The organism is Streptomyces sp. NPDC001832, assembly GCF_040297265.1.
In the GTDB taxonomy this organism is placed as follows: Bacteria; Actinomycetota; Actinomycetes; order Streptomycetales; family Streptomycetaceae; genus Streptomyces.
On the sequence record NZ_JBEOYU010000037.1, the window covers coordinates 1 to 57671 of the forward strand.

The 57671-nt window shown below is 67.9% G+C and carries 48 protein-coding genes and 3 pseudogenes (1 of these 51 running past the window's edge); 19 read left to right on the forward strand and 32 right to left on the reverse strand.

From position 1 onward, the window contains the following. Both ABT115_RS23975 and ABT115_RS30935 read right to left on the reverse strand, forming a co-directional pair. A pseudogene (locus ABT115_RS23975) lies at positions 1-335 on the reverse strand (hypothetical protein); the annotation flags it as partial. 111 nt (positions 336-446) lie between these two features. After that, positions 447-548: pseudogene (locus ABT115_RS30935) on the reverse strand (kynureninase/PvdN C-terminal domain-containing protein); the annotation flags it as partial. A 153-nt stretch (positions 549-701) separates the two neighbouring features. On the opposite strand from ABT115_RS30935, the gene ABT115_RS23985 reads away from it, so the two are divergent. Continuing rightward, a complete protein-coding gene (locus ABT115_RS23985) occupies positions 702-887 on the forward strand; it encodes a DUF1737 domain-containing protein (RefSeq protein ID WP_043440283.1) in 186 nt (61 codons plus the stop codon). Positions 888-1123: 236 nt separating this feature from the next. Here the strand turns inward: ABT115_RS23985 and ABT115_RS23990 are convergent, their stop codons facing one another. Further along, on the reverse strand, positions 1124-1687 hold the full coding sequence (locus ABT115_RS23990; RefSeq protein WP_351793373.1) for a Uma2 family endonuclease: 564 nt from the start codon (positions 1685-1687) through the stop codon (positions 1124-1126). A gap of 472 nt (positions 1688-2159) precedes the next feature. Here ABT115_RS23990 and ABT115_RS23995 point away from each other — a divergent pair, with 472 nt between their 5' ends. Continuing rightward, on the forward strand, positions 2160-3113 hold the full coding sequence (locus ABT115_RS23995; protein ID WP_351793376.1) for an SDR family NAD(P)-dependent oxidoreductase: 954 nt from the start codon (positions 2160-2162) through the stop codon (positions 3111-3113). 75 nt (positions 3114-3188) lie between these two features. Further along, entirely contained in the window at positions 3189-3446 is a 258-nt protein-coding gene (locus tag ABT115_RS24000; RefSeq protein WP_351793378.1) for a hypothetical protein, read from the forward strand. A 172-nt stretch (positions 3447-3618) separates the two neighbouring features. Here ABT115_RS24000 and ABT115_RS24005 read toward each other — a convergent pair whose 3' ends face one another. The 4 genes from ABT115_RS24005 to ABT115_RS24020 are packed head-to-tail and all read right to left on the reverse strand — an operon-like array spanning position 3619 to position 8268. Then, positions 3619-4674: a hypothetical protein gene (locus ABT115_RS24005; RefSeq protein WP_351793380.1), complete on the reverse strand. Its 1056-nt coding sequence runs from the start codon at positions 4672-4674 to the stop codon at positions 3619-3621. Between the two features lie 11 nt (positions 4675-4685). Continuing rightward, entirely contained in the window at positions 4686-5621 is a 936-nt protein-coding gene (locus ABT115_RS24010; RefSeq protein ID WP_351793383.1) for an N-acetylneuraminate synthase family protein, read from the reverse strand. Positions 5622-5665: 44 nt separating this feature from the next. Further along, positions 5666-6898: a cytidylyltransferase domain-containing protein gene (locus ABT115_RS24015; protein WP_351793386.1), complete on the reverse strand. Its 1233-nt coding sequence runs from the start codon at positions 6896-6898 to the stop codon at positions 5666-5668. Between the two features lie 20 nt (positions 6899-6918). Then, positions 6919-8268: a DUF6716 putative glycosyltransferase gene (locus tag ABT115_RS24020; protein WP_351793388.1), complete on the reverse strand. Its 1350-nt coding sequence runs from the start codon at positions 8266-8268 to the stop codon at positions 6919-6921. 208 nt (positions 8269-8476) lie between these two features. Between ABT115_RS24020 and ABT115_RS24025 the strand changes: the two genes are divergently transcribed. Beyond that, positions 8477-9457 carry a glycosyltransferase family 2 protein gene (locus ABT115_RS24025; RefSeq protein WP_351793497.1) on the forward strand — a complete coding sequence of 327 codons (981 nt, stop codon included), beginning with the start codon at positions 8477-8479 and terminating at the stop codon, positions 9455-9457. Then, positions 9454-10770, forward strand: a complete 1317-nt coding sequence (locus tag ABT115_RS24030; RefSeq protein ID WP_351793391.1) for a polysialyltransferase family glycosyltransferase — start codon at positions 9454-9456, stop codon at positions 10768-10770. The genes ABT115_RS24025 and ABT115_RS24030 overlap by 4 nt, the downstream gene beginning before the upstream one ends. 163 nt (positions 10771-10933) lie before the next feature. Here the strand turns inward: ABT115_RS24030 and ABT115_RS24035 are convergent, their stop codons facing one another. The 3 genes from ABT115_RS24035 to ABT115_RS24045 are packed head-to-tail and all read right to left on the reverse strand — an operon-like array spanning position 10934 to position 14313. Then, positions 10934-12004, reverse strand: a complete 1071-nt coding sequence (locus ABT115_RS24035; RefSeq protein WP_351793394.1) for an acyltransferase — start codon at positions 12002-12004, stop codon at positions 10934-10936. Next, positions 12001-13344: a polysialyltransferase family glycosyltransferase gene (locus ABT115_RS24040; protein ID WP_351793396.1), complete on the reverse strand. Its 1344-nt coding sequence runs from the start codon at positions 13342-13344 to the stop codon at positions 12001-12003. The genes ABT115_RS24035 and ABT115_RS24040 overlap by 4 nt, the downstream gene beginning before the upstream one ends. Positions 13345-13347: 3 nt before the next feature. After that, positions 13348-14313: a glycosyltransferase family 2 protein gene (locus ABT115_RS24045; protein WP_351793399.1), complete on the reverse strand. Its 966-nt coding sequence runs from the start codon at positions 14311-14313 to the stop codon at positions 13348-13350. 607 nt (positions 14314-14920) lie between these two features. On the opposite strand from ABT115_RS24045, the gene ABT115_RS24050 reads away from it, so the two are divergent. Further along, positions 14921-15586: a fascin domain-containing protein gene (locus ABT115_RS24050; protein WP_351793499.1), complete on the forward strand. Its 666-nt coding sequence runs from the start codon at positions 14921-14923 to the stop codon at positions 15584-15586. A gap of 171 nt (positions 15587-15757) precedes the next feature. On the opposite strand, the gene leuE is transcribed toward ABT115_RS24050, so the two are convergent. The 3 genes from leuE to ABT115_RS24065 all read right to left on the reverse strand — a co-directional run bounded on the left by leuE (position 15758) and on the right by ABT115_RS24065 (position 18766). After that, positions 15758-16423, reverse strand: a complete 666-nt coding sequence (gene leuE, locus ABT115_RS24055; RefSeq protein ID WP_351793402.1) for a leucine efflux protein LeuE — start codon at positions 16421-16423, stop codon at positions 15758-15760. Positions 16424-16483: 60 nt separating this feature from the next. Then, positions 16484-17095 (reverse strand): Uma2 family endonuclease, encoded by a 612-nt coding sequence (locus tag ABT115_RS24060; protein WP_326767355.1) that lies wholly within the window; start codon positions 17093-17095, stop codon positions 16484-16486. A gap of 90 nt (positions 17096-17185) precedes the next feature. Further along, positions 17186-18766, reverse strand: coding sequence for an acyl-CoA mutase large subunit family protein (locus ABT115_RS24065; protein ID WP_351793406.1), 1581 nt, complete (start codon positions 18764-18766; stop codon positions 17186-17188). Positions 18767-19005: 239 nt separating this feature from the next. On the opposite strand from ABT115_RS24065, the gene ABT115_RS24070 reads away from it, so the two are divergent. Next, entirely contained in the window at positions 19006-19917 is a 912-nt protein-coding gene (locus ABT115_RS24070; protein WP_351793409.1) for a L,D-transpeptidase family protein, read from the forward strand. A gap of 223 nt (positions 19918-20140) precedes the next feature. On the opposite strand, the gene ABT115_RS24075 is transcribed toward ABT115_RS24070, so the two are convergent. The 6 genes from ABT115_RS24075 to ABT115_RS24100 all read right to left on the reverse strand — a co-directional run bounded on the left by ABT115_RS24075 (position 20141) and on the right by ABT115_RS24100 (position 25948). Beyond that, entirely contained in the window at positions 20141-21280 is a 1140-nt protein-coding gene (locus ABT115_RS24075; RefSeq protein WP_351793412.1) for a hypothetical protein, read from the reverse strand. Next, positions 21280-22083, reverse strand: a complete 804-nt coding sequence (locus tag ABT115_RS24080; RefSeq protein WP_351793415.1) for an RNA polymerase sigma factor — start codon at positions 22081-22083, stop codon at positions 21280-21282. The genes ABT115_RS24075 and ABT115_RS24080 overlap by 1 nt, the downstream gene beginning before the upstream one ends. A 514-nt stretch (positions 22084-22597) precedes the next feature. Further along, a complete protein-coding gene (locus ABT115_RS24085) occupies positions 22598-23410 on the reverse strand; it encodes a hypothetical protein (RefSeq protein ID WP_351793418.1) in 813 nt (270 codons plus the stop codon). Next, a complete protein-coding gene (locus ABT115_RS24090) occupies positions 23407-24036 on the reverse strand; it encodes an RNA polymerase sigma factor (RefSeq protein ID WP_351793502.1) in 630 nt (209 codons plus the stop codon). The genes ABT115_RS24085 and ABT115_RS24090 overlap by 4 nt, the downstream gene beginning before the upstream one ends. 123 nt (positions 24037-24159) lie before the next feature. Next, a complete protein-coding gene (locus ABT115_RS24095; protein ID WP_351793420.1) occupies positions 24160-24558 on the reverse strand; it encodes a hypothetical protein in 399 nt (132 codons plus the stop codon). Positions 24559-25321: 763 nt separating this feature from the next. Then, on the reverse strand, positions 25322-25948 hold the full coding sequence (locus ABT115_RS24100; RefSeq protein ID WP_351793423.1) for a hypothetical protein: 627 nt from the start codon (positions 25946-25948) through the stop codon (positions 25322-25324). A gap of 309 nt (positions 25949-26257) precedes the next feature. Here ABT115_RS24100 and ABT115_RS24105 point away from each other — a divergent pair, with 309 nt between their 5' ends. Together ABT115_RS24105 and ABT115_RS24110 are read left to right on the forward strand one after the other, a co-directional pair. After that, positions 26258-26494: a type II toxin-antitoxin system VapB family antitoxin gene (locus tag ABT115_RS24105; protein ID WP_351793425.1), complete on the forward strand. Its 237-nt coding sequence runs from the start codon at positions 26258-26260 to the stop codon at positions 26492-26494. Then, positions 26491-26895, forward strand: a complete 405-nt coding sequence (locus ABT115_RS24110; protein ID WP_351793427.1) for a PIN domain nuclease — start codon at positions 26491-26493, stop codon at positions 26893-26895. Before ABT115_RS24105 ends, ABT115_RS24110 begins: the two co-directional genes overlap by 4 nt. A 330-nt stretch (positions 26896-27225) precedes the next feature. Here the strand turns inward: ABT115_RS24110 and ABT115_RS24115 are convergent, their stop codons facing one another. Continuing rightward, complete coding sequence (locus ABT115_RS24115; RefSeq protein WP_351793430.1) at positions 27226-27672, reverse strand: ATP-binding protein; 447 nt, start codon at positions 27670-27672, stop codon at positions 27226-27228. After that, positions 27672-27899, reverse strand: coding sequence for a hypothetical protein (locus tag ABT115_RS24120; protein WP_351793433.1), 228 nt, complete (start codon positions 27897-27899; stop codon positions 27672-27674). The genes ABT115_RS24115 and ABT115_RS24120 overlap by 1 nt, the downstream gene beginning before the upstream one ends. Before the next feature lie 198 nt (positions 27900-28097). Between ABT115_RS24120 and ABT115_RS24125 the strand changes: the two genes are divergently transcribed. Next, on the forward strand, positions 28098-28952 hold the full coding sequence (locus ABT115_RS24125; protein WP_351793436.1) for a helix-turn-helix domain-containing protein: 855 nt from the start codon (positions 28098-28100) through the stop codon (positions 28950-28952). Then, a complete protein-coding gene (locus ABT115_RS24130) occupies positions 28933-29232 on the forward strand; it encodes a DUF397 domain-containing protein (protein ID WP_351793439.1) in 300 nt (99 codons plus the stop codon). The genes ABT115_RS24125 and ABT115_RS24130 overlap by 20 nt, the downstream gene beginning before the upstream one ends. Positions 29233-29300: 68 nt before the next feature. On the opposite strand, the gene ABT115_RS24135 is transcribed toward ABT115_RS24130, so the two are convergent. The 5 genes from ABT115_RS24135 to ABT115_RS24155 all read right to left on the reverse strand — a co-directional run bounded on the left by ABT115_RS24135 (position 29301) and on the right by ABT115_RS24155 (position 41801). Continuing rightward, entirely contained in the window at positions 29301-29465 is a 165-nt protein-coding gene (locus ABT115_RS24135; protein ID WP_351793441.1) for a hypothetical protein, read from the reverse strand. A gap of 279 nt (positions 29466-29744) precedes the next feature. After that, positions 29745-30245 (reverse strand): hypothetical protein, encoded by a 501-nt coding sequence (locus tag ABT115_RS24140; protein WP_351793444.1) that lies wholly within the window; start codon positions 30243-30245, stop codon positions 29745-29747. Between the two features lie 262 nt (positions 30246-30507). Continuing rightward, positions 30508-30996 (reverse strand): Imm21 family immunity protein, encoded by a 489-nt coding sequence (locus tag ABT115_RS24145; RefSeq protein WP_351793505.1) that lies wholly within the window; start codon positions 30994-30996, stop codon positions 30508-30510. 810 nt (positions 30997-31806) lie between these two features. Continuing rightward, a complete protein-coding gene (locus ABT115_RS24150; RefSeq protein WP_351793447.1) occupies positions 31807-32670 on the reverse strand; it encodes a hypothetical protein in 864 nt (287 codons plus the stop codon). Between the two features lie 14 nt (positions 32671-32684). Next, complete coding sequence (locus ABT115_RS24155; RefSeq protein ID WP_502969154.1) at positions 32685-41801, reverse strand: golvesin C-terminal-like domain-containing protein; 9117 nt, start codon at positions 41799-41801, stop codon at positions 32685-32687. Positions 41802-42163: 362 nt separating this feature from the next. Between ABT115_RS24155 and ABT115_RS24160 the strand changes: the two genes are divergently transcribed. Together ABT115_RS24160 and ABT115_RS24165 are read left to right on the forward strand one after the other, a co-directional pair. After that, entirely contained in the window at positions 42164-42592 is a 429-nt protein-coding gene (locus tag ABT115_RS24160) for a hypothetical protein (protein ID WP_351793453.1), read from the forward strand. A 191-nt stretch (positions 42593-42783) separates the two neighbouring features. Continuing rightward, positions 42784-45468, forward strand: a complete 2685-nt coding sequence (locus ABT115_RS24165) for an FG-GAP-like repeat-containing protein (protein ID WP_351793455.1) — start codon at positions 42784-42786, stop codon at positions 45466-45468. 518 nt (positions 45469-45986) lie between these two features. Here ABT115_RS24165 and ABT115_RS24175 read toward each other — a convergent pair. The 4 genes and pseudogenes from ABT115_RS24175 to ABT115_RS24195 form a co-directional block, all read right to left on the reverse strand. After that, positions 45987-46222 (reverse strand): annotated as a pseudogene (locus tag ABT115_RS24175) (transposase); the annotation flags it as partial. A gap of 68 nt (positions 46223-46290) precedes the next feature. Then, positions 46291-46818: a GNAT family N-acetyltransferase gene (locus tag ABT115_RS24180; protein WP_351793458.1), complete on the reverse strand. Its 528-nt coding sequence runs from the start codon at positions 46816-46818 to the stop codon at positions 46291-46293. Positions 46819-47027: 209 nt separating this feature from the next. Continuing rightward, positions 47028-47738, reverse strand: coding sequence for a DUF4328 domain-containing protein (locus tag ABT115_RS24190; protein ID WP_351793461.1), 711 nt, complete (start codon positions 47736-47738; stop codon positions 47028-47030). Positions 47739-47952: 214 nt separating this feature from the next. After that, complete coding sequence (locus ABT115_RS24195; RefSeq protein ID WP_351793463.1) at positions 47953-49548, reverse strand: beta-N-acetylhexosaminidase; 1596 nt, start codon at positions 49546-49548, stop codon at positions 47953-47955. A 298-nt stretch (positions 49549-49846) separates the two neighbouring features. Between ABT115_RS24195 and ABT115_RS24200 the strand changes: the two genes are divergently transcribed. From ABT115_RS24200 to ABT115_RS24225, 6 genes are all read left to right on the forward strand, one after another. Beyond that, on the forward strand, positions 49847-50377 hold the full coding sequence (locus tag ABT115_RS24200) for a 2-oxo-4-hydroxy-4-carboxy-5-ureidoimidazoline decarboxylase (RefSeq protein ID WP_351793466.1): 531 nt from the start codon (positions 49847-49849) through the stop codon (positions 50375-50377). A 207-nt stretch (positions 50378-50584) separates the two neighbouring features. Further along, a complete protein-coding gene (gene sdhC / locus ABT115_RS24205) occupies positions 50585-50965 on the forward strand; it encodes a succinate dehydrogenase, cytochrome b556 subunit (RefSeq protein WP_351793469.1) in 381 nt (126 codons plus the stop codon). A 5-nt stretch (positions 50966-50970) separates the two neighbouring features. Beyond that, positions 50971-51447 carry a succinate dehydrogenase hydrophobic membrane anchor subunit gene (locus ABT115_RS24210; RefSeq protein WP_114246213.1) on the forward strand — a complete coding sequence of 159 codons (477 nt, stop codon included), beginning with the start codon at positions 50971-50973 and terminating at the stop codon, positions 51445-51447. Positions 51448-51476: 29 nt separating this feature from the next. Beyond that, positions 51477-53231, forward strand: a complete 1755-nt coding sequence (sdhA, locus tag ABT115_RS24215) for a succinate dehydrogenase flavoprotein subunit (RefSeq protein ID WP_351793472.1) — start codon at positions 51477-51479, stop codon at positions 53229-53231. After that, positions 53231-53998, forward strand: coding sequence for a succinate dehydrogenase iron-sulfur subunit (locus ABT115_RS24220; RefSeq protein ID WP_351793473.1), 768 nt, complete (start codon positions 53231-53233; stop codon positions 53996-53998). Before sdhA ends, ABT115_RS24220 begins: the two co-directional genes overlap by 1 nt. 181 nt (positions 53999-54179) lie before the next feature. Continuing rightward, positions 54180-54782, forward strand: coding sequence for a hypothetical protein (locus ABT115_RS24225; RefSeq protein ID WP_351793476.1), 603 nt, complete (start codon positions 54180-54182; stop codon positions 54780-54782). Positions 54783-54860: 78 nt separating this feature from the next. Here the strand turns inward: ABT115_RS24225 and ABT115_RS24230 are convergent, their stop codons facing one another. After that, positions 54861-56417, reverse strand: coding sequence for an ABC transporter substrate-binding protein (locus tag ABT115_RS24230; RefSeq protein WP_351793479.1), 1557 nt, complete (start codon positions 56415-56417; stop codon positions 54861-54863). A gap of 187 nt (positions 56418-56604) precedes the next feature. Beyond that, positions 56605-57671, reverse strand: partial view of a metallophosphoesterase gene (locus ABT115_RS24235; protein ID WP_351793481.1) — the 3' portion only. It continues 295 nt past the right edge of the window; only the last 1067 of its 1362 coding nucleotides appear in the window; its start codon lies off the right edge, out of view; its stop codon occupies positions 56605-56607.

The window sequence follows — 57671 nt, forward strand, 5'->3', positions numbered from 1 at the left end:
AGCTTGAGGGTGCCGTTGGCCGCCTGCTGCTCGGTGGCCTGGTGATCGCTCATGAGGAACTTGATCGAGACCGTCTGGAGGGTGCAGGCCGCAGTTGCGCCGCCGCCCCCGCCCTTGGACGAGCTGCCGCCGCCGCTCGTGCTCGAGTTGCTCCCGGACGACGCCTGGGGCGAAGCCGCGGTCGAGTCCGACGCCGAGGCCGAATCCGACGCGGGGGCGGACGAGCCGGCAGCGGCGTCGGCCTCGTCGCCGCTGTTGCAGCCGGTGAGCGCGAGCGCGGAAAGTGCGGCGAGCGCGCCGACGGCTGCTACGCGGGTACGAGCACGAGTACGCATGAACTTCCTTCTTCTCCGTCAAAAACCAAGAGCCAACTGAGAAGACAGGATGATCTACGAAACCGTACTGGTTGCATCTACCAGGTCAAGAATTACCAAGTCCACACCACCTCAGCCCAAGATCGTCGCCAATACCCGCGCGGCCCGCTTCACTTCCGTGAACCCCAGGTAGAGCGGCGTGAATCCGAACCGCAGCACGTCAGGCGCACTGAAGCTAAGGGCTGTCCAGCCCCAGCCGCTCAGCGAGATCCACCACCGGGGAGCTGCGGCGTCGTTGTGGAGCGCAGCGCCGACCGTAACGGCTTTGGGGGCGATTGAGCTGGGGGTGCTCATAGACACCTGGAGCTGGCCTGAGATCCTTCGCTCATGAGCACACCACCGGACGGGTTGCCCGTCTACCGAGTCTTGACCGGCCCGGACGACGCCACGTTCTGCCACCGGGTGAGCGAGGCGATTGGCCTTGGTTACGAACTGCACGAAGGCCCCGCCGTCACCTTCAACGGTGAGAACGTCATCGTCGCCCAGGCGCTGATCTGGCCGGCACGGTCGTAGAAACCTTGAGAGGCCGTACGGGCGGGATGGGTAATGAAGCGCATTGCCCGATTTCACTCATCGGGCCCTCGCGCCGGATGCGTTCGGTGGAGCGCAGCGCCGACCGTAACCACCTCGAACTCCGGGCCGATGATGTGTTTCGGGTCGGTGTAGGTACCGACCAGGCCCGTGATCTCCACGTCCACGTGCGTCGTTGACGGTTCCGATTGCCGTCAGTGTTTGCCGTCAGACGGCGTCTACTGTCGGGAGAGCCCAACCGGATCGATTGCAAACGGGAACGGAGCGTCCAGGCGGGTGGTCGCGCCAGCGAGTGCCGTGGTCCGCTCTACGTAGCGACCGCCATGCAGTTCGTAGACGACGAGCATGGGGGCCGGGTCGAGTTCGAGTCGCCAGAAATGCGGGATGGCGGCCTCCGCGTACAGCATGGGCTTGATCCTGCGGTCCATGGTGCGGTTGCCAGGGGAGACAAGTTCAACGACAAGCTGAACCGCTTCGATGTCGACGGTCACGGGGTCGTCGGCGGTTGCGCCGGCGTCGGCCACGACCAGGTCGGGCACAACCAGCCCGGACGGCAGGACGACGTTGACACCCTCCAGGATTTCCACCGGCGCACCGACGGCCCGGGCGGCCGCGTCCAGGGCCACGTGGAGGCGGAATGAGGCCCGCTGGTGACGGACGCCGGGTGCCGGGGACATCAGCAGGGACTCTCCCAGCAGCTCGTAGCGGGTCGTGCGGTCTTCGGGCAGCGCCAGGACGTCGGCGACGGTCCAGGGACCGGTGTGGTCGATGGCAGCGCTCATTCCCTTTCACCTCCTCGCTCGACCGGCAGTCTCGCTATGACCTGGACGGGCGGTACATGGCCAGCATACGGGCGTTCCCACCTGCTGGCACGAGGCTTCACCACCGTGAGCGAGACCTCGAACAGGCGCGCCGCGTAGTTGCCCGCCCAGGGGGCGTCAGATGGGCTCACCCATGGCCGGCCCGGCCTGCTCAGTGCTGGCGCGTCGGGCGAATCCTGCCGCAAGGGCGCCCGTGCCCTTCGGCACACCTCGTCCGGCAGTTGGTCCAGCCCGCCGATCCGATCCTGCGAGGCAACCGTGGTGGCAGTACCTCAGTACGACGTCCATGAGGCCGCGTCGGCAGGATGTCGGCCGTCCGGCGGGACTGTCGGTGATCCAGAGGCGATGTGTCGGTGGCCGCTGGAACCGTGGGTGTCGAGTTACCCAAGGGAGCAGCCGCAGCCGCCTTCAACAGCAAGGGAGCCCCGTCGCTATGCCGTCCACATCCTCCACCCCGCCCTGGAATGTCCAAAGGCTGCCCGGTGCCGATGGTCGCGTCTTCCTGGTCACCGGCGGCAACGCCGGCATCGGGTACTTCGTCGCGGAGCAGTTGTCGGCCACCGGAGCCACCGTCGTACTCGGCAGCCGGAATCCCGCCAAGGCCGAGGTTGCCACGGCCTCGATCCGTGCGCGGGTGCCCGGTTCGCGAGTGCGGGCCGTACGGCTGGACCTCGCCGACCTCTCGTCGCTGGAAACAGCGGTGGAATCGCTTGAGGTGGAGCGCCTTGACGCGGTAGTCCACAACGCCGGCGTCGCGCTCGACGACCCGCCGCGCAAGGAGACCAGGGACGGTCACGAGCTCATGTTCGGCACGAACCACCTCGGGCACTTCGCCTTGACCCAGTGGCTGATGCCGCTGCTGTCAGCTGCGCCTGCGGCCCGCATTGTGACCATGGGCAGCTTCGCGGCAAAGTCCGAGCGGCTCGACCTGGACGACCTGCAGTCCCGGAAGGACTACCGACCCAAGCGCACCTACGGCCGCTCCAAGTTGGCACAGATGTACTTCGGCGTCGAACTCGATCGCCGCCTGCGTGCTGTCGGCAGCACGGTGGCGAGCGTGGTGGTCCATCCCGGCGGCGCGCTGGACTCCCTCACCCCGTCACGGCCACCGGTCCATGTGCGAACCACCGGCGCACGGCTGAGCGCTGCACCTGCGGCCCTCCTCGTCCAGGGCAAGCACGCCGGTGCATGGCCCGCGGTCCGGGCGGTGCTCGACCCGGCCGTGCGTGGAGGCCAGCTGTGGGGACCGCGCGTCTTCGGCCTGCGCGGCGAGCCCCGACGTGAACCGGTGTGGAACCACCTCGCCGACCTCTCCGTCGCGGCGCGGTTGTGGGACGCAAGCTGCGATCTGACCCGTGCCGCCGACCTCAGGACCATCTCCGGATAGCCCAGGCACGCCCGCGTTGGCCAACAGGTTGTCGAGCAGTTCCTGGGCACCTGGGGTGTGCAACACGACCCGCCGGTGGGGTCCCGTGCCTCTGACTACGGCACTCTGCGCCCTCTGGCACTCAGCCGGGTGGTTCACCACTTCGGTACAGACCGCCCCACGGTCAAGCAGTACGAGGAACTCGTTGCCGCTGCTAACGAGGCTACGAGCCACGAGGAGCACGTGCGGAGCCTGCTCGGCGAGTGTCGGATGCGGTGGACCGGATATTACGTCGTCCTCTACTCCGATGGCAGGCCCACCCACCTGGGAATCTTCGGCTTCTCGGGCGATTAGAACTTGCCTCATATCAAACACTTGCTGGACACAGAGCCCTCGGTGTTCGTCAGCGCGGTCACCAGCACTCAGCTCGTCTTCGGCCCTGAGCGGGCCGCCGACACTCTGGCAAACGTGACACCCAGGGTGCGGGTGTCACGTTTGCGAACGTGGGTGGGGGCTGTGACGGCCCTCATGCCTCCGTGATGGCCGTCGCCCGCCACGGGGCCAGGCGTTGTACGTCGCGGGCGGTTTCGGTGACGCCGGAGAGAAAGCCGTGGGCGCGCGGGGAGGCCGTGTCGCGGAGCCATTCCGGGGCGATGTCGCAGACCGCGACCTTGACGTCCGTGCCGGCGAGGGCGAGGGGCAGGGTGTGGACGACCGTGGAGGGGAAGCTCAGGATCGTGCGGCCGATGGGGCCGCGGCGGGCTATGAGTTCCAGGGGTAGGTCAGGGCGGACGATCTCCAGGCCCGTGGCGGCTTCCAGGGCGTGAAGCTTTTCGGTGGACTCGCGGCGGTGGGCGAAGTAGCGGGTGGCGTGGTGGTTGCGGGCCAGGGAGGTGACCGCCTCCAGATACTGGTCCTGGTCGACCACGCCCGTCTCCACCAGCGAGGTGCCGACCAGGTCCGCGCCCTTGGTGAGCAGCGGCGGGCCGAAGCGGGCGCGGGTCCAGGCGAAGGTGTTGGGGGTGACGGTGACGCCGGGCGGAGCCTCGACCGGCATGGCCGTGAAGACCTCGACCGTACGGGTGGCGGACGGGGTGAAGCGGCTGCGGGCGCGGGCCGTGACCGGGGCCAGGACCAGTTCGCGCGGGCCCGAGCTGCCCTTGCGGTGCCAGCGCACCAGGCGTTCACCCCGCGCCAGTTGGGCGACGAACTCCATGGTTGCCGTGCCGTCGTCGACCACCGTGAGGCGGCGGGCGCGGACCAGGGTGAGCAGCAGTTGGACGTAGCGGGAGAACGGGTCGCCGATGACGATGTGCTCCGCCCTGCGCAGAAGTCCGGCCAGTGAGCGCAGGGTCTTCAGGGGCGCGCCGGCGCCGCCGCGCGCCTCCTGCCAGCGGACGTTCATGCCCTCGTCGCGGGCCAGCTCCGCCATCCGGCGCAGCTGGCCGCGCGACATCGGGTCGACCGGGGGGAGGACGACGACCGTGATGTCGGTGAGGACTTGGTCGTCGCCTCCCTCTGTGTAGGCCCACTCCAGGACGTTCAGGAGCTGGACCGGACTCTCGACGAAGGCGAGGTTCACCGGTCGGCCCGTCAGACCGCGACCGGCACGGCGGCCGGGGCCGCCTCGGCGCTCTCGGCGATGACGCCCGCGACCCGGCGGAGCTTCTTCATCGGGCCGAGCTCGGACTCGTACACCTTCTTGATGCCGTCGCCGAGCGACGCCTCGATGGTGCGGATGTCGCGGACGAGACGGGTGAGGCCCTGCGGCTCGACGGAGGCGGCCTGGTCGGAGCCCCACATGGCGCGGTCGAGGGTGATGTGGCGCTCGACGAACGCCGCGCCGAGGGCGACGGCCGCGAGGGTCGTCTGGAGGCCGGTCTCGTGGCCGCTGTAGCCGATCGGGACGTTGGGGTACTCCTGCTGGAGGGTGTTGATGACCCGCAGGTTCAGCTCCTCGGCCTTGGCCGGGTACGTCGAAGTGGCGTGGCAGAGAAGGATGTTGTCCGATCCCAGGACCTCCACCGCGTGGCGGATCTGGCGCGGGGTCGACATGCCGGTGGAGAGGATGATCGTGCGGCCGGTCGCCCTCAGGGCGCGCAGGAGTTCGTCGTCGGTGAGGGAGGCCGAGGCCACCTTGTGCGCGGGCACGTCGAACTTCTCCAGGAAGGCGACGGCCTCGGTGTCCCACGGGGAGGCGAACCAGTCGATGCCGCGCCTGGCGCAGTGCTCGGAGATGGCCTGGTACTCGGACTCGCCGAACTCGACGCGGTGGCGGTAGTCGATGTACGTCATCCGGCCCCAGGGGGTGTCGCGCTCGATGTCCCACTGGTCGCGCGGGGTGCAGATCTCCGGGGTGCGCTTTTGGAACTTGACGGCGTCGCAGCCGGCTTCGGCCGCCACGTCGATCAGTGCGAGGGCGTTTTCGAGGTCGCCGTTGTGGTTGATGCCGATCTCGCCGGTGACGTAGACGGGCCGGCCCGGACCCGCGGTGCGGGTGCCGAGGGTGCGCAGACGGGAGGTGCTCATGAGGTGTGTTTCCTTAGCTCGATCGGGTTTGGGGGACCCGGGGATTACTTGGGGGACTGGGCAGTGGGAGTCGTGAGGGTGGGGCCCAGCAGCCACGCCGCGATTTCGCGGATGGCGCCGAAGCCGCCGGGGGTGGTCGTGACGGAGCGGGCGGCGGCCCGTACCGAGTCATGGGCGCTCGCGACCGCGACGGGCCAGCCGGCGAGTGCGAAGCACGGCAGGTCGTTGACGTCGTTGCCGACGTAGAGGACGCGTTCCGGGGCGATGGACTGTTCGTCGCACCACTGCTTGAGCGCCAGGTCCTTGCGGTCGATGCCGTGCAGGACCGGGATCCGGAGCTTGTGGGCGCGGGCCGCGACGACCGGGTTCTGTTCCGTGGAGAGGATCAGCAGCGGCAGGCCGGCCTTGCGCAGGGCCGCGATGCCCAGGCCGTCGCCGCGGTGGACGGCGACGATCTCGCGTCCGTCGGCATCGATGAGGACCCGGTCGTCGGTCTGGGTGCCGTCGAAGTCGAGGACGACGGCGTCGATGTCGTCACGGGTGGGCAGCGGTGCGGGGTCCAGGAGGGGTGCGAGGGCGCGGGCGCGGGCCAGGTCGTGCGGGTCGTCGATCTCCAGGACCCGGGCGGCGTCGGTGCGCACCAGGGCCGTGTGGCCGAAGAAGCGGTGGCGGTGGGTACGGAAGCCCGCGGCGTTCATGGCGTACGCGGTGCCGGTCTCCAGCAGGTCCTCCGGGCGGTCCTGGCGCATCTGCCGGACGGACTTGTCGTGGTTGACGCCGTAGTTGTCCTCCTCCAGCGCACTGCCGTCGCGCCAGAGGAAGCCGTGGAAGGGGGCGACCGTGACCGCCGTGTCGGCGCCGTTGTGGGCGACGGCAGCGGCGACGCCGTCGATGTCCTCCCGTACGACGAAGGGGCTGGTGCACTGGACCAGCAGCACCACGTCGGCCGTCCGGTCGTGCATCGCCTCGTACGCGTCCAGGGCGTGCAGCACCGCGTCCTCGCTGCTCGACTTGTCCCCGGCGATGGCAGCGGGGCGCTGGACGATGTGCACCCGCTCCGGGGCGCCCAGAGCCTCGCCCGCGGCGCGGGCGGCGTCGGCGATGGCCGCGTCGTCGGTCGTCACGACGACATCCGTGACCTCGCGGGAGGCCAGGCAGGCGCGTACGGCGCGGGCGACCAGCGGTACGCCGCCGACCTGGGCGAGGTTCTTGGCCGGTACGCCCTTGGATCCGCCGCGGGCGGGGATCACGGCGAGCACGGTGGGGGTCGGGGTCATCTCTGCTCCTGAAGTGGTGTTCACAGCTCGCCCATCCGTCGGATCACCGGGGCGACCCGTTGGACGCCCTGCCGGTACGCGCCCCGCGCCGCTTCCCGTACCGCGCCGCGCACCGCGCCGCGCACCCCGCCGGTCTCGCGCGGCCGGTCCGTGCCCGGCAGCGGGTGGCCGTCGAGGGCCAGGTGGTGGCGGGCGAGGATGCCGGGGAGGTAGCCGGGCGCGGTGGCCGGTGTGTAGTACGGGGCGAGGTCGGGCAGGCGGGCCGCGGCGAGCAGGGCGTCGACGCGGGCGCGGGCATTGTCGTAGGCCGTGGCGTACGTGCCGTCGGCGGCGACGCCCTGGCCTGCCAGCCATTGCGGGTCGGGCTCCGGACCAAAGCCGCCGTCCAGGTGGTCCCAGGAGGTGAGCAGACCGGAGCCGATGAAGTGATGGTTGCCGAGGGTCTCGCGGACGCCGAGGTCGGTGAGGATCGCGGTCGGGATGCGCCGGTGCAGGGACTCCAGCGCGGCGGTCGAGGAGACCGTGACCAGCAGGTCGGTGCGGTCCAGGACCTCGCCCATGTGCCCGTACACCAGACGGAAGTTGGGCGGCAGCCCGCCGGGCAGCTTCTTGGCGAGCAGCTGGTACGGGAGTTCCTCGATGTGCGTGGTGTGCTCGCCGGGCTTGGAGCGCAGCTTCAGCAGCACCTCGCGGTCCGGGTGCAGCCTGGCGTGCTCGACGAGTCTGCGCAGCAGATACGTACGGTCGGCGCGGGAGGCCGGTACGGAGGGCTGGGCGGCGAAGACGACCGTGTCGCGGCCCTGCTGCGGGCGGTGCGGTTCGCCGCCGAGGAACGGCAGGGCGGTCTCCGTGACGGCCGAGGCATCGGCGCCCACTCCTTCGTACACCGCGCGGAAACGCTCCGCGTCGTGGCGGGAGTTGGCGAGGACGACGTCCGCACCGTGCCGCAGCAGCAGCCCGTCGGCGAGCTTCTCGTAGACAACACCGACATAGCCGGTGACGACGACCGGCCTGGCCGGCAGCCGCAGCGCGGCGAGGCCGTGCAGCATCGCCTGGACGGCTCCCCCGACGAGGGCGAGTACGACGACGTCGTATCCCTCGTCCCGCACCGTGTGGAGGAATTCGACGGCCGTCACCTCGCGCACCCGGCCGGCGTCGATACCGACGTCGCCGACCTCGGCGAGCTGGCGCGGGGTCGGGGTGGCCCTCCCGCGCAGCAGGAGTCCGCTGATCTCGACGCACCGCGCCGGCCCCGAAGAGGCACCGGTGGTGAGGCGGCGCGCGGTGAGCGCGCCCCATTTCCACCGGGTGTCGGAGTCTGCGAGTACAGCGACCCGGAGGGCGGTCGTCTTATCGGTACGTGGGGGCACGTCCCAGAACTTAGGAAGGCATTTCGATGGGCAGCCCAACACGGCGGCAACAAATGGTTAACAGCCCACCGACGATTGGCTAATCGGTCCGGGAAATGGCCGGGCAACCCATGGATTCACCCCGGTTCACCATTCCCACATGCTCCGTTCACCCACAGTCTTTTCCCGGGACAAGGTAAATGCCGAACCCGCCCCTAGCGTGACGCAGGTGGTTAAGCTCTCCGTCATCGTGCCGTTCTACAACGTGCAGACATACGCCCCCGAAACCCTCAGAAGCCTGCGTGCCAACGCGCGCGAGGATTTCGAGTTCATCCTCGTCGACGATGCCTCGACCGACGGGACCGCGGACATCCTGCGCCGGGCGCGGGACGAAATTCCGGGGGTGGTCCTGAGACGGCACGAGCAAAACCAGGGGCTGGCGACCGCCCGCAACACGGGTCTCGACGCGTCCAGCGGCCTGTACGTCACGTTCCTCGACGGCGACGACTGGCTGGCTCCCGGACACTGCGCCGATCTGGTCGCCGCGATGGACCGTCTGGGCTGCGACTTCGTACGGACCGACCACGTGCAGTGCAACGCCAAATCACGCACCGTACACCGAGTGCCGCTCGGCCTGCGCGACGTGCCGATGCGTCCGCGCGATGCGATTCTCCCGGCCGGCCGCACCACCTCCGTCGACTACCCGTACGCCTGGGCCGGCGCCTATCACCGCCGCCTGGTCGAGCGCGGTCTGATCCACTTCACGGACGGACTGCGCACCGCCGAGGACCGGCCGTGGATCTGGCGGCTGCACCGGGAGGCGGAGTCGTTCGCCGCGGTCGGGCTGCTCGGAGTGTTCTACCGGCGCGGCGTTTCCTCCTCGCTCACCCAGATCGGTGATCTCCGGCAGCTCGATTTCATCCGCGCATTCGATCAGGTACTGGAGGAGACCGCACAAGATCCGGAGGCCGACGCGCTGCTACCGAAAGCCGTACGCACCTATTGCGCGGTTATCTCCCATCACCTGGCGACGATTTCCAAATTCGAACCGGCCGTGGCCCGCAGCCTTCTCACCATGAGTGCGGGCGCATTGCGCCGCATGCCGCAAAACATTCTGGAAGAGACGATCGACTCCATGGGTATCAATAGGTCCGCCCGGCTGCGGCGGCTGCGCCGCCGGCCCTTCGCCGGTGTGGGGGCCAGTGCATGACCACCCAGATCTTCTGCGCGTCCACCCTCTACGGTGCGGCCACCCTGGCCGCGGCCGTCGACGCGGACCTTGTCCGGCCTGCGCACCGGCGCATTCTGCTGATCAGCAACAATGCCGCCGTCCCCGAGGTCGCACCGGCGCTCGATGAGATGCCGGGCTTCGAAGCGCTTCGCGGCCGGTTCGACGACGTGCTCTCCTGGAACGCGGCGATCGCACCGTTCCATCCGTCGGGCTGGTCGCCGCGGCCCGAGGACATTCCCCTCTGGGAACGCCATCTGCGCAGGCTGTGGCAGCTCGGCGACGACGATGTCGAGTTCACCGTCGAATCCATCCAGGTCAACCCGGCTCTCGCCGTCACCGGGATCTTCATGGGGGCGGCCGTGGATGTTTACGCGGATGGGCTGATGAGCTACGGGCCCACCCGGATCAAGCTCGATCCGCTGCTCGGTACGCGCGTGCGCCGGCTTCTCCACCTCGATCTGGTGCCGGGGCTGAAGCCCTTGTTGCTGACGGAGTTCGGCGTGGAGTCGCAGATCGTCCCCGGTGACACCTTCCGCAGGGTCCTCGGGGAAGTCGGGGCGGTCTCGCCCGCACCGGATGTCCCGTACAGCAGTCCGGCGCTCCTCCTCGGCCAGTACCTCTCGGCGCTGGGGATCCTCACGGCCGAGGAGGAAGAGGATCTCCACCTGCGGATGCTGCGGGGCGCCACGGCACGCGGGCACCGGCAGATCGTCTTCAAGCCCCATCCGACGGCGCCCGCCCGATGGTCCCGTCTCCTGGAGTCCGAGGCCGGACGGCTCGGTGTGGAACTCACCGTTCTCGACGCGCCGGTGCTCGCCGAGACGCTGTACGAGCAGCTGCGGCCGGCACTCGTCGTGGGCTGCTTCTCCACCGCTCTCTTCACCGCCCGGCAGCTGTACGGTCTGGAAACCGCCCGCACCGGGACGGGAACGCTGCTGAAGCGCCTGACTCCGCTCCAGAACAGCAATCGTGTACCGGCGGTTCTCGCCCACACCCTGCTGCCCGAGCTCGAAACGGGGCGCACCCGGACGCCCGGGGATGCGGGCCGGCTCGTGACCACCATCGGGTTCATGATGCAGCCGCGGATCTACCCGCATCTGAGGCCGGCCGCCGCTGCGTATCTCGCGGACGGTGTCACACCGGACGAACAACAGTTCTTCTCCCGTCGCAAACTGACGGTGCTCGGGCTCCCCGGTGGCCTGCCCGGCAAACTCGCCGCTCTTTCCCGCAATCCGGCCCTACGGCGGACGGCGAGCCGTGCACGCCGGCTGGGGCGGACCGTGCTGCGCTGACGGGCGCCTCTCGCCCCGGGTCCGGGCGCCGCGCGCCTCTCGCCCCGGGTCCGGGCGCCGCGCGCCTCTCGCCCCGGGTCCGGGCGCCACGTGCGGCCCGTCCGGACCCGGCGGCTCAGAGGCTGTCGGGTGGCCTCTGATCGGGCGGCCACCCCACAGCCTTTCAGCCGAGCATCCGGCTCATCCCGAGCCGCGCCCACAGCAGGCTCGCGCCGAACGACAGCACCGTCGTCGCCGCGGTCACCGCGAGGACCAGGGCCGCGGCCGCCGGCAGTGTCAGGTCTGCGGAGACGAACAGGTCCGTGAGCACGCCGAGGATCAGGACGTGGACCATGTAGGCGCCGAACGACGCGTCGGCCAGCCGGGTCAGAAGGGGGCGCCACCCTTCGGGAATCCGCAGCCGGTGCAGGGAGAGCAGCACACCGAAGCTGAACAGGGCCACCAGCACACTGGCGTACGGAATCGCGTAGTGGACCTTGTGCTGGTACGCGATCACCGCAGCCAGCCCCGCCGCCGCCGGCAGCATCCACAGCAGGCGTCGCTTCCCGAAGGCGCCGGCGGGCAGCGCCAACAGGAACGCGCCGAGCACCGCATAGATCAACTGGTACGGGCTGAAGCCCCAGCCGAAACGTGGCACGTCCCAGCCCGTGACCGCGGAAAGGTCACCGAAGAGGGACGGTGCCACCGCCAGGACCAGGAGCGCCGCACCCCAGCCCCAGGGCCGCTTGCCCGACCTCACCATCACCGTGAAGGCCAGGAGCATGATCACGGGAATGTAGGCGTACAGGTACCAGAGGTGATAGGCGGGACGCACCGAGGCGAAAACCGAGTCGAGCGCCAGGTCACCGACCGGATCGTCGTTGGTACCGCGCAAGCAGCCCCACCCCAGGTAGAGCGCCGTCCACACGAAGAGCGGCAGCACGATGCGGACGATGCGCCGCCGCAGCCGCGCACCGTCCTTGGGCGGGGCGCCGACGAGGACGACCCACCCGGCGATCGCGAAGAACAGGGGCACGGCGAATCGGCCCGCCGAGTCCGCCACCAGTCCTGCCCAGTACGTGCCCGAACCGCCCGACGGCTTGCGGTCCACGGCGTTCAGGAAAGCGGAGCCGGTATGGCAGAGGATCACGCCGACCGAGCAGAGCAGTCTGATCAGATCGATGTCGTATCGGTGCTCGCGGCGCGGGCGGGACTCCTGGGCCTCCCCGGCCTGTGCCCGCTGAGCAGCCGTCACAGGCGCAGGGTGTTGCGGGTGCGCCGCACCGTCCGGCGCAGTCGGACCACGGCGCCCTGGGGGCTGCCGCCGGGCAGGGAGAGCTTGCCGAGACGGCGGCGCTTGAAGTAGTGCTGGGTGCTGCCGTTCAGCCGTTCCCGCAGCCAGGCCTCCGCCTCGCCGCGCAGTTCCGGGTGGAGATCGGACTGCATGCAGTACCCGACCGTGCGGACGAGGGGGCCCAGGGTGGCCGGTGCGCTGTGCGGCAGTGCGGGAACATCACCGCCGCCGTGGTGCTCCAGATCGGGCACGAGGTGGTCGACGATCGTCAGCGGAACGCGGTTGCTGTTCTCGTACGGAGTGAGGCGGTCCAGCACCCGGCCCGTGCCGACGCGGGCGACAGGAATGCCGTAGTACGCCGCGGCAGTGAGCATGGCGGTCGAGAAACATCCGACGACGAGTGCGGGTGCGCACCTCTCGAAGAGGGTCTCCGCCAGCAGGGGCGTGTCCATCGCGATGAGCCGGACCCCGGCCTCGGCGGCGGCGCTGTCCAGGGCGTCCGAGTAGCGGGCGGGGGCGGTGGGGTGGGGCTTGAAGAGGACGGATGTGTGGCCGGCCCGGGCGGCCCCGCGCAGCATACGGATGTGCAGGTCCTCCTCCTCGTCGGTGGTGAGGATGTCGAGGGCGGCCAGGTACTGGCCCAGGAGTACGGCGGTGGGGGCCTGCGCCACCGCCTCGGTGAGCTGCGGGTCGCCGTCCGCCGCCCCGGCAATCTCGCCGAGGACCTTGCGGAAGGCGTCCGCCGGTACGAGTTCGGGCTCCACATCGAATTCGGACAGCAGCATGGGCCTGAGCCCGGGCACCAGGTCGAGGTGCAGCACGCGCTGGACGCGGCAGCCGATCGACTGGGGCAGCTTGGTGCGGGTCGGTCCGTAACTCATGAGGCCGTCCGCGTATACGTGCAGGGGGCTCTCGGAGAAGATCGCCCCGAGTGCGCGGGCCGGGTCGACCTGGATGGATTCCAGGGCCAGTTCGACGGGTTCCTCACCCAGCCCCCAGGCGAGCCGGAGCGCGCGCTGCCACAGCACGGTGTCCTCGGCGCGCGGACCCCAGGCGCCCGGGTGGTACGGGCGGATCGCTTCGTTCCAGCTGACGACGGAGTCGAAACGGGCGGCAATGCGGTCGTAGCCGAGCATCGCGTCAAGGCCGGCGGCCGTCTCCGGTACCGGGGCGTTGTTGCAGACCAGCAGGATCCGGCGGCTGTCGGCCGGTGGTCCGAACTGGCCGGCGTCGAGCGCGGCAGCGAGCGTGGCGGCCCCGTACAGGGTCGACACCTGGAAGATCTGGGTGCGCGTAGGCATGGGTCAGGCGGCCTTCTGCTTGTCACGCAGGCGTCGGAGCAAGGTGCTGCGCTTCGTGTCCATCGTCATCAGGGTGTGGTCCAGTACGTCCTGGGGCATGCGGTGCAGCGCGGCGGTCGATTCCCGTCTCAGGCTGCGGGCGGTGCCGGCTTCGTATTCGCTCGCCTTCTCGCTGTGGAAGGCGATCAGCGCGCAGTACGTACGGACCGCCTTGGGCAGGAGGAGTTCCGCGTCCCGGTCCTGCCCCAGCTCGTCCAGCAGGGTGTCGTACGCGGGGAAGAAGTCCAGCTGGCGGGAGTCCTTGATCTGGGTCAGCGAGGTGGTGACACCGCGCCGGTAGAAGATCCCGTGGAGCCCCAGGACGGCGCAGGTGCGAGCCCGCAGGTGCAGTCGCCAGGTCCACAGCCGGTCCTCGGCGGTGCGCAGGGCGGAGTCGAAACGCAGGGCACCGTCCTCGAAGAGCCGTCGGTGGTAGAGCCCGGCCCAGACGAAGGGGTAGTCGACCATCGTCTCCATCGCCGGGTACGCAATCCCCGCCCGCGGGTCCGTCGCCCGGTCCCGCACCCGGGCGGGGGCCCGCCGGATCACCCGGCTGGTGCCCGTCGCCTGGACGTGGTCGTTGCGGACGAAGTCGACGCCCAGCTCCTCCGCCGCTTCCAGGAGCCGGTCCAGGTGCCCGGGGGCGTACCAGTCATCGCCGTCGAGAAAGGTGAGGAACTCACCGCTCGCCGCCTCGATCCCGCTGTTGCGTGCGGTGGCGATCCCCACGTTCGTGTCGTGCCGGATGACCCGGGCCTGCGGGAGTCTCGCGGCCCAGCGGTCGACGACGGACGGCGTCTCGTCCGTGGAGCAGTCGTCGACCAGCAGGAATTCGACGTCCCCGGCCGCATTGCGGGCAAGACTGCCCAGCGTGGTGTCGGCATACGGGGCGACATTGTGGAGCGGTACGACAACGGACAGTTTCGGCACGCCGGCCCTCGCCTTCGATCTTGTAGCCGCCCAACGTAATCAGCCCCGTCAAGGAGGGCGTGGCCGCCGGGGCGACGGGTGGTGAACGCTGGACGACACCCACGTGACGTCCGGCGTGATCGCGGCAGAAACCCGCGCTTCGCGGGCGCGGCCGATTTCCGGGCAACAGTCCCGCGAAGTGGCCATGAAGGAAACGAAGAGTTTCGTTCGCCCAAAGCGGAAGGTTATCCATCAAACCGGGGCAACTTCAGCCTTGACGGAGAGCTGCGGAATGCGTCATTCAGTGCGGCTGATTTCCGGACCTTTCGGAACGCCGAGAAATCATTGTCGAAAATCGCATCCCGCCGTTACGCTGAGGCTGCTTCGCCAAGTGGCGCAGCAGCTGCGGAAAACGCCCGGGGAGGGCGTCGGCCGTAGTTGTCGAGGGTGGGGATTAATTCGGGGACGGCTTCGCCATGCGGAGAGAACAGTTACCGGCGCATGCAACGACCTGTGCCGCTGTTCATGCCGTGAATCTCTGGAGAAAGTGACCGGAGACCCGACGAGGCCCGTTTTCTCGCCGCCTCCGAATTCTTTTGACGACATGTGAGGATGACCTGTGCGACGCATCACGTCCGTTTTTCTGTCTTTGAGTGCCGTTCTGGCGGTCTCCACGCTGGCCGCACCCGCGGCCGGAGCCGCCCCGCGGGCCGACGGACCCGCCGCCGTTCCCAGCGGCTGGGAGGCGGTGGACGGCGCCGAACTGGCGCGGATCTCGGAGAAGACAGGCACTGGGCAGGCCCCGTTCGCCGCCGGTGGCGGTGTCTCCACCACGGCCGAGGCGCCTGAGCTCATCGCCCTGCAATCAGTCCGCAACGGTCAGTTCGTCGCGGCCGAGGTGAACTACACCGCGCCGAACACCGGTGTGCTGCGGGCCCGGTCCGCCGAGGTCGGCGGCTCCTGGGAGGGCTTCGCCCTCGAGTGGGATGAGGCTTCCGAGACATACGCCCTGAAGTCCCTGGCGAACGACCGCTACGTGGCGGTCGAGAAGAACTACACCGGCAGCGCGCAGAACGTGCTGCGCGCCCGTTCCACCAGTGTGAGCGGCTGGGAGCAGTTCTTCCTGTACTACAACGAGGGACTGGACCTCTGGGCGCTCCAGTCCACGTCGAACGGGCTCTTCGTCGCCATGGAGAACAGCTACACCGGGTCGCTCCAGTACGCACTGCGCGCCCGCTCGACCGAGATCGCCGGCTCCTGGGAGGAGTTCGCCCTCTACGGCCTCGGCGCCTGACATACGGCCGGACCCCGGTGCCCGCGGAGAGCGGGCGCCGGGGTCCGCGCTGCCGTTGCGGGCCCTACGGGACCGAGTTCGCCCCGGGAGCCGGAGCCGGCGCCCCTGGCCGCGCACCACGCACCGCCTCGGGCCTGGCGCAGTACCCGGCCCCGCTGGACATCGCCGCGGTCACACGCTGCTGAGCGAGAGCTTCGCCGCGAACCCCAGGAACAGCAGACCGGCCGCCGAAGTGGCCCCCGCCGACAGCCGCTTGCGGCGGCGGAACGCGGCGGACAGCCGGGTGCCGCCGAATATCAGCATCGACAGATAGAGGAAGCTGGCGATCTGCAACAGGGTGCCCAGCACCAGGAAGGACAGCGCCGGGTAGGCGTAGCCGGGGTCGACGAACTGCACGAAGAACGAGATCAGGAACAGGATCGCCTTCGGGTTGAAGAGGCTGACCACCAGCGCCCGCCGGTACGGCCGCTCCATCGCCGCGGCGTCCTCGGGCACGGTGGTCCCGTCGGTCAGCTCGGCCACGCGCCGGTGCCGCTCGCGCCACATGGTCACCGCGGCCCGCAACATGCCGATCGCCAGCCAGGTCAGATACCCCGCACCCGCGAACTTGACGACGGCGAACAGCACCGGGGTCGTCCGCAACAGCGAGGTGGCCCCCAGCGCGGACAACGTCATCAGCACGGTGTCCCCGGTCCACACCCCGGCCGCCGCCACATAGCCGGCCCGCACCCCGCGCCGGGCGGCGACGGACAGCACGTACAGCGAATTCGGCCCCGGCAGAAGAACGATCAGCACCAGGCCGGCGAGATAGGTCGGAAGATCGGTGATACCCAGCACGGAACGGAGTGTCGCACGCGGGTACGACACTCCGTCCAGGGGGTTCGGGAAGGCGCGGAGTCAGTCCTCGTCGCCGTCGAGGAGGCGGTCGACGGAGAGCTCCATCTCGACGCCGACCACGTCCGGCACGGTGAACGAGGTCCCGCGCTTGTGGTGTGCCTTGTTCTTGTACTCGCCGCCCCGGGGGTCGGTGCAGAGCAGCACCTGGTCGTGCTTGCGGTCGGCCACGACGTAGACCGGGATGCCCGCCTGGGCGTAGTCCTCGACCTTGGGGCCGAGGTCGTCCGCCCAGTTGGTCGAGGTCACTTCCACGACCATGCGGAAGACGTGGGCGGCGTAGCAGTTCTTCATGGCGTGATGCTCCCTGAAGTCCGCCTCGACGACCGACAGGTCAGGAATCGCGTAGTCGTCGGGGCCGGTTGGCAGCCATAGCCCCACGCCCTGGACGAGCCTGAGCCCTACCTTGCGCGCCCGGGCGCCGAACTCCTCGCTGAGCCAGGACAGCGCCAGAGCGTGCGTCCCGTCCGCCGGTGGTGTCACAGTGAGCCTCCCCTGGAGAATCTCCACGCGATGCCCAGGCAGCGAGCGTGCGAGCTGGTCGGCTGCCTCGCCGAGCGTCAGCTCCGGCTGTTCCTGCACGTGCACCTGCTCCTCGTGCTGTATTACGGCCACGGCATCCTCCTTTCGGAAACCACTGTTCATGAGCCTATCCAGGGTCGCGGACATTCAGCGAGAGATCACCCGTGCGGGTACCCGCACGGGTCAGAACGCGTCCGACGGCTCGTAGGCCCCCCATACCTCCCGCAGCGCATTGCAGACCTCGCCCACCGTCGCCCGTGCCCTGAGGGCGTCCTTCATCGGGTACAGGACGTTGTCCGTCCCCTCGGCCGCCTTCTTCAGCCGGCCCAGTGCCTCGTCCACCGCGCCCCGGTCGCGCTCGGCCCGCAGCTTCGCCAGCCGGGCCGCCTGCTGGGCCTCGATCGCAGGGTCGACGCGCAGCGGCTCGTACGGCTCCTCCTCGTCGAGCTGGAAGCGGTTGACGCCGACCACGACACGCTCGGCGTTGTCGGTCTCCAGGGCGATGCGGTACGCGCTGCGCTCGATCTCGTTCTTCTGGAAGCCGCGCTCGATCGCGTTGACCGCGCCGCCCATGTCCTCGACCTTGAGCATCAGCTCCAGGGCGGCGGCTTCGACGTCGTCGGTCATCCTCTCGACGACGTACGAACCCGCGAACGGGTCCACGGTGGCCGTCACGTCCGTCTCGTATGCCAGAACCTGCTGGGTGCGCAGGGCGAGGCGGGCGGACTTGTCGGTCGGGAGGGCGATGGCCTCGTCGAAGGAGTTGGTGTGCAGCGACTGCGTACCGCCGAGGACCGCGGCCAGGCCCTGGACGGCGACGCGGACCAGATTGACCTCGGGCTGCTGGGCGGTGAGCTGGACGCCCGCGGTCTGGGTGTGGAAGCGCAGCATCAGCGACTTGGGGTTCTTCGCGCCGAACTCCTCCTTCATCACCCTCGCCCAGATCCGGCGGGCGGCGCGGAACTTGGCGACCTCTTCGAGGATCGTCGTACGGGCGACGAAGAAGAAGGAGAGGCGGGGGGCGAAGTCGTCGACGTCCATGCCGCCCGCGACCGCGGTACGGACGTACTCGATGCCGTCCGCGAGGGTGAACGCGATCTCCTGCGCGGGCGAGGCCCCGGCCTCCGCCATGTGGTAGCCGGAGATCGAGATGGTGTTCCACTTCGGGATCTCGGCCCGGCAGTACTTGAAGATGTCGGCGATCAGCCGGAGCGAGGGTTCCGGCGGGAAGATGTACGTGCCGCGGGCGATGTACTCCTTGAGGACATCGTTCTGAATGGTGCCGGTGAGCTTGTCCGCCGTGACGCCCTGCTCCTCTCCGACCAGCTGGTACAGCAGGAGGAGCAGCGCGGCCGGGGCGTTGATCGTCATGGACGTGGAGACCTTGTCCAGCGGGATTCCGTCGAACAGGACCCGCATGTCGTCGATCGAGTCGATCGCCACCCCGACCTTGCCGACCTCGCCGGACGCGATCGCCGCGTCGGAGTCGTAGCCCATCTGGGTGGGCAGGTCGAAGGCGACGGAGAGGCCCATCGTGCCGTTGGCGATCAGCTGCTTGTAGCGGGCGTTGGACTCCGTGGCCGTACCGAAACCCGCGTACTGGCGCATCGTCCACGGCCGGCCGGTGTACATCGTCGGGTAGACGCCGCGCGTGAAGGGGTAGGCACCCGGCTCTCCCAGCTTGTCGTCGGGGTTCCACCCGTCGAGTGCGTCCGGCCCGTACACCGGCTCGATGGGCAGTCCCGACTCCGACTCGCGCGTCATCTGCTTGCCTCCCGCTGATGCTGCTCAGTAAAACTGCTTTCCGGTAACCAAGGGTTCTGGTGACGGACTGTAGCGACGGGCACGAGGCCGGTGGAGGTGCACGGGCTGGGACCTTGCTCACAGCCCTTCTCCACGCCCTTCGCCGCCGCTCTCCCCATCATGCGCGGGCTTTGGCAACCGGGCAGAGCGGGAATCCGTCCCATGGAGCACCGGAGAAACCCGGAGAAGAGGGGGCCGAGATGGTACGCAGCATCACCGGAAGCACGTTACGACGCAGGGGACTGGGCTGGGCAGGGACCACGACCACTGCGGCGCTCGCCGTTCTCGCCATGACCGCCGCAACCGCCGGCTGCAAGGTGCAGCCCGCCGACAGCGCGTCCGCGGCACCGCCGGCACCGCCCCGGGCCACGACGGCCGACGATGCCAAGCCCGTGGCATCGCAGCCGGCATCGCCGGACGCCTCGCCATCATCGTCCCCGAAGGCCGACGCGACGCCCACACCGAAGCCGGACCCGCAGGGCACGACGCTGATGGCGAGCGGTGCCGAGGGCAAGCAGGTGCGGGAGCTGCAGGCCCGGCTGCGGCAGATCGGCCACTTCGACCGCTCCCCCACCGGCTACTACGGCACCGTCACGGTCGCCGCCGTCCAGTCCTTCCAGGGCAAGCGCGGCCTCTCCCGTACGGGCAGGACGGACACCCTCACCTGGCAGAAGCTGCTCGGCATGACGCACGAACCGACGGCCGCCGAGCTGAATCCGCCGACCGCCCTGCCCGTCACCAAGCCGGACAAGCGCTGCATGACGGGCAGGGTGCTCTGCATCAGCAAGAACAGCCGGACGCTGTCCTGGATGATCGACGGCCGTCTCGTCTCGTCGATGGACGTCCGCTTCGGCTCCCAGTACACGCCGACCCGCGAAGGCACCTTCTCCGTCTACTGGAAGTCACGGCACCATGTGTCGACGATCTATCACTCGGCCATGCCGTACGCGATGTTCTTCAGCGGCGGCCAAGCGGTGCACTACTCGGCGGACTTCGCGGCCCGTGGTTACAGCGGCGCCTCGCACGGCTGCGTCAATGTCCGCGACGAGGGAAAGATCGCCTCGCTCTTCGCCCAGGTGCAAACGGGCGACAAGGTCGTCGTCTACGGATAAGGCCTGTCCCGCCGGAAGAAAAGGGGCGCGGACGGGACCGGGGGAACGTGTCCCGCCCGCGCCAATGCGCTGAGCCGCAGGTACGGGGGGAACCCCGGCTCTGTGCGCTGCCGATGACCAGTCGGCTCACTCTGTACTGCGCCGTCGCCTCGAAAAACGTCACACCTCGTGGTGAGCGGTTTGAAAAGAATCCGGCGCGCACGGCTCACTGCCTGTCGCGGCACTAGGAAACCGGGGCCGAGGACGACGGCGGGGTGGTGAAGCGGATCGCCGGGAGGGTGCCGGAGCCGCCGCTGTCCCCGTTCGAATCGCCGTCGCCACTCTTCTCGCCGCGGCCGCTCTGCTCGCCACCGCCGTCGCTGCCCGGGCTGTTCTGGCCGTTCGTGTCCTTCGCGATCACGCGGTCGCAGAACCGGTCCAGATTGCGGGCGCCCTTCGCCAGCGCTTCGAGATACCGCCTGCCCTCGTCGTCCAGCCTGCCGTCGCGGTAGGCACGGCAGGCCTTGAGCGTCCTGGCGTACCAGTCGCCGGGGGTGCCGTTCCCGGAGCCGTCGGGCTGCTTGCCGCTGTCGGAGTCATCGGACCGGTCGCCGTTCTCGGTGCCATCGCGCCGGTGGCCGTCCTCGGTGCCGTTGGAGGATTCACTCGCGGTGCCGTCGGGCTTCCGGTCGTCTTCGTCCTTGTCATCGCCCTCGCCGGCTCTGCCGCTGCCCCGGTCACCGGTGCGGGCGGAGGGATCCGCCGGGGGCGTGGACGGCTCAGTCTTTGGGGACGCGAGCGGCGGTGCGGACGGACTCACGTCGGTGACGCCCCCCGAGCCGAGTTCCCCGGGCGTCGGTGCGGCCGAGACGGTGGCCGCCGGCACGGGGGTGTGCCCTCCGAACGGTCCGGGGAGCATACCGGTGCTCGCGGCGACGGCCACCCCGCCGAGTGCGCAGCCCGCGAAGGAGGCGACCAGGCCGAAGCGGACGGGCCGGCTCCGGCCCAGGGAGCGGGTACGGCCGGAGGCCGCGGAGGAAGTGGAGCTGTCCTGGGCGAAGCCGCCGGATGCGGGCCGTATGTGCACCGGTTCGAGTACGTCGGCCGGTACCGGTTCGCCCGTCTCGTCGTGCCCCTTCGCCTGCGGGTTCGCCGCACGCGTCTTTGCGTGCGCGGAGTGCGCCGCTGCACGGAAGGCGGCCAACGCCGCGGCCTCGCCCGGAAGTTCGCCGGTGGCCGGGCGGACGGCCCGGGCGGCGTCCAGCACTGCCGCGAGTCTCTCCGCTTCCGTACACGAGTCGCCGCCGACGGGATCGACCGGTTCGCCGCGGAGCAATCGCTCCGCCGCGTCCTCGTCAAGCCATTCGTAATGCTCGTCGGCCATCACATGTCCTTCTGCGTCCACAGATGCGAATGCGTCACACCGGCCGGCGCCGCCGGACCCTTGCGGGAGGGGCGCTGGGCGGGCACGGCGCCGAGTTCCGCCGTCCGGTCTGCCGCGCTTCCGTGAGGGGCGGGCAGATCCGCCGGATCGCCCGCGGGAACACGGTCCGCGGCGATGCCCGCGCCGCCTTCGGCACGGCCGTCGCCGCCCTTGCCGTCCCCGTCCCCGGGTCGGCCGTCGGAATGGTCCGCGCCGTCCGTGCGCAGCAGTTCGGCCAGCCGCTTCAGTCCCCGGTGCGCCGCGGTGCGTACCGCCCCCGGTCGCTTGCCCAGCGTCTGGGCGGCGCTCTTCGCGTCCAGGCCGACGACCACCCGCAGCACCACGGCCTCGGCCTGGTCCTGGGGCAGTTGGGCGATGAGCGACATCGCGCGGCCGGTGGCCAGGGCCTCCATCGCCTCGTCGGCGGTGTCGGACTCGGCCGGCCTCTCCGACAGCTCCGACTCGTCGCCGCCGACCGCGGGGCGCCTGCCACGCATCCGGAGGTGGTCCAGGGCACGGTTACGCGCTATCCGCGTCGCCCAGCCACGGAAGCGGTCCGCGTCGCCGCTGAACCGGTCGAGGTCTCGCGCTATCTGCAGCCAGGACTCGGACGCCACGTCCTCGGCGTCCGGCTCCCCCACCAGTGTCCGTATGTAGCCCAGCAGTCGCGGCTGTACAGCGCGGTACACAGTACGGAAGGCTTCTTCGTCCCCGTCCTGTGCCGCAAGCACCGCGGCAGTGAACTCCGCGTCGTCCCCCAGCACTCCCTCAACCCGCCCTGCTGTTCTGAATCGCAGCTGGTCATCACTGCCGCGCCACCCTGCGCAACTCAGCACGCTACGTCCTTCGCGGGGGCCGCGTCCATGACTTGTACAAGCTGCAACGTTCTTCGGACACCGGGCGGTGTGACAGAAAACGCGGTGACGGCGCTGAAAGGAGTACGGGGTCGTCCTACGGCCTCGCGGAAGACGACCGGGGCCTCTCCTGTGGGGGGTGGCGGCCCCGGTCGTCCTCGTATTCCGCCGATCTGACGAGCAGTTGCCAACCCCTACGCTCCCGGTTCGAAGACTGGCCGCTCCTGGTGTCAACTGCTGTAGAGGGTGGGCAGATCGACCAGGAGGAGATCGTCACGACGCACGGAAGTGCCCAGTAGCCGGGGGCCGGATCCGGCCGGTCCGCGATCCCGCCCAGCACCGTTCCCCCGCTGACGAGCTTGTCCTCGTTTCGGGGCCGTCACCCGACTGCTTGGCGGCAACGGCGAGCGCCACAGTCGGCAATTCAGCCGACAGCGGACCCATCCTTGCCGCCGCTCCCGGTCCGGGTCCCGCTCCCTCTCGACGGCGCCTGGCCACCCTGCTTCCCCTCAGACGCGGCCTTCTTCTCCGCCTTCTTCTCCGCCTTCTCCTTCGCGTCCCGGTTGCCCTGGGCCTTCTTCGACTCCCCCGGTGACGGCTGTCCGAGGAGCCCGTCGCAGTAGGCCGTCACCGCCACCTCCGACGCACCGCCCGCGGCCGCCTCCAGCCGTTCGAAGGCAGCGGCGTCCATGGCCTTCCCGTTGCCCCGGTCGCTGAGGTACACACGGCACAGCGCGACATCGTCCTGTGCCCGGTCGGGCCGGCCGGAAGGACGCACGTCGCCGGGAGCGTTCGTGGCCCCCGGCGCCGTACCGTCGCCGTCCGGCTGCAACGACTCATCGCCGGAGGGATGCCCACCGGGTGTCGCGGGAGAGGTACGCGGAGAACGTACGGACTCCGCCCCGTCGCTCTCACCGCCACCGAAACGTTCCGGAATCGCCCCCGAACCCGCGGCCACCGCAACCCCGCCGAGCGTCGCCGCGGCCACGAAGCCACCGAGCATCACCCGGAACGAGCGCACACCGCGCCGTCGTTTCGCCGGACGCCAGTCGTCACGTCGACGCCGCCACCGCACCACTGCGTTGTGCGCGCCCTCGTCCCGCGCGGCCACGAAGGCGGCGGTCGCGCGCTCCTCGTCGCCGGGGTCGAGTGCCCCGGTACGCTGCGCTGCCGCGAACAACGCGGCCAGTTCGGGTGTCTCCGCCGGCTCGGGCGGCCGCTGCGATTCGTATCTCATGCTTCATCACTCAGCGTACGACGCGCCCTCTTCGTCACAGCGCCCGTCCCACTGCCCCAGGACACCTGCTCCGCCAGCCTCTTGAGCCCGCGGTACGCAGACGTGCGGACCGCCCCCGCGCGTTTGCCGAGCACGCGCGCCACCGCGGGACCGTCCAGACCGACGACCACCCGCAGCAGTACGGCCTCGGCCTGCTCGCGCGGCAGCGTCCCAATGATCTCCAGCGCCGCTTGGGTGGAGAGCCTCTCCAGCGCCGAGGCGGCCGTGTCGTGGCCGCCGGGCAGCTGAAGCACATCCTGTTCGATCAAGGTGGCACGGGGCCGCCGCTTCAGCTTCCTCAAGTGGTCCAGCGCACGGTGGCGGGCGATCATCGCGGTCCAGCCACGGAACCCTGCTCCGTCACCGCGGAACCGCCCCAGATCGCGGGCAATCTCCAGCCAGGCGTCGGAGGCCACGTCCTCGGCATCGTCACCGACCAGTCCGCGCACGTAGCCGAGGAGGCCCGGCTGCACCATCCGGTACGCGACGGCGAAGGCGTCCTCGTCCCCCTGCTGGGCCCGCTCGACGGCAGCACCGAGCTCGGCGTCGTGCATCTGCCTGCGGTGCTGCTCCTCGCCCGTGCCCAACGCTTCCCTGCTCAACACCCGATCCGGCACCGGCCCCCGTGTCTCTGTCCTGCCGAGGCAACACCCCTCTCTCCCTCTGCGTCCGGAGCCACAGAAATGTCACAGGTTTTCCACGCGCAGGAGCTACCCGCACACAGCGTTGTGCTGCGCCGCCCGCCCGTGCAGCAGGAGATACAGCCGCTGTACCGATTCCTCCGCCCCCGACTCGAAGCGGTTGACGACCTTGCCGAGCGGATTCCAGACCCGTCCGTCGGGCATCCGCACGCCCACCGCCTGCCGGAACAGCTCCCGTTGCACGACGTCGAAGTCCACCCATGTCCCACCGGCCCTGCGGACGATCACCTCGCCGGTGTACGCCCCGAGCCCCAGCAGGGTCCCGGAGACGCGGTCCCGTTGCGGCTGATCACGCCGCAGGCCGTCGACGACGAGATCGACGAGCCGGAGGCTGGCGACCGAGTAGTCGAGGGGCAGCCGGCTGCGCGCGGTGAGCCGGGCGACGAACTCCGATGTGTAGGAGCGCATCACCGCTGCTTCGGGAAACGTTGTCCGCTCATCCCCACCCATGATTCCGCCTGCCCTTCGCCGTGCCTGCGATCACCGACACTGACCCAGCGCTCAGAGACCCGGGAACATCACACGAAAGGCGCTGTGGTCCTTCTCATGGCCAGGAAGAGGACGAATTGCTTCCGCGCGCACAACCATCGCCTCATCTCGAACGTCGCCGACGCCAGTCGCGGCACGCGGCACCCGGCACAGAGACGCAACCGGCAGTGGCACCGCTCCCGTTGACGTGCAGGAAGGTCGCGGCCCCTCACGCCGGGACAGTCGGCCGACGGCTTGCGAGCGCGCGCACCTTCCGGACAGGACCACTACAGAGGGCTCCAATTCGCCCGCTCCTCATGCCGTGGAGGCAGACACCTCGCCCATCGCGGCCACGGCAGCGAAGTGTTCTCGCCACGGGAGGGAGTCGGACTGGGCCGCGCCGTCGTCGCGCGAGGCGGCCCGGACGGCGCGCATCTCCTCCCGCCTGCACGGCCCGCAGTGCGTCTCACCACCCACGGACCGGAATACATGCTCAACCCCCGGCCCCGCACACGCGATGAGCTCCGCCACCGGCTCCGGCGGACGGAGCTCCGCATCGGGTGCCGCATCGGGTGCCGCCTCGGGCAGCTTGTGTACGAGACGGTGACGCAAGAAGCCCACCGCCGACCGCACCCCACCCTCCGGCAACCCACTCACCAACGCCCGCCGCAGATCAGCGGCCGAGACCCCCCGCCGCAGCCACTCAGCCGCGGCCTCCGCAAGCCCCCCGGGCCTCCCGCACGCCCAGATACAGATCCCGCCGCTCGTGCCGCAACGACAACAACACCCGTTCCCCCTGGACCACTTCGGCACTCGGATCGCTGTCAGACCCGGCCCCCACTTTCGCCCTCACTTCCGCTCCCGTTTCTGCCTCTGCTTCGGCTTCGGCTTCGGGGGGTGGGTGGGGTGAGTTCTTATCAAGTTCTTCATCTACTGGTAGTAAGCCGCCGACCGCCCGACCACTCGGCTCGCCGACCGCCGGAAACCGCACACCCGGCGACGGCTCGCCACGCATCCCAGCCACGTCCTCACTCGTCAGCGGAACGTTCGAGCAAACGTGCACCGTGACCCACCGGCCACGCCCCACAGGCTCCTTCAGGTCGTGCACGAACCCATGCGTCACCAACTGCTTCTTCGCGGTCTTGTACGCAGACCCCGTGATCCCGACCTTCCGCGCGTGATCACTCAGCGCCTTACCGGTCTGATCCTCGGGAAGCCCCTGCACATACAGGAGCAGGATCTTCGCGTCACTGTTCAGACGCGGATGACGCTCGACATCGTGCGAGGCCTTCGTGTAGCGCCCAAGGGGCGCGATAGCATGCCGAAGCATCTCGGTGGACCTCTCGTATCCACTCGTGGGTGAAGGTCCTCGGCTGGTGCTGGTGGCGCCCCCGGGGGCCGCTCCATGCGCGAACGCGCACAGAGCGTAATGACCCGAACGCCGTGCCGCACCCGACCGGCCCGACAGAGCCCGCTGCCCCGGAGGCCACTCCCCCGACATCGGCCTCGCCCTGGAGATGGTCGCCTCCCCCGCCGCCTGTTCGGCACCCTCGGGCGCGGCGCCCCCGAAGCCGAGCACGGCGACACTTCCTCGTGATATCTTCTTTTCAAAACGTATATACACATCCTGGGGGTCGCCATGTCCCGTACCGTGATCGACTTGGACGACGAAGCCCTGCAAGAGGCTGCACGACATTTGGGTACCACCACCAAGAAGGACACCGTGAACGCGGCCCTACGCGAAATCGCTGACCGGCGGCGTCGCGCGGCAGCGGTGGAGCGAATGCGGCAGATGGTTGCCGATGGCGAGATCGACTTCTCGGTCATCGACCCCGGCCATGAACACCCGGACAACGGTGGACGGTCCGCCGCGTGAGCGAGCTGTTTCTCATCGACACCAGCGCCCTGGTGCGCTTCTACCGGTGTCAGGCCAGTCCCGCTTGGGACGAGATCGTCACCGCAGGGCTGGTAGGGCTCTGCGAGCCGGTGCGACAGGAATATCTGCGGGCAGTCGGCGGCCGCGCGGCGTACTACGAAGCCGAAGGCCTGCTCCGGGAGACATTCCCCTACTACTCGATGCGCGACTCCGTGTGGGACGACTCCGCGGATCTGCAGCAACATCTCGCGGACAGGGGGTGGCATCAGTGCGCCAGCCCCGTTGACCTACTGGTCGCCGTCACCGCCCAACATCACAAGTTCACAGTCCTCCACCAGGATGCTGACTTCGAGACGATTGCCCGTGTCACGGGCCAGCCGGTGCGCCGCATCGGCGAATGACAGTCGCCGGCCGGATTCAGCTCCAGGCCGGACAGGGTGAGCTGCGCGTCGCTCAGCGGGATGCCACGCGCTTTCCTCCCCCATCGCCTTTTCGGCGAGGTCGAGGAAGTCCTCCGGCGGATCGGGCACGGGAGCGGCGGAGGGCCTCGGCGACCGCGTCTCCTGGCTCTTCGAAACGGCCGGCTCCGACTGCCCGCCCTCAGTGCCGCAAGGGGCGAGCGAGAGCGGCATAGGGAGAAGCAACGCAACACACCTGAAACGTATTCGCGCGTACCCATTCCTTCGTCACGACCACCGAGCCTGTACGGCGGGCGGACTGTACAGCAGCATTCACCTTGCGATCACGCCCACGGACATCCCTTCCGAATCGACCCGAATGACCGTGGGGGGCTCACCAGGGGACGTGCGGTCGCTGCCCTCCAGCTCACACCACACCGTCTTGGTGCCAGGGCCCTGCTCCACGCCCCAGCGCAACGCCAGGGCATCGAGCAGGGCGAGGCCGCGGCCGGTCTCGTCGTCGCCGGCCGCCCTGCACAGGACAGGCAGGGCCCGGGGGTCAGGATCGGTGACCTCCAATCGCGTACGGCCCTGGTCGCACCAAGCGCGGACCGTTACGGGGACGCCCTCGCCGAGGTGGCGGATGACGTTGGTGATCAGCTCGGTTGCGCACAACTGGAGGTCGGCACAGGGGCCGCCCATGTACGCGCGAAGGGCGTGGCGCACCTCGGGCACGGCCTTGGGGGTGGCGAGAAGCTCCAGGATCAGTGGTTCTCGCATCACGCGACTCCCTTGCGCAGCGCGGCAACCAGAGCGCGTGCGGTGGGCAGGTTGCAGTTGCCCAGCGTGATGAGCGGCGGAGTGCGGTGGAGGGCAGCGAAGGTCGGCAGGTCGATGCCGAGGGAGGGCAGCGTGACGCCGTGGGCGGCGAGCGCGGCCCGCAGGTCGTTCACGCAGTCCTGCACATCGGCGTCCGTACCCGCGCCGTCGTGGGGGTGGTCGTTCATGGGGGTGTCACACCTTCCAGTGCGCTCTGTGACGAATCACTCACACTCTGACGCGTTGCGGCATACCGTGGAAGAGCTTCGGACTCCCGGCTGTGAACTGCGCGTATGCCCTTGCGCGTTGGCATCGGCGCGGAAATCCCGGGGACTCGGGCGGACACGCCGTGAAACGGGCGGCAACGACACCAGTGGCGGTGAACGATGGGGCAGCGCAAGGACATCGACGGGTCGGCGAGTGTGCCCACCTTCTACGGCAAGGAGTTGCGCTGGAAACGGGAGGAGGCCGGACTGACCCTCCAACAGCTGGTGGAAGGCAGCTTCTACGGCCCCAGCCACCTCAGCGAGATCGAACGCGGACAGCGCCGCATGCCGGCCGAACTGGCCGAGCACGTGGACCGGGCGCTGGATACCGACGGTTTCTTCCAACGCCGCTGCGAGGACGTGCGAAAAGCGAAGAGGCGAGGCCATGCCAGCTACTTCGAGCGCGCTCTGGAGGCGGAGAAGCACGCCAAGACCATCGAGGAGTGGTGCCCGACTCTGATTCCCGGTCTGCTGCAGACGGACGCGTACGCGCGGGCGGTGGTCCGTGCGGCGATGCCACTGGCACCCGACGATGAGGTGGAGGAGAAGGTCACCGCCCGGTTGGCGCGTGCTCGTCTCTTCGAGGACGACCACAGGACCCCGATGTACTGGGCGATCCTGTCCGAGTCGTTGCTGAGCCAGCCGGTAATTCCACCGGAACAGGCGGCCGAACAGTTGAAGCGGATCGCTGCGCTGGCAAGGCGCCGCCGAATCGTTCCCCAGATCCTTCCGTGGAACTGCGGGCCGCATCCCCTCATGATGGGCATGGCCAAGATCATGGCCTTCCCTGATGCCCCACCGCTGGTCTACTTGGAGTCCCAGCACAGCGGTGACACCATTGACGATCCGGCCCTCGTGGCGGAGTACCGCAGGTCGTACGATCTGCTCAGGGCCGCCGCACTGCCTCCGGAGGCGTCCCTCGCCCTGATCGAACAAGCGGCTGAGGATGACCGAAATGGCAAGCAACGAAATTGACTTGAGCACGGCTGTCTGGCGCAAGAGCAGCTACAGCAACGGCACCGGTGGGGACTGCGTGGAGGTCGCCGAGGCCTTCCCCGGCGCTGCCCGCTGGCGCAAGAGCAGCCACAGCAACGGCGACGGCGGGGACTGCGTGGAGGTCGCCGACGGCCTCGCGGGCATCGTCCCCGTCCGCGACTCCAAGCTCGCCCACGGCCCGGTCCTCACGGTCACCGCCCCTGCCTGGACGTCGTTCGTCACCTCCCTCAAGGACGCGCCCGGCCGCCGATCTGCGTAAGACCAGCCCGAATCGCCGCGTCGCCCCGGGATCCGGCCCCATGACCACCCCTGGTCATGGGCACGTCCTCAGGAGTTCCAGACCACTTTCAGGATGGCCTCGGCGTCAGCCGTGCGATCAGCGAGCTCCCCAGCCATCCTGACTTCATCGGCCGAAATGCCGCGCGCGATGCGCATCGCTTCGTGGAATCCGTCACCGTTGCCCCGGTGCATCATCTGCAAAAGCCAACGCACGGCCTGAACCCTGTCTTCCGAAATGTGACGCTCAGGCCACCCAATTTCTACTAGAGCGTCGACTGGACATGCTGAGCACGGCGGGTTTCGGTTTCGCCGATCGCGGCGACCTGGACCCGCGCAGCTACCGAACCAACCAATTAGAGCTCCTACTGTCCTACGGACCGGAACAAAAATTGCGATTCACTGCGGTCCGCCCAGGCCTGTGTATCGAAAGTTGCCGGATCACCGATGCCTTGCTGCATCAGTGATTCAGCAACATGGAGTCAGAGTCCGGACCTACTCGTCATCGCTCGCAGGCGCCAGTCCCATGCGGGCCATGACAAGAACCGGCGTGTCGATGTCCATCGCCGAGACCCCCATGACGAATGGGTGCCCAGAGATCTCCCAGCTCCAAGCCTCCACGAAATCGATGTCACCGAAGTATGTTTTTGGCGCTGGCGACAGCGAAACTCTCCCTTCGAGCGTGGAGAGCAACTCATCGAGAATCATTCGGCTGATCGGAATTTGCCTGGCAGTCTCTTCTTCAACTGCGACATAACCGAACTCATCAACTCCCTCGGGCATCAGTTCGCGGAAGGTGAGGTCTACGAACCAGGAGTCGCCTTCATCGACCAGATGAACCCGCTGATCCCCCGAACTCCACTCGCGGCAGTACGGAGGCGCCACCGAGCCCGCCGGATACCACCCCAGCGACCGCATCGACTCGTTCAGTTCATCGAGCCCGGCGGAAAGATCCCCCTCCGCCGCAGCCACGATGATGTCTGCCACAATACGCATGTCCTCATGGGAAGCTTCTACTTCTTCCAAATCATTCTCCAGGTGAAAATATTTTCGCTGCTGGAATTGAACCCGTGTGTTCGCAGGGGCCCGCTTCCTTCGCTACCAGAACAATGTGACAATGACGCCAGGCACTTTGCGAGATCATTACGCTCCTTCTGTAAAACGAGAAGCCTCGCCGGGGACCGACGAGGCTTCCCTCTTACCGTCCGGTTTCACTTACGATCCCGGCCGACAGCCATGCACAGCAACTACGCGCGGTTCACTGGGTAAACCGATCGAGCTTGTGGACCCGTGCGCACGTACCAGCGTCCGACTCGATGTCCGCGGTCCTCAGTCGATAGACCGCGGGCTCGATCTCCACCAGCAGAAGTTCGTCCGCAAGAGCTTCCGTTCCCGGCAGAGCAGCATCGAACACTGCGAGCGGGCCGTTCACTTGCACGACTGGGCCGTCCACCCATGTACCCACGAATTCGATGCCTCCGCGCACGACCTCGACGAATCGAGCATCGCTGGACGACGAGATCCATTGAACAATGGCACGGAACTCCTCCATGAATGCGGTCGGGGCGGGGATGTCGTTGATCGCCAGCCCGGACCCGGGGGCCGACGGCTCCCCGAACGGCACCAGCCCGGCGTAGCCTTCGACCTCACACGCGTTTTCGTAGTTGGAGTTTGTGTAACCGCCCCAGAGGCGCCTCAGCGACTCCTCTACGACAATCATCGGCCCGCCCTCCGACTCAACCCACATGAGGTCCACGGCATTCTCGCCTCCTTAGAAAAGCGTTTCACCATGAGGAAAATTAAGTTCACCGGACTCGAGATCACTTGAATCAGCATGACCAGTATGCGACTGCCCCAGATCAAGAGGCTCGCGAGAGAAAATGGAAACCCCTTGAACGTAAACATCAAGCTCATCCGGAGCAGGCGTGTACAGAGAGATGCCGTGTCCCGTCAGTTCCCACCCCGAGTCAATCAGCTCAAAAGAGACTCACCCCTGGCGCAGGCCTGCTAGAACCTCCTCCAGTGGCCTACCAGTCAGTGGGACACCGGCAAACTCCGCTTCTGCCCAATCAGTACATTCAATAAAGTTCAGCCGGTCCGACTCATCGAAGCTGAGCATCAGGCCAGCTTCCAGGTAATGGTCGATCAGAGGGTGACCAGGAATCCTCCGGAACGACCGATGTTCACCGAGTCGATTTCGCAACACGTCTCTGAAGTCACCGAACCGGATATCACTCAGGCCCACCCAGGGGATAATTTCATTTACCACGGCTTAGTCATCCAGGATCTCGGCACGCCAACGCAGGCAGATTATAACTAGCTGACCGACCCGATGCGTTATACCCGTCGGCATGGCTTTGGCCCCCGAGAGTAAGTCTCGGGGGCCAAAGGGCCCGGATGCAGCTACTCCCGTTCCCGATCGTCGCTCAGGTACTGCTGCCGTCCGCATTGAGGGCTGAACGGTCGTTCGCGGACAGCGCGGCGCGACGCATCGCCGGGGCCGGCAAGAGCAGCACTGGTCACCACTGAAGAGTGGCAACCAGTGCTCTTCGCTCGGCTACGAGCCCTGATGGACGAACGCTGCCGCGATCACCGGCAACGCGTCGTCGCCCGCGCGCGCCGTCCACAGGCTGAACCCGCTCTCCGGAAAGTAGAGTTCGGCCTCACGCTCGATCACTGCCACGCCCTGTCGGCGCGCCTCTGTTTTGATCTCGCCGCAGGGGCGTCCCAGCAACTCCATGCCTCGGTGCACTACCTGCGCGGGCCGGGTCACGACGATTCGGATGACGCGTTCTTCGGAGTCATAACCAACGACTGCTCCCACCGAAAAAAAGTGGTCTTGCCAAACGGCGCCAAATTCTGGCACTGACACCATTCCGCTTCCCAGTAGTTGACGTACCTCCTCTCGTGCGGCTCCTAGTCGTACGGCCCCGAAACCACCGCGCGGTTCCACTTCGAATTCTCCCGGCCCGATTTGCCCCTCACCTTCAAAGAAGGAGAAATCGTGAACCACTTGAGTCCGCGAGGAAATCAAGACGCTCCGAAAATCCCCCGGATCATCCTGATGAGGATTGCCGAGCACGATTCCCATCTCGGAAACCACCCAGTCCGTGCCGCTCTGCACGACAGAGAGACCGGCAGAGTGCAACTCCGCCAGTACCTCTGCGTGTGGACGGTCAAGCAGTCGCACGCCTCGCAGTTTCACCGCTGCCGGTGTGGCCACCTCGATCAGGTACAGAAGGTCCCTGTCGTCGTATCCGAGAATCATCCCCAACACGTCGTACGCATCCGAAAGCACCGGGGAGGATGCCGCTCGACGAAAGGGCAAAGGCATCCCGAGAGCCTCTCTGAGGGATTGCCTCGACTCTCCGAAGCGCACCTCAGGGAAACCTTCGAAAGGGAGAATTTCCATATCGATCAAGGTGGCCTCCCGACCTAGACGATCGGCCGGTTAAATCCGGCCTTGTTTGCGGCTTCGATGAAATTTGGCAGCTTGGTCAGCATCTCATCGATTGCAGCATCGTACTTGCCGGGGAACATCGACTTTACATTGTCGATATCCATCTGAAGAGCTTCCGTGAGGCGCCCCTGCTTGAGGAGATACGACTGGTGGGCCCGATGGACCATCCCGTCGTAACTGCTTCCCCAACTCTCCGTCAGATGATGGTCAGCCTTGTCCATCTGGATGGTCATACCTTGTCCCTCTGGCATGCTGAAGGCGTCCTTGATCGACTGACTGGCCGGCATGTGATTACGCTCGATCACACCCTTCTTCGCATGCTGGTCCTTGTACTGGCCACCGCGGTACGGCCCGCCGGTGACAGCACATGCACCCGGGACCGGAGCGCCGATGTTGTGGACCAGTACAGGGGTGCCGCCGACGCTCACGAAGTAGGTATGAACGCCGTCCACGGTGAGGTTGTGAACCCTCTGGGTCCTCTCGGTCTCATCAACATCCGTGACCTGGGCCCAGGAGCCTGCCGCAGTCTGCAGCCACATGCCGGACTTGAGCTCCCCTGCTGTGACCCACCGGCCGTAGTCCGGAAGCCAGAAGGGATGACCTGCTGTTGCCGTGATCGTGCCGGTCTTGGCCGCCCCCTCTTTGCCGTCGGGGTCGACGGTGAGGGTGACCAGGTCCTTCACCCCGTTTCCGACGATGGTGTCGGTGACCAGACGCGCCTGCAGGTCGCCGGTCTCCGGGTCGGAGGCCAGGACGTACTCGCCGACCTTGAGGTCCTCGATGTTCTTCGTGGACCCGTCGGCCATGGCGACCTTCGTGCCGGGAACGAAGCTGTTCTTCTTCGCCGGCGCCTTGCAACTGCCGCCTTGCTTCTTGGGTGCAGGCTGGTCCGTAGTCTTCTTCGGCTTGGACGTCTTGGGCTTGCCCGCCACCGTCTTGGCACCTGAGCCGGCCTTCTTGCCGCCCTTGACCGCGTCCACAGCCTTGGCGCCCTTCTTGGCCCACTTCGCGGCCGTGACCGCGTTGCCGGCGCCCGGGATGGCTGCCGCCATCGACAGGGCACCGTCGACGTAGTTGCCCTCCGCCATGTACCAGACGCCGTTGGCGACGTCCGCGGCCTCGCCGATCACCGGGACCATGCCCGCCACGTCCAGGGCCGCGTGCCCCACGTCCGAGAGGGAGATGTCGATGCCGAAGAGGTGGCCGTCCAGCTCCACGAAGGAGATCGGATTGCCGCCCGCGAACGCGTACCGGTTGCCCGTGTACGGGTCGGTGGCCAGGGACATGTCGTCCAGGGCGCCGCCGTACATGTCACGCGTCAGGAACCGGTTCAGGCCCGGGTCGTAGTTCCGGAAACCCATGTCATAGGTGCCCGAACCGTCGTCGTGCCGCGCCGCGTTGTACCGGTAGTCGTTGTACTGCTCCTTCTCCGGGTTCGAGGCATCCGGCTTGTCCGCACCGGTGAACTGCTTCTCGTCGTCGGAGCCGTACGCCGAATATCCGTACGTGGCACGCGTGTTGCCGTCGTCCTTGGTGATCGCCTCCACATCGCCCTTGGGGTGGTAGAGGTACTGCGAGTACTCCTTCGTCGCGTCGGTGCCGTGCTTGATCTGGGTCAGCTTCTGACCCCACGGCGAGTACTGGTAGGACTTGGTCGCCTTGCCGGCGACCTCCTCCCGCAGCACCTTGTCCTCCATGCCCAGGTAGGTGAAGACCGTGGTCTTCCCGCCCGTGCCCGACGTGGTCTCGGACACGGTGCGGTCGAAGGCGTCGTACACGTATGACGTCGACTTGGCCGAAGCGCCCGTACCTGCCGTGCTCTTCGCGATCCGGTCGAAACCGTCGTAGGTGTTCTTCTGCTGGACCGAGCCGTTGGACGACACCGTGTCCAGACGGCCCAGCGGATCGTAGTTGTACGTCGAGGCGACACCGCCCGCAGACGTCTTCAGCAGACGGTTGCGGTCGTACGTCGACGTGGATGTCACCCCGCCCACCGTCTGCTCGACGATGTTGGAGTTGCCGTCGTAGCCGTACGTCTCCGTGCCCGCCGCGTCACCGGTCTTGGTGACCTTGGCGATCCGGTCCTGCGGGTCGTAGTCGAACGTCGAGACCGTGTCGAGGTAGTCCGCCGCGTTGTCGGCGTTCATCACCTTCGACGTGTCCTTGGAGCGGTTCCCGTTCGGGTCGTACTCCAAGTCGTGCGAGGCGACCACCACCTCGCCGCTCTTCTTCTCGGTCTGCGACTTCACCGCGCCGTTGAGCCAGTACGTGTAGTCGACGGTGTTGCCGTTCGGCTTCGTCTGCTTCAGCGGCTGGCCGCGGTCGGTGTAGGTGAAGGTGGTGATCTGCTGATTGCCCGCCGTCGGCGAGTCCGCGTTGGTGATCTTGTCGACCATGTCGCGGATGTCGTACTCGGACTTCGACCACGTCAGATCGTGGGTCGTCGTGACCGGGTTCCCGTTGGCGTCGTAGGTCAGCGCGGTCGTGTTCTTGACCGTGCTGCCCAGCTTCTCCTCGACCTTCTCGAGCTGGTTCAGCTCGTCGTAGGTCATCGCGTAGGCATCGGCCCTGGCCCCGGGGGCGAGGTCCCTGACCTCGGACAGCAGGCCGTTGACGTCGTAGCGGTAGGTGAAGTCCTTCTTCTCGTTGTCACTCTCGCCCGTGTTGGCGCGGACGAGCTTGATGCCGTCGGCGACGACCGTGCCGTCGGCCAGGTCGGACAGGGTGATCTTCTGGGTGCCCGACTCGGTGAAGGAGTACGAGCCCAGCGAGACCCACTCACCGGACCGGGTGGTCTGGTCGACGGGCTTGGTGACCTCGCCCGAGGCGTGGGTGATCCTGAACGGGGCGTCGGTGGCCGCACCGGTCACGTCGCCGTGCCGGGTGAAGACCTCGTACGTACCGTCCTGCGGGATGTTCAGCTGCCAGGTGAAGGACGAGGTGCCGGTGCCCTTGGGGTGCGTACGGAGGTCGTAGCCCCACTGGCCCATTGCCTGGGACGCGTCCCAGTTCCCCTGGGTGGCCGTGTTGTTGACATCGGTGGAGTCGACGACCACCACCTGCTTGCCGACCGGGATGCCGTCGTCCGAGCGCGCCTTCTGGTTGCCCGACGGGTAGAAGTCCCACGTCATCGTCCGCTGCGAGGAGCCACCTGCCGAGGTCAGCGTGTTCTTCGTCTGCTGGCCCAGGGCGTTGTAGTCGTACGCCGTGGTGATGTCGAAGGGGTCCTTGGCCGTCTTCGTCCAGCCGTTGTCGAAGTAGGTGTACTCGGTGTCGTTACGGATCGACTGGCCCTGTGACGGCGGAGCCGAGACCCGCTCCAGCTGACCGACCGTGTCGTAGAAGTAGAGGGTCTTGTCCGGGGTGGAGTTCTTGGCGTCGTCCTTGTCGAACGGGGTGAGCCGCTCCTTGACCCGGTTCAGCTCGTCGTAGACCGTCTCCGAGGTGAAATCGGTCGCGTCGTCGGTCGTTTCGACGCCGCGCGGGCTGATCTCCTTCGTCTGGTTGCCGACCTCGTCGTACTCCATCCTGGTCGTCCGGTAGGTGATGTTCCCGGAGCCGTCCTTCGAGTACGGAACCTTCACCTCCTTGGCGAGGCCGCGCCGGTCGAAGACCGTCTCACTCGTGTTGCCCTCGGCGTCCGTCGCCTTGTCGGTTCGGCCGTCGAGGTCGTAGTTGACGGATGTGAACGTGCCCGCCGCGTCCGTCGTCCTGGTGACCCGGTGGTTCAGGTCGTAGGTGTACTTCGTGGTGTAGTCGGCCGTGTCGGCGGTGGCGTTCTTCCTCGGGTCCACGACGGTGACCAGGTTGCCGACGTCGTCGTACTCGCTGGAGACCTTGTCGCCCTTGGCGTTGACCACCGAGACAGGCTGGTAGATCTCGTCGTAGGTGTACGTGGTCGTGTAGTCGCCGGCCGTCGTCGTCACATTGCCCTTGGGCTCCGTGACGGTCAGGGGGTTTCCGACCTTGTCGTACGTGGTGGTCGTGCGCCGCTCGTCGTCCGTCGGGATGTCCTTGGGCGCGAGGGACTCGGTGACCTGGTCCGCCGCGTCGTACACCGACGAGGTCTCCGCACCGTTCGGCGCGAAGGCCTTCACGATGTTGTTGTTGGCGTCGTAGACCGGAGCCGGTGTGGTGATGACGATGCCGGCGGCCTGGTCCTTCGGCGACGTCTGCTCCATCGGCCGGCCGAAGTAGTCGTACGCCTGCGTGACCTTGGCGCCCTTGGCGTTCACCACATCGGTGGTGTTGCCCCGCTCGTCGTAGACAAAGGTGCTGGTCGCCTGGAGAGCGTCCGTGATCTTCGCCGGGTAGCCGTGCGGGCCGAACTCCTCGTACGTCGTGGAGTGGCCGTTGGCATCGGTCTGCTTGGTCGGCTGGCCGTAACCGTCGTACTCGGTCGTGGCCGTGTAGTCGCCGTCGACCGTCGCCGTAGCGACGCCCTCCGGGTCGGTCACCGACGTCTGGTTGCCGAAATCGTCATAGCCGAACTGCCAGGTGTTGCCCAGCGGAGACGTCTTGCGGAACAGGTCGGCGGAGTAGCCGTCGATCCGCGTGGTGTACTCGAACGCCGTCGCCTTGTCCGGGTACGAGGACGGGTTGCAGTAGTCCGTCGGATTGAAGCCGCTCCAGGACTTGGTGACTTCCGCGTCCCATTGACGCAGCGGATAGCCCGTCCTGGGGTCGTAGCAGTACGCGGCCTTCGCCTTGTTGTGCTCCTCCATCAGCACGACGTTGTTGTCCGCGTCCCAGCTCAGCTTGGAGGTCTGGGACTTGGCGTTCGTCATCTGCACCGGACGGCCGAAGTCGTCCAGGACGTGATCCGTGGCGTGCGACTCGGCGTCCGTCACCTTGGTGTCGGTGAACTTGTCGCTGATGGTGGTGTTGGGCTTGTACGCGAAGTCCGTGGTGAACCTGCGACGGTCAGTGATCGTCTGCGTCCACCAGTGGTACTTCGGGTCGTCGCCCTCCTTCGGGTAGTAGTACGCCAGGTCGGTCGCGTTGCCGCGCGGGTCGGTCGCCTTGACCAGCTTGACGTTCTTGTTGCCCTGCGTGGCGTCGTAGGTGAACGTGAAGACCTTCGGCTGGGAGGACGTCTCACCGTCGGTGATCTGCCCGAGCAGGCCCTTGTCGGTGTAGTAGAAGCTGATCTTCCGGTCCGAGATGTCCGTCATGGACTTCACGTGGTCGTAGATCTTCGAGTTCGTCAGATTGGTGCCGGAGACCTTTGCGCCCGTACCGTCGATGTACTCGTAGGACGCGTCGCCCTTCTTGTAGTAGTCGATCGTGAGCGACTGACGACCAGACGGGTCCGTGATGTATGTCAGGAACTTGGTCGGCTTGTTGTTGGACCTGCGCTCCTCGTACGTGTACGTCTGCGTATTGCCGTCGTTGTCGATGACCGACGTCATGTAGCCGTCGCAGCCGAACAGGAACCGCGTACCGTCCGGACGCGTCAGCGTCCACGCGTCCGGGATCGGGTCCTTGGCAGGGGTGCAGTCCAGGCCCGTCTTCGGCGTCACTTTGTAGTGCACACCCGCCGGGGCCTTCCACGAGCCGTCCGGCTGCTTGCGGAAGACATGGGTCGTACCGTCGCCGTCCGGGAGCCTGATCTCGGTCGGGTTCGGATTCGGGTGGAAGTCCAGCGGAGCGCCGAGCCGTGTCGGTCCCGAGACCTGCGCGGACCAGCCGTGGCCGAGGACCGTGTCCGAGGTGTCCAGCGTGTTGTACGCGAGGCGCGCGAAGGTGTTGACGCCACGGCCCGGATTGTTGATGGCGTTGTACTGCCACACACTGTTGCCGGAGGCCAGATTGTTCATCAGGGACGAACCGGCGCCGGTGTTCTTGCCCGTGTACGAGTAGAACTTCTCCAGGCCGAGGCTGTTGGAGGTCGGGTCCTCGACCGCCACGTTCTGCTTCAGCACCGGGATGCCGCCGGTTCCGGCGGACAGCCACGTCGAGTCGGCCGGGTTGAAGACGTCCCAGCCGAGGACATAGTCCGTGCGCTTGTTGCCGGAGTCCGAGTTGATCAGCGTATTGACCTGCGCCTTGATCGTCGCGGACTGGCCGGGGGCCAGCTCCGGGATCGCCGTCTTGACCTGGTTGCCGCCGGTGGTGACGTCCGTGCCGTCGGGCAGCTTCCAGGTGTACGAGAGCTGACGCGCCCCCGCCGCCCAGGTGGTGGCGGTGGTGTTGGTGACCGTGAAGTCCACCGTGTAGGTGGAGTTGGGAGTCATCCGGGACGGGGTCCGGGGCGCGTAGTACGTGTCCTCCGTGGTGGAGTCCACGTAGATCACGCGCATCAGCGGTCGCAGCTGTACGTCCGGGGCGCCCGCCGACAGGAACAACGAGCGCTCCTGCGGGCCGGTCTGCGACTCGTCGCGCAGTTTGACGAGGGCGCCCTTGTTGGTGGCGGGCGTCTTCACCCAGGACTTCATCAGCTCGGTGAAGTACCACCAGTGGCGGCCGAGGTCGGTGCTGAAGCCGGGGACGTAGTCCGAGACGGTGCCCGAGTAGTCGCCGCCGGGCGCGGTCCAGGCGGTGGTGGACGTGGCGTTGTTCCAGGTGGCGGTGGTCTCGTCGAAGGCCTTGGTCAGACCGTGGAGATCGTAGGTCGCCTTGGATGTGCCGGTCCGCTCGGTGAGCGTCGACCACAGGAAGAGCTTGCTTTCCAGCACCGTGGCCGTGGTGGGGATACCCGTGGTGGGGAACTTCATAACCGCGCGGGTCTTGCCGTACGTGGCCGAGTTATTGCCCACGCTCAGCCAGTCCTGGCCTACTGTGCCCTGCTCAATGGTGTTGAGATTGGTGGTCGGCTTGAGGGCGGACAGGGTGGTGTCGGTCTGTCCGGCCTGGATGAGCCGCATGGTGCGGCCGGCCTTGGGAATGCCGACGACCCGGGTCGGGGAGCCGAGCAGCTGGCCGTTTTCGGTCTTGACCGCGAGCTGGTAGTAGTACGACTTGCCGATCTCCTCCGCGGAACTGTCCGGAGTCGGGGTCGCCGTGGTGTCGGTGTACGCCGTCAGGGTCTTGGCGACCGGGGCGACCAGGGTCGCGGCCGACGGAGTGAAGACCTGCTGCGTGGAGCGGTGCAGCTGGTACTCGACCAGGTCCAGACCGGTGTCACCGGTGGTGTTCTTGTACGCGCTCCAGCTCAGCTCCGGACCCGTACCATGCACCACGGTCGGTGAGGCCAGCGAGGTACCGACCCTGCCGAAGGTGACCGAGAGACGCGGGATCGTGGAGGTCTCGTCGCCGTAGTCGTAGTCCCCGGCCTCGTACTGGGGGCCGCCGAGCGGGGCCGTGGAGGACTCGTCGACGGCCTTGATGACGAAGCCGTTGTTGACGGATGTACCGCTGACCCACTTCTGGACCGTGTCGGCCACCGCGAAGTTGTGCCAGGAGTTGTACTCGCCGATGTCCTTGCGGATCTGCGCCGCGTTGACCAGACGGACCCCGTCCGCCATGGTCCGCTTGGTCGCGTCACCGGTGTCACCGAGAACAACCTTGCCGGTGCTGCCCTTGGTGAAGTCCAGCTGGGTGCTGCCCAGCTGCCGCCACCCTGCGGTACCGGTCGCCTGGTTCACCGTGTAACTGCCGGTTCCCTCTGCCGAATTGACCGTGTACGGGGCGGCGGTGGCGCCGTCGGCGAGCGGGGTGGTGTGCACCTCGACGCGGTAGTCGGCGGTCTCGGGGACCTGGGGCTGGTAGGTGTACGACTCGCCCGTGCCGGAGTTCTTGTTGTACGCGTAGTCTCCCGAGTAGCCCGTACCGCTGACCCTGGGCCACTCACCGACCGCGGCCGTGCCCGGGTCGCCGTCGTCCAGCAGCACCGTGGTGGATGACTGCTCGCCCGCCAGTGCGCTGGTGTTGTTCCAGGTCGCCCCGGTCTCGGTCCATGTGCCGGTGGCCCGCCGGATCTCCACGTCCACGTTGCTGGAGCCGGTGGTGTGGACCTGGTCGTAGTAGAGACTCAGCTTGGCCGCGTCGATCTTCGAGCCGGCGGGGATCTCGTCCAGCGGGAACTGGATCAGCGAGCGGGCGATGCCCGTGCTGCTGGTCTTGCCCGCCGACAGGTCCCAGGTGGTGTCGAAGTTCTCCGTCGGCCGGTCCGAGCGGACCATGACGTCCTTGGCCGCCGTCGGGGACGGCGCAATGGTGATGGTCGGGTCAATCACCACCGGGTACTGCCGCTCCGGCGCGGCGAGCCACTTCGCGTCCGGAGTGACGGTGAGCCGCCAGTCCTTGCCGTGGCGGCTGAGGTTCTGGGAGACTTTCGGGCTGAAGGTGTGACCGTAGGGGGATGCCTTGTCCTTCTTGGCGTCCGTCATGAACGCGGGCGGGATCACCAGGACCGGAGTGCCTGGGGACTCGCCGAAGAAGGCGATCGAGCCGTCCCGCCGCTCCTTGGGCGTCAGCTCCCCGGCCTTCAGGGTGAAGACGAACTTCGGCGGTGTGACCGGGGGTTCGGCCAGGGTGATGTTCTCCTTCACCCGGCCCACGCCCACCTCGTACGAGAGATCCGCACCGGCGACCGCGCCCTTGTAAATGACGGTGTTGTCCTTGGCCGTGGGCTTGACGCCCTTGGCCGCGCCCTCCAGGCCGAGGGTGACCGCCTGTCCGCCCTCGGTCTCGAAGCGCAGTAACTGCCGCTCCGGGTCCGAACCAAAGTGGCTGCGACCGGTGTTGGTGGTATTGGCGAAGGCGTAGCCCTTGCCGCCCTTGCCGTCGTCCGCCCGCACCGTGGTGTCGACGGACTTCCAGGAACCGCCTGAGCGATAGGCGGTGGGCGCTGCGGAGATCTCTGCCTCCACCCGACCGTCCGACATCTGCCAGAACCGGGAGTGTGCGGTGCGCTTCCCGGACAGTTCCTTGACCCGGGTGGCCCTGGGCTCGTTCTTGCCCTTGGGCAGCTTCTGACGGCTGGGGATCTCCAGTTTGCCGCCGACCGGAGGCTTGTCCGGTTCCTTCTCTTCGTCGTCGCGGAACCAGCCGGCAACAGTGTCGAAGACCCCGGAATCGTCGCTCCCCGAGGCATCGGCGGCAAACGCCGGTGCCTGAATGAGGGAGCTTCCCAGGGCCCCGACGAGCATCGCCGCCAGGGTTCGCCGGAATCTTTCCGGCACTCTTTCCTCCTCGCAAGGTGCCCAATGAACGGGAAATCGAGCACGCCGAATAAGCCACCCCGACGTTTTCGAGACAGCCTGACCGAATCCACCGGCGTAGAAGGAGAAATCCCCGCCGGGGATTCGAGCGGGGATACTGGAGCCTTGGTCAGTGCCTGGTCAAGCGACCGCACTTAAGGTCTTGAACTGGGCATACGTTCCCGCATGCCATCACCTCCGGATCAACCGGGCGACGATTTGCCCCTTTTGCGAAAGGGTTGGATTTCTTTGCTCCAGGCCCTGTATAGACGGACCTATTTCCTTGATTCCAATCTTTATCGGGAGCATCGGTGGTCAGCGAAAACAGAAAAACGAACCCGATCGACCGCCGCGGTATCGCGGCGGCTGGAGCGCTACTGCTGGCCTGCGCCGGCCTGGTGACGTACGGCATCCTCGACACCGAGGAGAGGCCGGCACCACGCGCCGTCCCAACCGCCGATGTCACCTATGAGGTCACCGGCGAGGGCACTGCCGACATCTCGTACGTCCGACACGGCGGCGACCACGGCTCGGTCACGGTCCAGAACGCCCGGCTGCCCTGGCGCGCAACAGTCCCCGTACCACTGGGGAAGGACCCCCTGGTCAGCATCGTCCTCGGCGCGAAGGGCGGCACCGGCACCTGCGCCCTGGCCATCCGCGGCCAGCACGTCCAGTCCACTCTGGCCACGGGCGCCTACGGTCGGGCCACTTGTAGCGGCGAACTCCCCGCGTCCGGGTGAGCCCCGCACCGGCCCCGACCTTCTGTGATGCGCGTCACTTTGCGGAAATCGGTGTGACGTTTGAGCCCTGGGCTTCGCTGGGTAACCCGGGCCGCCTGTGCGACGGGTGGGGCCCGTTGAACTTCCGGAAAATTGGACTTACTTGAGGGGTGGGGCATTTGAGCCCACGCAGTTCGCATGCATACAGACCGATGAGCCTGAAGCGCCGCGCCTGGCTGACCGTCGGTGCCGTGGTTCTCGGCGGGGCGGGCGTCGTGACGGTCGCCATCGCCAATCCGTCCGACAGCCCTGCCGGTCCCAAGGGTCCGGCGGAGCGTCCGGCGAAGCTGCGGTCACTCGCGCTGGGCGGGGGTACGGCCACCGAACGAACGCTGCCGGCCACGACCACCGAGCCGTTCTCGCTGGTGGGCATCGGCTGGGACGGGGCGGCTCAGCGGGACAGCGCCGCGCAGGTGCGAACCAGGGACGTAGAGACCGGGAAGTGGTCGCCCTGGCGGGGACTGGAGTTGTCCGCCGACGGGCCGGACGGACGCGAGCGTGCGAGCGCGCGGCAGGCAACCGAGCCGTTGTGGGTCGGCGCCTCGAACGCCGTACAGGTGAAGGTCGACTCGAAAAGGGCGCTGCCCAAGGGGCTCAAGCTCCACATGGTGGATCCGGGCGTCAGCAAGTCCGAGTCCCGTAACCCGGCGGCCGCCGTCGCTCCGGACTCCATGGACAACGCCGCGTTCGTCGCGGAGGAGACCGCGAGTCCGTCGGCGACGAGCACGAGCGACACTCCGACGGGTGCGCCCACGGAGCCGGCCACCCCGACCGACACCGCGACGGCCACGGACGCGGGGACGCCGACCGCCACCGCCTCCGCCTCCGCCTCCGAGACGGCCACCGCCTCGCCGACCCCGGAGCCGACAGCGACCGTACCGACCGCGCCGCCGTCGACCGTCAACCGGCCACCGATCATCAGCCGCGCCCAGTGGGGCGCCGACGAGTCTCTGGTCGAGAGTCCGCCCGAGTACATCGACAAGGTGCAGGCGGTCTACATCCACCACACCGTCGACACGAACAATTACAGCTGCGCCGACTCCGCCGCCATGGTCCGCGCGATCATGACGTACCACGTGAAGACCGACGGCTGGAACGACCTCGGCTACAACTTCCTGGTCGACAAGTGCGGCCAGATCTTCGAGGGCCGCGGCGGCGGCGCCGACCTCCCGGTCAAGGGTGCCCACACCTACGGCTTCAACGCGTACTCGACCGGCATATCGCTGCTCGGCAACTTCGAAACCGGCAAGCCGTCCCAGGCCGCCCTGCAGTCCGCTGCCCGGGTCGCCGCCTGGAAGCTCGGCCAGTACGGCGTCAGCCCCACCGCCAAGGTGACGCTGACCCGCCTCGTCACCGACGCGGACGGCAACACCGAGCCCGCCGGTGACGTCACGTTCAACAGCATCGCCGGACACCGCGACGGGTTCGCCACGGCGTGCCCGGGCGCGAACCTGTACGCCAAGCTCGGTGCGATCCGTACGTACGCGACCAACGGCACCCGCAACGCCGCGATCCCGACCACTGACTTCAACCGGGACGGCATCACCGATCTGGTCGTCGGTCTCCCGAAGGCGGCGAGCAGCGCGGGCCGCGTCACCGTGCTGCCCGGCACCGAGGACGGCCCCGGCTCGGCCGCGAAGCGGACGCTGGACCAGAGCAGCGCGGGCGTGCCCGGCGGCTCCGAGGCGGGTGACCTGTTCGGGTCGTCCAACGCCTGGGGCGATGTGAACGGCGACGGGTACGCGGACCTGGTCATCGGCTCGCCGGGCGAGGACTTTTCGCAGGCCGACAACGGCACGGTCGCCGTGATGTACGGCCCCGGCCTCACGACCGGCAAGGGTTACTCGGTCACCGAATCCGGCCGGATCGGCGGCGAGAAGCTCGGTACGACGGTCACCTCGGGCGACTTCAACGCCGACGGCAAGGCCGACATCTTCTCCGTCGCACCGGGTAAGCCGGGGCGTTGGTGGGCCTGGGACGGCAAGACCGGCGCCGCCAAATTCGGTTATCTGAACACCGCCGCGTACACCGCTGCCGTGAGCTACGCGGCCGCGGTCACCGGCGACTTCAACAAGGACGGCTACGCGGACGCCGCCGTCAACTACCGCGACCCGAGCGGCATCGGACGGCTGCTGTGGCTGAAGGGATCCGCCACCGGACTGCAGCGGGTGGGCATCCTCGACGCCCGCGGCGGACGCTCGCTGGCCGCCGGTGACATCAACGGCGACGGCGCCACCGACCTCGCGGTCGGCCAGCCCTCCGCCACCGAGTCCGGGCACACGGCAAAGGGCGGCGCCGTCACCACGGTCTTCGGCTCGGCCACCGGTCTGACGTCGACCGGTCGCAAGACGGTCCATCAGGACACCACCGGTGTACCGGGCGGCGGCGAGACCGGTGACGACATGGGGGCGTCCGTCTCCATCGGCGATGTCAATCTCGACGGGTACGGCGACATCCTCACCGGCGCGCCCGGGGAGGACCTCACCCGCGACGGCGTGAACCGGAGCAACGCCGGCCAGGTCTTCCTGATCCGCGGCTCCGCCACAGGCCCCACCGGCACCGGGGCCGTCGGATACAGCCAGGACACGACGGGTATCCCCGGCTCCACCGAGTCGAACGACCGGCTCGGCTCGTCGGTATCGCTCACCGACCTCTCCGGATACAGCCGAGCCGACATCGCGATCGGCGCGGACGGTGAGGACACCAACAACGGCACAGTCCTGCAACTCGACAACACCAGCACCTCGGGCATCAAGCCCGACACCGGCCTGTACTACGGGGTCTCGGCGCTCGGTTCACCCACCGGGATCCGGATCGGGCTGACCCTGGCCCCGTAGCATCCGGGCCGCTTGCCTCATTCGCACACATGCTGGAGCCCCTCGGCCTGACCCGAGGGGCTCCTGCCTTGTGCGGAGTCTTTCGGCCCAGGCCCTGCCGCGGGCCCGGCGCGACATCACCGCGCGCAGCACTGCCGGCCCTCGGTCACGACGCCTGCTCACTCCCCGCTCGTCGGCGTCTCCGTCGGCCCGTCCCCGCGCGCGCACGAACGGGGACGCGGCACTTCCAGTCACCGCGTTCAGCGCCGGAGCTGGGCCGACCACACGGCGCCAGATGCTCCAACGCACGGAAGTGGCTTGCGCTCGCGCTTCGCGAGCACCAGCGGAAGCTGCTGGCAGAGCGGGACCGCCTCGAAGCGCTCGCCGACACGGTCGGCCGCACCATCGCCGAACTGGAAGAAGACAAGGACACCCACGACATGGAAAAGATCAGCAGTCCGGAGAACCTGTTCACAGGTTTCGACACCGCTCGCTACGAGGCGCCCGCCAGCAAGCAGTGGCCCATCGAGGCGGAGCACCGCCTCTGTCCAGTCCCACAGACGCCGCCAGGCCGTCACTCCGCTGCAGCCGATCCGCTCCGTGGGCGCATCCGCCCACTTCACGCCCTTGCGCGGCACGTAAACGATCCCCCACGCAGGGCAGCCCGGTCGTCGGCCGGCAGCCGACCGGGATACCTCCGGCGCCTCGGCGGACGCGGAGGCAGCAATGGGGCCACCCGTTCCCACAGGTCATCAGGCACGAGATCATCCGACACCCGCACAACTCTGCCGCCACAAACCCAACTGCCGATCCCTACAAGCGAACTCAAGCTGAGATGATCAGTTAGTCGCCGAGAACCCGCTCCCACAGCAGCCCGTCCCGCCAGCTCCCGTCGAGAAAGATCGAGGAGTGCGCGACGCCGTACGGGCTGAACCCGTTGCGGCGCAGCACCCGCTGCGACGGCAGATTCTCCAGATTGGTGGACGCCTCGGCACGGTGCAACCCGAGTTCGTCTGTCATCACCCGGAGTACAAGCCCAACGGCGTTCCCAGCATGCCCTTGGTTCTGGGCGATGCTGGCGATCCAGTATCCGACGGAGCCGCGGCGCAGGTGCGGCTGCGGCAGGATGCCTCCGACGGTGACCTGCCCGATCACCTGGTCGTCGGCGAGCACCACGCCCGGCCAGACCGTGCCGGCCCGGTATCCGGCCAGCACGCTGTCGATTCGCTCCGCCTGGCCCTCCGGGGTGAAGAAGTCGGCCGGCTGGGCCGGTTCCCACGGCCGGAAAGCCTCGAAGTCCCGCACCCGATGCGCGGCGATCGGGGCGGCGTCGGTGGGCTCGATCAGGCGGATCCTGGTGCTGCTGCGCATGGGCTGTTCCTCGTCGCAGTGCGTCGGATGAGTTGGCCAGCCTATGCGAGGGTGCCCGCGCCTTCGCACCCTACGCCCGCTGGGTCGTCGAGCGGACAAGCGGCTTCGGATCCGCTACGAGATACGCGCCGACCTCCACCCGGGACTCCTCCAACTCGCCGGCTGCATCATCTGCTTGCGACGACTCCGAACCTCGTTCTGAAAAATGATCAGTAAGGCTGTGTGCCCAGCGGATACACACCGAGGGCCGCCCGCTCCCCCTGCATCCGGGTCAGCTTGCGTACGAACAGGATCGCGAGCACCGCGGCCACGATGTCGAACGCGTCGGACGCCATCACCAGGCCCGCCGTGTCGATTATCTCCTGTGTGTCATCGGCGTTCATGTACAGCCGGGACGTGACCCAGGAGAAGGCCAGCGAGCAGACCCACGCTCCCCACCACAGATTCATCGGGGTGGCCGGGACCGTGCGCCAGCTGCCGTCGGTGTTGGTCTGGGCGCTCGCGGTCCAGATGCCGCCCGCGATGCGGCGCGGCAGCACCAGGTTGGCGACCGGGATGAACCAGGCGCCGACTGCCCAGCCGGGCGCCATCGACTGCATGCTCGGGTCGAACACCCCGGCGTTCAGCCGCACCCGCCGGAACCAGATGATGAAGACGACGGCGGTGGCCAGGGTCATGACACTCTGCAGCACACCGGCGGACCCGTACAGATTGTCCGCCAGGGCCGCCTCCGCTTGGTCGTGCGTCGCGAAATCGTTCTCCAGCCCGTTCGCGAGCAGCCTGCGGACGTTCAGCCCCGCTGCCACGGCGAGCAGATCCGCCACGGCGACGACGGCCAGCAGAATGACGACAGCCTTCGCGAGCCCGTCCGGCGAGCGCAGATACTGCTGCGGCGCGACGCAGGCCGGGGCCGGCAGCATCGGGGCCGCAGCCCCGGCGGGTCCGGCACAGAGAAGACAGTGCCCGTCCGCGGTGACCGGCGGTCTGAGACGGCAGGTGGAGCACAGCATGAAGTGGGACCCCCCAGGATTCTGAGCCAGGAACGCAAGGAATGCGCGCCCCTCCCCGGAGTGCGCGGCTTGCGAACTTAGCCCCGGCCCCCCGCACTGTCCACCGGGAATCCGGCCCGCCCGCTCAGCCCACCTTGTCGATCCGCCCGGCCAGTGCCCGGAACTGGTCCCAGCTCAGCGCCGGTTTGCGCGGGTCCCACAGCTTCTGGGAAGTCGCCCGCAGCGGCATCCGGATGCCCTGCGCCACCTGCTGCGGAGTCTGCGCGTTCGGCAAGTCGCCCCATACGGCGAACCGGCCTCCCAGGATCTGCCCGGAGTAGCTTGCCGGGACCGGCTGGGTGCCGCGCAGGACGAGCGGGGTCCATTGTTCGTAGATCCGCTTGCCCGTCGGGTAGATGAAGTTGTTGGGCTGGCCGAGTACGTAATAGAGGAACTCGTCGTTGAGGTTCACCACGCGCCGTCCCTCGCGCAGGTACTCCTCCGGCGGCCGGGCGCCGTACTCCCTGCCCGTCCAGTATTCGACCTCGATGTCCTTGTCGGCGCGGACGACTCCGTCACGGAAGAAGCCGTCGTTCCAGGCCTTGGGCTGCTTGCCGCGCGGGCGCACCACCGCCGCGCGGTCGTTGAGCCAGCCGGTGGCGAGGTCCTTGATGCCGGCCTGTGGTCCGTATTTCTGCTGGGCGGCGCGTTGCAGCTGCGGGTACGAGGCGGCCGGGTCCTGCGCCGTCAGCGCGAGGTATTCGTCGGCGCCGAGATGCCAGTACCGGCCGCCGAACAGCCCGGTGAACTCGACGAGGAGTTCATCGATGAGCTTCGCCGACCCCGGGTTGGAGATGTCGAGCGATCCGGTCGAGCGCACACCCGACACATTGCGCAGCTGGAGGTCGGGGTGAGCGCGCAGGACGGCGCCCAGATGGCCCGGGGAGTCGAGCTCGGGGACGACCTCGATGTGCAGCCGGCCCGCGAGGCCGAGGATCTGGCGTACCTCCGCCTTGGTGAGGTGCTGCGGCGACACCACTTCGGGGTGGGTGTCGGACTGGATACGGAACGCCTGGTCGTCGGAGAAGTGCAGGCCGAGCTGGTTGAGCTTGAGGTCGGCCATCTCGCGCAGCCGGTCCTCGATCCAGACGACGGTGTAGTACTTGCGCGCGATGTCGAGGTTGAGGCCGCGCTGCGGCCGGTCGGGGCGGTCGCGCACCTCGCCCTCGGGCATTTCGCCGTCGGCGCGCACCGACTGTTTCAGGGTGCGGGTTCCGTAGAAGACACCGGCCTGGTCGGGCCCGCTGATCGTGACCCGTCCGTCGTGCGTCTTGAGGGTGTACGACTCGGGGGTGCCCTTGCCCGGGGTGAGGGCCAGCTCCACGTCGCCCGCGCGGGCCGGGACGTCACCCCGATAGTGGATCTTCAGTTCCTTGGCGAGCAGCTGCCCCTCGTCCGCGAGCGTCCCGCTGCCGGGGGCGATCACGACTCCGGCGGCCGGGTCGGGCCGCCAGCCAGGGCCGCGGGCGGCAGTGTGCTCGCGTACGGCGGGGATGGTGCGGGGTGGAGTGGAGAGCGGGTAGCTCCGGGTCGGCGAGGGGGCGGCGGAGCGAGTGTGGGACCCGGACTCCCCCGCCGGTCCGGTTTCGGAGCTTTCCTGCCAGACGATGACGGCGATCGTCGCGGCAGCCGCCGCGGTGAGGACCGCACCGGCCACAAGGACGCCGCGTGAGGGCGACATCAGTCAGAAACCTCCGATATTGACGGGAAAACGAGCAGAAGTCATGAAATAGCCGGTCAATCTTCTTGGAGTACGGTCCATCAGACGTTCCGGAACCCTCCCGTCCGGGTGAAGTTTGCGCATCTGTCGGACGACCGTTGCCCGGTCTCGCTAGCTTTGAGGCACATTCGTCTCTCCCTTCACCCTGTATCCGCCTGGTCTCACCCGTCCCGCCCCACTCCAGGTCCACGGATGCCGTTGATTCGAGGAGCTCACGCTGCCCAGGTCCAGCGAGTCCCACGCCGGCCTCCCGAAGCGAGTGCGGCAACCGGCCACCCGGACGGCCGTACCCGTCCAGAACGCCGTACCGGCGCAGGGCCGGGCCGGTGCCTCGGGCCTCGACCGCTTCAACACCGCGCCGTCCGCCGAGGCCGAGGCTGCCCTGCTGGACTGCTGCGGCAGCCGGCTCTGGGCCGGGCGGGTGGCCGCCCACCGCCCGTACCCGGATCTGGACGCGCTGCTGGCCGCCGCGGACGAGGCGGGCTACGACCTGCCCCCGGCGGATCTCGCCGAGGCGCTCGCCACCGAGGTCTCCCCCGGGCTGCACCACGCCGCGCCGCGCTCCGCCCACCTGGCACTGCGGGCCGCGCATGCCGCGTACGAGCGCCGCTTCGGCCATGTCTTCGTCATCTGTCTGGACGGATTCGAGCCTGCCGAACGGCAGGACCAGGTGCTCGCCGGAATCCGGGCCAGGCTGGGCCACGAACCCGACCAGGAGCGGGTGGTCACCGCGGACGAGATGCGGCGACTCGCCCGGGGCCGCATTATCGACCTGGTATCGGGTTCATAACGGAACGGGGCCGGTCAGCGCTGCCGACCGGTCCGTTCTAGCCCGTCCGTGCCTGTTTGATTGCCACTTTGATCACACCAGAGGCCCCCGCGCGAACGAACCGACAAAGCGTCGCTACGATGGCCGGGGCCGGTGGACCGTACCCGGCCGGGCCAGACCGACAGTCAAGCCGGCCGGCCCCAATCCCTGCTCCCGGAGGGTTTTTCCGTGCCGGCTGGAACGCTGTACCGCGGCCGGGAAGGCATGTGGTCCTGGGTGGCTCATCGAGTCACCGGTGTCCTCATTTTCTTCTTCCTGTTCGTACACGTCCTGGACACCGCTCTCGTCCGAGTTTCCCCCGAGGCCTATGACAACGTCGTGGCCACCTACAAGACGCCGATCGTCGCGTTCCTCGAATACGGCCTGGTGGCCGCCATTCTCTTCCACGCGCTGAACGGTCTCCGCATCGTCGCCGTGGACTTCTGGGCCAAGGGCCCGCGCTACCAGAAGCAGATGCTCTGGTCCGTCGTGGGTGTCTGGGTCGTGCTGATGGTCGGGGCCCTGTACCCCGTCCTCGGCCACGCCGTACGCGAAATCTTCGGGAGCTGAGGCCCATGTCCACCGAGTCCTCCGCCGCGATCGGCTCCGTCGAGGGCGTCAGCCTCTACGACGTCGACCACCCGGCCCCGGTCATCGAGCCGCCGCGCAAGCGGACCGGCAAGACTCCCAAGGGTTCGCGCACCAACTTCGAGATGTACGCCTGGCTCTTCATGCGCCTGTCGGGCATCGTCCTGGTCGTCCTGGTCCTGGGCCACCTGCTGATCCAGCTGGTGCTGGACGGCGGCGTCTCCAAGATCGGCTTCGCCTTCGTGGCGGGCCGCTGGGCCTCGCCGTTCTGGCAGGTCTGGGACCTGGCGATGCTGTGGCTGGCCATGCTGCACGGCGCCAACGGCCTCCGTACGGTCATCAACGACTACGCCGAACGGGACAACACCCGCTTCTGGCTGAAGATGCTGCTGTACACCGCCACGGTGTTCACCGTCCTGCTGGGCACGCTGGTGATCTTCACCTTCGACCCGAACATCCGCTAGGCGCCGGGCCAGAGGGACCAGAGGAAATCATGCAGATCCACAAGTACGACACAGTCATCGTCGGCGCCGGCGGCGCCGGCATGCGCGCGGCCATCGAGTCCACCAAGCGCAGCCGTACCGCCGTGCTCACGAAGCTCTACCCGACCCGCTCCCACACGGGCGCCGCGCAGGGCGGCATGGCCGCCGCGCTCGCCAACGTGGAAGAGGACAACTGGGAGTGGCACACCTTCGACACGATCAAGGGCGGCGACTACCTGGTCGACCAGGACGCCGCCGAGATCCTGGCGAAGGAGGCCATCGACTCCGTTCTCGACCTGGAGAAGATGGGCCTGCCGTTCAACCGCACGCCCGAGGGCCGTATCGACCAGCGTCGCTTCGGCGGCCACAGCCGTAACCACGGCGAGGCCCCGGTCCGCCGGTCCTGCTACGCCTCGGACCGCACCGGCCACATGATCCTCCAGACGCTTTACCAGAACTGCGTCAAGGAGGGCGTGGAGTTCTTCAACGAGTTCTACGTCCTGGACCTCCTGCTCCAGGAGGTGGACGGGGTCAAGAAGTCCGCGGGCGTCGTCGCGTACGAGCTGGCGACCGGCGAGATCCACGTCTTCCAGGCGAAGGCGATCATCTTCGCCTCCGGCGGCACCGGGAAGTTCTTCAAGGTGACGTCGAACGCGCACACCCTGACCGGTGACGGCCAGGCCGCCGCCTGGCGCCGTGGCCTGCCGCTGGAGGACATGGAGTTCTTCCAGTTCCACCCGACGGGCATCTGGCGCATGGGCATCCTGCTGACGGAGGGCGCCCGTGGTGAGGGCGGCATCCTCCGCAACAAGGACGGCGAGCGCTTCATGGAGAAGTACGCGCCCGTCATGAAGGACCTCGCGTCCCGTGACGTCGTCTCCCGCTCCATCTACACGGAGATCCGTGAGGGCCGCGGCTGCGGCCCCGAGGGCGACCACGTCTACCTCGACCTCACCCACCTGCCGCCGGAGCAGCTGGACGCCAAGCTCCCGGACATCACCGAGTTCGCGCGTACGTACCTCGGCATCGAGCCCTACACGGACCCGATCCCGATCCAGCCGACCGCGCACTACGCCATGGGCGGCATCCCGACCAACGTCGAGGGCGAGGTGCTGGCCGACAACACCACCGTCGTCCCGGGCCTGTATGCCGCCGGCGAGGTCGCGTGCGTCTCCGTGCACGGTGCCAACCGTCTGGGCACCAACTCGCTGCTCGACATCAACGTCTTCGGACGCCGTTCGGGCATCGGTGCCGCCGAGTACTCCGCGAAGAACGACTTCGTCGAGCTTCCCGAGAACCCGGCGCAGATGGTCGAGGAGCAGATCGAGCGGCTGCGCAACTCGACGGGCACCGAGCGGGTCGCGGCGATCCGTCTGGAGCTGCAGGAGTGCATGGACGCCAATGTGATGGTGTTCCGCACCGAGCAGACCATCAAGGCGGCCGTCGACAAGATCGCCGAGCTGCGCAAGCGCTACCTCAACGTGTCCATCCAGGACAAGGGCAAGCGGTTCAACACGGACCTCCTGGAGGCCATCGAGCTGGGCAACCTGCTCGACCTGGCCGAGGTCATGGCGACCTCCGCGCTGGCCCGCAAGGAGTCCCGCGGCGGTCACTACCGCGAGGACTACCCGAACCGCGACGACGTCAACTTCATGCGCCACACCATGGCGTACCGCGAGGTCGCGGCCGACGGCACCGAGTCGATCCGGCTCGACTACAAGCCGGTCGTCCAGACCCGCTACCAGCCGATGGAGCGTAAGTACTGATGGCTACCCCGACTCTGGACAAGGCCGAGGCCACCCCCCCGGCGTCCCCTGCCTCCCCGTACATCACGGCCACCTTCCGGATCCGCCGCTTCAACCCCGAGGTCTCCGACGAGGCCGAGTGGCAGGACTTCCAGATCGAGATCGACCCGAAGGAGCGTGTCCTCGACGCCCTTCACAAGATCAAGTGGGACATCGACGGCACGCTGACGTTCCGCCGTTCCTGCGCCCACGGCATCTGCGGCTCCGACGCGATGCGGATCAACGGCAAGAACAGGCTCGCCTGCAAGACGCTGATCAAGGACATCAACCCGGAGAAGCCGATCACGGTCGAGGCAATAAAGGGCCTCACGGTCCTCAAGGACCTCGTGGTCGACATGGAGCCTTTCTTCCAGGCGTACCGCGATGTCATGCCCTTCCTCATCACCAAGGGGAACGAGCCGACCCGTGAGCGTCTGCAGTCCGCCGAGGACCGCGAGCGCTTCGATGACACCACCAAGTGCATCCTCTGCGCCGCGTGCACGTCCTCGTGCCCGGTGTTCTGGAACGACGGCCAGTACTTCGGCCCGGCGGCGATCGTCAACGCGCACCGCTTCATCTTCGACTCACGCGACGAGGGCGGTGAGCAGCGCCTGGAGATCCTCAACGACCGTGACGGTGTGTGGCGTTGCCGCACCACCTTCAACTGCACGGACGCCTGCCCGCGTGGCATCGAGGTCACCAAGGCGATCCAGGAGGTCAAGCGGGCGCTGATCACGCGCCGCTTCTGACCGCCGCTGACGCACCAGTTGCATCCGAGGCCCCGTTTTCCGCACGAACACTGCGGGAAGCGGGGCCTCTTGGTGCACCGTCCGGGTGTTGAAGGTACGGTCATGCGGAACCGGACACCGGTTCGTCGCCTCCGGCGCAGCAGGGCGCGGGGCGCACAGGCTTGATCGAAAGCGGGGAACGTTGAGCGATCCGAATCCGTACGCGGACGACTCATACAAGTGGGGACCTCCCCAGCAGCCGGGCCATCCGCCCACCGTCGCGGACGGCCAGGGGCACGGGCAGACCGGCCCGGGCGCTCCGGCCTACGGCTACCCGCAGCAGCTGCCCGAGTCCGCTACCCAGCCCGGCCCCGGCTACGGCTACCCCGCGGAGCAGGCGGGCCAACCGACCATGCCCGGTTACGGCTATCCGCAGCAGCCGGGCCCGCCGCCCGGCGCCGGTGCGCCGATGCTGGCGTTCGGCGACATCACCGTCGTGAACGACCAGATCGTGACACCGGCCGGCACGATGCCCCTCAAGGGTGCGGTGTGGACGGCCACGGACCTGTCGCGTACCGAGGAGAAGATCCCGACGGTCGCGATCGTGCTCGCGATCGTCTTCGCGCTGCTCTGCCTGATCGGTCTGCTCTTCCTCCTGATGAAGGAGAAGAAGACGACCGGCTTCATCCAGGTCTCGGTGACCAGCGGTGGCAGGCACCACTCGACGTTGATCCCGGCGACCGGTCCGGAGACCTTCCAGATGGTGATGGCCCATGTCAACACGGCCCGCTCGATGAGCATCTGACGGTCCGCAAGGAGGGAGGGCCCCGCCTGGCCGCCGCCCCGGGGCGGCGGCCTCTCGGTCCCCTCGGCGCCGCCGCGGTCAGATCCGCTTCAGTTCCCACAGCCGCCAGAGGCCGGTGCCGTCCGAGAGGTACTGCGAACCGGAGACATCGGTCGTGCTGACGACGTAGTCCTTCTTCTGCCACAGCGGCACGAGCGGCACGTCCTCACCGACCAGCTTCTGGAGGTCCTTGAAGTCCGCCGCGGTACGGCCGCGGTCGCTGTACTGCCGCGTGGCGGCGATCAGGCTGTCCATCTGCTTGCTGGAGTAGCCGTTGTGGAGGCTGTTGCCGTGGCCCACCAACGGAGCACTGAAGGTGTCGGGGTCCGGGTAGTCGGGGAGCCAGCCGATGGTGAAGGCGTCGTACTTGCCGGTCGGGTACTCCTTCTGGAACTTCTGCCAGTCGACGGCCTCGACCGAGACCTTGAACAGCCCGTCCGCCTCCAGCTGGCGGCGCAGCTCCGCGGTCTCCTTCGCGAACGCCTCGTCGCCGCCGCGGTAGCCGAAGGTGATGTGCAGCGGCGTCTGCACTCCGGCCTCCTGCATCAGCCTCTTGGCGCGCTCGGGGTCGGGCGAGGGATAGGCGTCGAAGAACGGTGTGCTGTGCCCGATGTAGCCCTGCGGGATCAGCGAGTAGAGCGGTTCGACGGTGCCCTTGTAGACGTCGGTCACCAGCGGCCCACGGTCGATGATCGACGCGATGGCCTGCCGGACCTTCTTGTTGGCGAGTGGGGAGCCGTCACGGACGTTGAAGACGAGATTGCGGATCTCGGCGCTGTCCGCCTCGGTGACGCGCAGGTCGGGGTCGCCGGGGTTCAGCTCGGCGAGCGTGGCCGGCGGCAGCTGGCGGTGCGTCACATCGAGCTGTCCGGCCTTCCAGGCCGCCAGGAGTGCGTCCGATTCCTTGTAGTAGTGCACGGTGACCGGGACACCGGTCTTCTTCAGCGCACCCTTGTACCTGGGGTTGGGGACCAGTTCGGCGGAGACGCCCGGTTGGTACGACTCCAGTATGTACGGGCCCGAGCCATCGGCCGTGTTTCCGGCCCGGAGCTTGTTCGGCGGGTACGCCTCGCGGTCGACGATCGAACCGGCTCCCGTGGCGAGCTTCTGCGGGAAGGTCGCGTCGCGCGAGGAGAGGTTGAAGGTGATGGTGCGGCCCTCGGTCACCACGTTCTTGAGACTCGGGAACAGCACCGACGGACCGACGTCCGTCTTGATCCTGATCATGCGGTCGATGGAGTACTTGACGTCGGCGGCGGTCATCTTGCGACCGCTGGCGAAGTACAGATCGTCGCGCAGCTTGCACTGGTAAGTCTGGAGCTTCTGGCCGATGAACCCACAGCTCTCTGCGGCGTCGGGCTCGGGGACGGTCGCCCCGGGCTTGAACGTCATGAGGGACTGATAGATGTTGCTGTACATCGCCCAGGAGCCGGCGTCGTACGCACCCGCCGGGTCGAGCGAGGTGACTTCGTCCGTCGTACCGACCGCGATCGGGTCGTCCTTCACCTCGTCCGAGGGAAGCAGCTGCCAGGCGCCGACGCCTGCGATGACCAAAACCGCGAGAACCGCGAGAATCCGTAGCCGGATCGACCGCATTGCCGTGCTCTCCTTACCAACCCCACCTCGGCGTTGCGCTCAGATACGCACATCACCGCATGTTCGCGCTCAGCCAATCACACGACTTTCACATCCGGAAGAGCAAAACCAGGACTCATATCCTTTTGTTCGGCACTTGAAACCTTGGGTTGATCCGAAGGGTCCGCAACAGGTCATCGACGGAGTGTCAGGCCTGCCGGGAGGCGAGCTCCACGACGGTGACGTCGGAGGGTGCACCGACCCGTACGGGCGGTCCCCAGGCACCCGCTCCGCGGGAGACGTACAGCTGGGTGTCGCCGTAACGGTCGAGCCCGGCGACCGTGGGATTGGCCAGCTCCGCAATGAAATTGCCCGGCCAGAGCTGGCCGCCGTGGGTGTGGCCGGAGAGCTGGAGGTCCACGCCGTGGGCGACGGCGTCGTGGATGACGACGGGCTGGTGGGCGAGGAGGACGGCGGCGCGGTTACGGTCCCGGTCACCGAGCGCACGATCGAAGTCGGGCCCCTGCCCCTCGCTCTCCCCGGCAATGTCATTGACGCCCGCGAGATCGAATCCGTCGATCTCGACCCGGGCATTCTCCAAGGGGTGAAGCCCCAATTCCCTTACATGATCGACCCATTGGGCGGCGCCGGAGTAGTACTCGTGATTGCCGGTGACAAAGAAACTGCCCTGGCGGGCAGTCAGTTGCGCGAGCGGCTCCGCGGCCGGACCGAGGTCGGCGACAGTCCCGTCGACGAGATCCCCGACGACGGCGACCAGATCCGGCTGGGTCCGGTTGATCGTGTCGACGATCCGCTGGGTATGAGCGCGGCCGAGGACGGGGCCGAGGTGGATGTCGCTGACGACGGCGATCCGAAAACCGTGCGCCGAACGGGGCAGCTTGGCGAGCGGGACGGTGATCCGCTTGACCCGCGGCCCGCGCAGCACGCCGTACGTGCCGTAGCCGACCGTGCCGAGCCCGGCGACGGCGGCGGCGCCCCCGACGGCGCGCGCGACGAAAAGACGGCGCGTGGGGGCGGCGAGGGTGTCCGCGATGGGCGCGTCGGCGACGAGGACGTCCGCAGCGGGCGCGTCGGCGACGAGGACATCCGCAGCGGGCGCGTCGGCGACGAGGACATCCGCAGCGGGGGCGTCGGTGGCGTGGGCGTCCGCGGCGGGGGCGTCGGTGGCCTCGGGCGTGAGCACCTTCGTGACTGACCGGCGATTTAACCGACTTGACTCATTCGCGCGGCCTGCGAGCACCCGTCGCAGGACCG

Bases quoted from the DNA above. Each gene is read 5' to 3' on its own strand.
- ABT115_RS23985 (WP_043440283.1), top strand. From the start codon at position 702: ATGAGCACACCACCGGACGGGTTGCCCGTCTACCGAGTCTTGACCGGC.
- ABT115_RS23990 (WP_351793373.1), bottom strand. From the start codon at position 1,687: ATGAGCGCTGCCATCGACCACACCGGTCCCTGGACCGTCGCCGACGTC.
- ABT115_RS23995 (WP_351793376.1), top strand. From the start codon at position 2,160: ATGCCGTCCACATCCTCCACCCCGCCCTGGAATGTCCAAAGGCTGCCC.
- ABT115_RS24010 (WP_351793383.1), bottom strand. From the start codon at position 5,621: ATGAGCACCTCCCGTCTGCGCACCCTCGGCACCCGCACCGCGGGTCCG.
- ABT115_RS24015 (WP_351793386.1), bottom strand. From the start codon at position 6,898: ATGACCCCGACCCCCACCGTGCTCGCCGTGATCCCCGCCCGCGGCGGA.
- ABT115_RS24030 (WP_351793391.1), top strand. From the start codon at position 9,454: ATGACCACCCAGATCTTCTGCGCGTCCACCCTCTACGGTGCGGCCACC.
- ABT115_RS24040 (WP_351793396.1), bottom strand. From the start codon at position 13,344: ATGCCTACGCGCACCCAGATCTTCCAGGTGTCGACCCTGTACGGGGCC.
- ABT115_RS24065 (WP_351793406.1), bottom strand. From the start codon at position 18,766: ATGACGCGCGAGTCGGAGTCGGGACTGCCCATCGAGCCGGTGTACGGG.
- ABT115_RS24070 (WP_351793409.1), top strand. From the start codon at position 19,006: ATGGTACGCAGCATCACCGGAAGCACGTTACGACGCAGGGGACTGGGC.
- ABT115_RS24075 (WP_351793412.1), bottom strand. From the start codon at position 21,280: ATGGCCGACGAGCATTACGAATGGCTTGACGAGGACGCGGCGGAGCGA.
- ABT115_RS24085 (WP_351793418.1), bottom strand. From the start codon at position 23,410: ATGAGATACGAATCGCAGCGGCCGCCCGAGCCGGCGGAGACACCCGAA.
- ABT115_RS24095 (WP_351793420.1), bottom strand. From the start codon at position 24,558: ATGCGCTCCTACACATCGGAGTTCGTCGCCCGGCTCACCGCGCGCAGC.
- ABT115_RS24100 (WP_351793423.1), bottom strand. From the start codon at position 25,948: ATGCTTCGGCATGCTATCGCGCCCCTTGGGCGCTACACGAAGGCCTCG.
- ABT115_RS24105 (WP_351793425.1), top strand. From the start codon at position 26,258: ATGTCCCGTACCGTGATCGACTTGGACGACGAAGCCCTGCAAGAGGCT.
- ABT115_RS24115 (WP_351793430.1), bottom strand. From the start codon at position 27,672: ATGCGAGAACCACTGATCCTGGAGCTTCTCGCCACCCCCAAGGCCGTG.
- ABT115_RS24120 (WP_351793433.1), bottom strand. From the start codon at position 27,899: ATGAACGACCACCCCCACGACGGCGCGGGTACGGACGCCGATGTGCAG.
- ABT115_RS24125 (WP_351793436.1), top strand. From the start codon at position 28,098: ATGGGGCAGCGCAAGGACATCGACGGGTCGGCGAGTGTGCCCACCTTC.
- ABT115_RS24130 (WP_351793439.1), top strand. From the start codon at position 28,933: ATGGCAAGCAACGAAATTGACTTGAGCACGGCTGTCTGGCGCAAGAGC.
- ABT115_RS24140 (WP_351793444.1), bottom strand. From the start codon at position 30,245: ATGCGTATTGTGGCAGACATCATCGTGGCTGCGGCGGAGGGGGATCTT.
- ABT115_RS24145 (WP_351793505.1), bottom strand. From the start codon at position 30,996: ATGTGGGTTGAGTCGGAGGGCGGGCCGATGATTGTCGTAGAGGAGTCG.
- ABT115_RS24155 (WP_502969154.1), bottom strand. From the start codon at position 41,801: ATGCTCGTCGGGGCCCTGGGAAGCTCCCTCATTCAGGCACCGGCGTTT.
- ABT115_RS24165 (WP_351793455.1), top strand. From the start codon at position 42,784: ATGAGCCTGAAGCGCCGCGCCTGGCTGACCGTCGGTGCCGTGGTTCTC.
- ABT115_RS24180 (WP_351793458.1), bottom strand. From the start codon at position 46,818: ATGCGCAGCAGCACCAGGATCCGCCTGATCGAGCCCACCGACGCCGCC.
- ABT115_RS24190 (WP_351793461.1), bottom strand. From the start codon at position 47,738: ATGCTGCCGGCCCCGGCCTGCGTCGCGCCGCAGCAGTATCTGCGCTCG.
- ABT115_RS24195 (WP_351793463.1), bottom strand. From the start codon at position 49,548: ATGTCGCCCTCACGCGGCGTCCTTGTGGCCGGTGCGGTCCTCACCGCG.
- ABT115_RS24210 (WP_114246213.1), top strand. From the start codon at position 50,971: ATGTCCACCGAGTCCTCCGCCGCGATCGGCTCCGTCGAGGGCGTCAGC.
- sdhA (WP_351793472.1), top strand. From the start codon at position 51,477: ATGCAGATCCACAAGTACGACACAGTCATCGTCGGCGCCGGCGGCGCC.
- ABT115_RS24220 (WP_351793473.1), top strand. From the start codon at position 53,231: ATGGCTACCCCGACTCTGGACAAGGCCGAGGCCACCCCCCCGGCGTCC.
- ABT115_RS24230 (WP_351793479.1), bottom strand. From the start codon at position 56,417: ATGCGGTCGATCCGGCTACGGATTCTCGCGGTTCTCGCGGTTTTGGTC.